This window comes from Micromonospora sp. NPDC005174 (assembly GCF_040608495.1).
Lineage (GTDB): Bacteria > Actinomycetota > Actinomycetes > Mycobacteriales > Micromonosporaceae > Micromonospora.
This window is the reverse complement of the sequence record NZ_JBEXIJ010000033.1, coordinates 1-57671: the sequence shown is the minus strand read 5'-3', so window position 1 is coordinate 57671 and position 57671 is coordinate 1. Positions and strand designations below refer to the sequence as shown.

Genomic DNA, 57671 nt, shown 5'->3' with positions numbered 1-57671 from the left:
GGTCGTCCGACCGGCCTGGTCACCGTCGACCGGGTGCGGGGCGTACCCGCCGAGCGACGGGCGTCGACCACGCTGGCCGAGGTCGCCTGCCGGGCCGACGAGCTGGTGCTCGCCCAGCCAGGCGAACAGCTCAACGACCTGCTCCCCCGGCTCAGTGAATGCGCCGACGGTCGCGCCCTGGTGGTAGGCGACGATGGCCGCCTGACGGGAATCGTCTCCCCCAGCGACATCTCCCGCGCTGCCCAACGCGCCACCCTGCGCGCCCCCGCCTCCTCGCAGTGATCATGAAGTTGTTGCGCCGACACGCCGCGCCCGAAGGCAACAACTTCATGATCACCGGGGATCAGCGAGGATCAGCGAGGTCAGCGGGGGAAGTAGTGGTCTAGCTGGTTGGTGTGGAACTTGGCCTTGGGGTCCAGGTTGGTCAGCAGGGCTGTGAAGTCGGCGTGGCGGGGGTAGCGGGCGGCCAGCTCGGTCGGGTCGGTGACGAAGACCTTGCCCCAGTGGGGGCGCGGCGCGAACCGCGCCAGGCGCTCCTCCACCGCCGCCAGCACGGGCAGCACCGCGTCGGTGTCGGCGATCCAGGTGAAGTGGACGACGAAGCTGTCCCGCTGGTAATTGGGGCTGAGCCACAGCTCGTCGGCGGCCACCGTCCGCAGCTCGCAGACGTGCAGGACCGGGGCGATCAGGTGCGCCACGTCGGCCAGCGCGGCGAGGGCGTCGGCCGCCGCGCTGCGCGGCAGGTGGTACTCGGACTGCAACTCGTCACCGCTGCTCGGGGTGAAGCCGAGCTTGAAGTGCGGCAGCCGCTCGTGCCACGGGCCCGGCTCGCCGAGTTGCGGGGTGCAGTTCTCCGGCGGCATGCCGAGGACCGGATGCCGGGGCTGGTCGGCGGCGGTGGTGCCGAGCCAGTCCGCCTCCGGGGGCGGCTGGTCCGCGAACTGCTTGCGCCAAACCTCCCGCAGTTGGGGCGTACGCCAGTCGGTGAAGACGCTCACGCTGTACGCCGAGTCGAACGCCTCGTCCAACGCGTCGGGGTCGAGGTCGAGCCGTACGTACTGGCGCAGCTCGAAGGTCGGCACCAGGTCCAGGGTGACCCGGGTGACCAGGCCGAGCGCGCCGAGCCCCACCACCATCCCGGCGAATGTGTCGGTGTCGCGGTCGATCCGCAGCAGGTCGCCGTCGGCGGTGACCAGCTCCAGGCCGGCGACGGCGCTGGCCAGGTTGCCGTGGGTGGGGCCGGAGCCGTGGGTGGCGGTGGCCACCGCGCCGGCGACCGAGATGTGCGGCAGCGAGGCCATGTTGGCCAGGGCGTACCCCTGGGTGTGCAGGTGTCGGGCGAGGTCGCCGTAGCGCATCGCGCCGCTCACGGTGACCTGGGCGCGCTCGCGGTCCACCGCGACGCTCTCGGGCAGGCCGGCGAGGCTGACCAGGTCGCCGTCGGTGTCACCGAGGCGGTTGAAGGAGTGCCCGGTGCCCAGCGCGCGAACGCGCCGGCTGCCGGCGACGAGGCGACGCAGCTCGTCGAGCGAGGTCGGCCGGTGGAACGCCCGGGCCGCGTAGCGGACGTTGCCGGCCCAGTTGCGGCGCGGCACCTCGGGAGCTGCGGTCGAGGTGGCGTTCGGTCCCGGGGTGGTCACGTGGCGGTCTCCCGATCGGTGGACTGCTGGTCGGCCAGGGCGGCGACGAGCGCGTCCAGAACCGTATCCGTCTGGGACGTGTTGTAACCACGTTGGGCGATCGGCAGACCGGCCGCGGTGGCTCGTTCGATCTCACCCCGGGCTGCCTGCCGGGCCGCCGCGTCGCCGGACAGCAGGGCGTCCTGGCCGCGCCGGATCAGCCGATCGACCCGGTCCATCGCATAACCGCGCAGGCCGACGGTGAGATCCGGAATGGCGAAGGCGGCGCGCCGCCGGGCGAGCAGGTCGACGAAGCGGTCTCCGCCATGCTGGGTGAGCGCTTCGGCCACCTGCTCGGGCTGCTCGCGGACCTGGTCGAGGACGAGCAGTTCGATGGCCGGCCGGCCGTCGAGCGGGTGTCGGGCCGTCACCAGCTCACGCGGCAGAGCCTGCGCCGGCACCAGCAGCAGCCTCGGCGGCGTCGGGTAACCGTCGCGCCGAGGCGGCTCGTCGAGGACCACCGTCTCGACCTCGGCCCACCGGAACTCCCGGCGCAGGCCGGGTCGTCGGATGCTGAGCCCGTCCGCGTGGATTCCGAACCGGAACGGCCGCAACGCGCTGACCAGCGCCACCGCGCCGAGCGCGATCGCGCCCACCGCGATGATCGTCCGTAGCAGGGCGCGGTCGCTGGGATAGACCAACAGAAGCACTCCACCGAGTACGCACACCAGGGCGAGCGCACGGGCCCCCCGATTCCGGCGCAATTCCACGCTCGGACCCCCGTTTCATGACCGTGGCGTCGGTCCCGACATCTTCCGCCGAACCGGGCACCAGGGACACCGGTCGATCGGGCACGGTTGTTCTCGTCGTCGTCGGGGAACCCTACGCCCATGAGCAGCTACCGTGATCCGGCCGCACGAGGTGACGTCTTCCCCTCCGAGGAGGAGCTGGACCCGACCGGCAGTGTGGTCGAGCAGGCCAGCGCGCCGCCGGGCGTCCGGTTGCCGAACCACCCGGGACCCACGCCCGGCCCCCGTCCGACACCCGCACCCGCGCCCGCGCCGACGCCCGTACCTGCGCCCGGGCCACCGCCCCGCGAGCCGGTCGGCGAGTCGCGGTCGATCGTGACGCGGCACCTGGACGGGTCGGTCGAGGTGGTCACCGACCTCGACGGTGACGGCGTCGCCGACATCGTCCAGATCGACGTGAACGGTGACGGCGTACCGGACATCACCTATGTGGACAGTGACCGCGACGGCCGGCTGGACACCGTGCTGGGCGACCCGGGCCGGCACGCGCAGCACCGCGCCTGACCGGCCGTCCGGCTCACAGGTTCGCCAGCACCTCGCTCGCCACCAGGTCGAGGTGGTCCAGGTCGCCGAGGTCCAGCACCTGGAGGTAGATGCGCTGGCTGCCGATCTTCGCGTACCGGCCGATGGTGTCCAGGACCTCGTCGGGCGTACCGGCGACGCCGTTGGCCCGCAGCTCGTCCGCGTCGCGGCCGATGGCGGCGGCCCGGCGGGACACCTCGGCGTCGTTGCGGCCGCAGCAGAGCACGAGCGCGTTGGACCAGACCAGCTCCGCCGGGTCGCGGCCGATCTCGCCGCACGCCGCGCGGACACGGTCGAACTGCGCGGCCGAGTCCGCCGCCGACGCGAACGGCAGGTTGAACTCGTCCGCGTAGCGGGCGGCCAGCCGGGGCGTCCGCTTCGGCCCCATCCCGCCCAGCAGGATCGGAGGGCGTGGCTGCTGCACCGGCTTGGGCAGGGCCGGGGAGTCGCTGACCGGGTAGTACCGGCCCGGGTGGCTGAACGTCTCGCCCGCCGGGGTGTCCCACATCCCGGTGATGATCGCGAGCTGCTCTTCGAGCCGGTCGAACCGCTCACCCAGGGCCGGGAACGGGATGCCGTACGCGGTGTGCTCGTCGCCGTACCAGCCGGTGCCGATGCCCAGCTCCACGCGACCGCCGCTCATCTGGTCCACCTGCGCCACCGTGATCGCCAGCGGGCCGGGCAGCCGGAAGGTGGCGGCGGTCATCAGCGTGCCGAGTCGGATGCGGCTGGTGTCACGGGCCAGTCCGGCCAGCGTGGTCCACGCGTCGGTGGGGCCGGGGTCGCCGCTCACCGAGCCCATCTTGAGGTAGTGGTCGGATCGGAAGAACGCGCCGAAACCGGCGTCCTCGGCGTGCCGCGCCACCGCGAGAAGCTGGTCGTACGTGGCGCCCTGCTGGGGTTCGGTGAAGATCCGCAGTTCCATGCTCCGAGCATAGATAGCCGCCTCGGCTGCCGCTCCGGGACGGCCGGCTTCCTCCCCTGCCGGGTCGCCCACCCGGCCACCCCGGAGCCGCTGCGTGGATCAGACGTACGGCCTGGTGGCGTACGCGGTCCGCAGCGCCGCCAAGCCGGCCGACTTCGGCGACAGGGTGCCCCACCCGGAGTTGAAGTAGTTGGTCCGGGCGATGAGAGGCCCCCGCTCGGCGTTGAGCTGGGCGATCGCCGCCGGAACGGTGGCGATCCAGGCCGGCTGGTTGGGGATCTCGGCCGCGCGCACCCCGTACTCCGCGATGATCACGGGCCGGGACAGCGCCACCGGGCCGAGATCCGCCACCGCCCAGTCCTTCGTCCGGCGGAAGCGGGCCAGCGCGGTCTGCCCGACGGCCGTCGCGTAGGCGTTCCACTGGAGGTAGTCCAGCCGCGACATCAGTGACTCGGGGTGGGTGCGCTGGAAACACGCCCGGTCGAAGCCACCCAGACCGACCGAGAAGGTCGTCCCGGTGGGCAGGGTCCGGGCCTTGAACCAGGTGACGATGTAGGTCACGGCCTGCACCGCCCGCGCGTCCGACTCGGCCCAGGTGTACGCCTTGCCGGCCTCGGTCGTGCCGAACTCGTGGTCGGTGTCCAACTCGGACGCGAGTTGGATGTTCACCCCGAAGCCGAGCGTCCGGTACTGCGACAGGGCACGAGCGAACAACCCGTCGCACTGGCCGTTGAGCACCTGGGTGTAGCCGTACGCCTTCGGCCAGGTGGTGCCGGGGCGTTGCTGGATCGTCATCGCCGGGGCCGGCACGGTGTAGGTGACGCCGTCCACGGTGAAGGTCTGCGGCCCGGCGTCGCCGGCGCCGTAGTGCTTCAACTCCAGCACCATGTTCATCTGCACGCCGGCCTTGCCCAGGTTGACCAGCCACGGCCGGTTGTAGCCGGGGAAGATGTAGCCGTCGGCGAAGCTGCGGTACTGGGTCAGCGAGCGGAAGTTGCCGCCGGCCATGTCGGCGGTGGGGTCGGCCCCGCCGGACAGGTAGTAGCCGCCGAGCACCGGTTGGCGCAGGCTGTAGTCGACACCTGTCGTCGCCGTGTTGCCGGCCGAGTCACGGACCTGGACGGTGACCCGGGGCATCACGCCACCGCCCGGTACACGGCCACGGAGCCGTTGTCGGAGACCCGGGTCCAGGTACGCCCGGAGTTGTCGGAGACGCTCACGGTGAGCGGGTCGATGACCGCGGTGACCTTGACCGGCGCGCTGCTGTTGCCCTGCGCGTCGGTGACCACGATGGTGACGGTCAGCGGTTTGGTGTCGGCGTCGGAGTACGTGACGGTCAGCAGCATCTGGTCACCCGGCGCGAAGACGGATGCGTTCAGGGCTGCGGTCGCGGTAGGAGCCGCCATGACAGGGCCTCTCTGATTCGGTCGCCGGGTCGGGCGCGCGGGTGAGCGACGCCGGACGAGGCGGGATCCACGATGCGTGGGGTTGTCGGGCACGTGGGCGACGCGCCGGTTGGGCGACGTCGCCCGCGATGGAGGGTGTCTCCGGAGAGTGGGGATGTGGCCCGACATCCGCTGTCTCCTCACCTGCCTCAAGGGTGCTCTACCAGGGGCTTTACCGTCTTGTCCGGTTAGCGACAAACGCCCGGTGTCGGACTATGCGTCGGCCGTGGGGATAGCCGATCGAAAGCTCGCCGACAGCGCGCTGTGCTGGACTACCGGCGTGCCGCGAGCCGACGAGACGTGCCTGCACGACCTGGTGACCGAGCAGGCCGCCCGGACGCCCGACGCGGTGGCCGTGCTGGCCGACGACGGGGAGCTGCGCTACGCCGATCTGGTGGCCCGCGCCAACCGGCTCGCCCATCGCCTGCGCGCTCGCGGGATCGATGTGGACACCCCGGTCGGGGTCGTCGCCGAACGTGGGGTCGACCTGGTCGTCGCGCTGCTCGGAGTGCTCGTCGCCGGCGGGGCGTACGTGCCGCTCGACCCGGACCTGCCCGCCGAGCGGCTGGGCTACCAGCTCGACGACGCCGATCCGCCGGTCGTGTTGGCGCAGCGCCACCTGCTCGACCGGGTTCCCGGCGTCGACCCGGCGCGGTGGTGCGTCGTGGACGACGAGTCGGCGCAGCCAGGGCCGACCAGCCCACCGCCCCGGCGCGCCAGCCCGGACAGCCTTGCCTACCTCATCTACACGTCCGGTTCGACGGGCCGACCCAAGGGCGTGTGCGTGCCACACCGGGGCATCGTCAACCGGATCGGCTGGATGCAGGACACCTACCGGCTACGCGCCGACGACGTGGTGCTGCAGAAGACCCCGTACGGCTTCGACGTGTCGGTGTGGGAGTTCTTCTGGCCGCTGGTCGCCGGGGCCCGGCTGGTGCTGGCCCGTCCGGGCGGGCACCGCGACCCCGCCTACCTGGCGGCGACGGTCGTCCGGCGGAACGTGACCACGCTGCACTTCGTGCCGACGATGCTGGCGCAGTTCCTGGCCGAACCCGACCTGCCGTCCATGCCGACGCTCCGACGCGTGATGTGCAGCGGTGAGGCCCTGCCGGTCGCCCTGGCCCGGGAGGCGACCCGGCGGCTCCCGGGTGACCTGCACAACCTGTACGGCCCCACCGAGGCGTCGGTGGACGTCTCCGCACACCGGGTCCGGCCGCCACTGCACGGGACGAGCGTGCCGATCGGCGTCCCGATCGCCAACGTCAGCCTGCACGTGCTGGACGACCACCTGACCCCGACGCCCACCGGTGTCGTCGGCGAGCTGTACATCGGTGGGATCGGCCTGGCCCGCGGCTACCACCGTCGCCCGGCGTTGACGGCCGAGGTGTTCGTGCCCGACCCGGGCGGCTCCGGCCGGCTCTACCGCACCGGCGACCTGGCCCGCCGGCTACCCGACGGCGAGTTCGACTTCGTGGGCCGCCGTGACGGGCAGGTGAAGATCCGCGGCAACCGCGTCGAGCTGGGCGAGATCGAGCAGACGCTGCTGGAGCACGAGGGGGTCCGCGAGGCGGCGGTGACCGTACGGCATCTCGCCTCCGGGCATCCGCAGCTGGTCGCGTACGTGGCCCCGCCCGGTTCCCCGGTGGACGAGCTGCGTGCCCGGCTGACCCGCCGGCTGCCCGACTACATGGTGCCCGCGCTGTTCGTGCACCTGGACCACCTCCCGGTCACACCGAGCGGCAAGACCGATCGTCGGGCGTTGCCCGCGCCACCCGACGACGGGCCGGAGCCGGTGGACCCGCCAGCCGACGGCGTGCCGGCCCGACTGGCCGCGCTCTGGTCACAGGTGCTCGAGCGGGGCCGGGTGGGCCCCGACGACGACTTCTTCGCCCTGGGCGGTGACTCGGTGCTGGCCATGCGGGTGGTGGCGCTGGCACGCCGGTCCGGACTCCGGTTGACCACCCGGCAGCTGTTCGCGTACCCGACGCTCACCGCGCTCACGCCGCACGTCCAGGTGGCCGGTCCGACGCCGGAGCTGCGGGACGGCCCGCCGTTCGCGCTCTGCCCGGTCGACCCGGCGCTGCTGAGCGGTCCGGCGCGGCCGGTCGACGGGTACCCGCTGACCCCCATGCAGGAGGGCATGCTCTTTCACACCCTGCTCTCCCTCGGCGCGGCGGACTACCTCCAGCAGCACGTCTACCGGCTGAACCGGCCGGTGGACGTGGCCGTGCTGGCGGACGCGTGGCGGGAGGCGGTGCACCGGCATCCGGCGCTGCGCACGACCGTCCGGTGGGAGGACGTCGCCGAGCCGGTGCAGCTCGTCCACGAGGGGCACCCACCCGACGTGCGGGTGCTCGACGGGCCGGTCGACCTGCGACGGCTGCTGGCCGACGAGCGCCACGCCGGGTTCGACCTGGGCGCCGCGCCGCCGGTACGGCTCACGCTCGTCCGCCGGGCGACAGAGGGCGTCGACCTCGTGCTCACCTTCCACCATCTGCTGCTCGACGGGTGGAGCCTGGCCATCCTGCTCGCCGAGGTGCTGGACGGGCGACGCGAGCCGGTGATCCCGCCACGGCGGCATCTGCGCTGGCTGGCCGAGGCGGACCGGGCGACCGACCACTGGAAGCGGCTGCTCGCCGGCTTCGCGGCGCCCACCCCGCTGCCTCGCCCTCCGGTGCCCGCGCCGGGCAGCGCCGCCACCGTGGACTTCCCCGCCGTCGAACGGCAGGTGGGGTTGCCGGGCACCGGCGTGGCACGGCTGCCCCTCGCCGACCGGCTGCGGGCCGCGCTGACCGGCCACGCCGCCAGCGCCGGCGTGACGCCGTACGCCGTGACGCTCGGCGCGTGGGCGCTGGTCCTGGCCGGGTACGCCGACAGCGACGACGTGGTGGTCGGGGTGACGGTCGCCGGCCGACCCGACGACCTGCCCGGCGCGGACTCGATCGTCGGCCTACTGATCAACACGGTGCCGTTACGGGTGCGGTTCGACCCCGACGCACCCTTCGCCGAGACGCTGCGGGCCGTGCAGGCCCAGCAGGTCGCCAGCCGGGAGTACGAGCACCAGTCGCTGACCGACATCACCCGCGCCAGCGACCTGTCACCGGGCACACCGCTGTTCCACAGCATCGTGGTCTTCCAGAACCACCCGCCCCTGCCGGCCGGACTGTCCCCGGTCGACGTGGTGGAGAGCACCGGCTACCCGTTGACCCTGGTGGTGGAGCCGACCCCGGAGCTGGTGCTACGTCTGCTGATCGAGGACGACGCGGTGAGCCCGGCCGAGGGCGGGCGGCTGTTGACCGACCTGCGCCGCGTGCTCGACGTCGTGACGGCCCAGCCGGACGCCACGACCGGCGAGGTGCGGGCCGCGCTCAGGGCCGGCTGAGCACCTCGTCGATCACCGTCAGCGCGCGCTCGACGTCCGCGCCGGTCACGCCCGAATGGGTGACCGCCCGGACCCGGCCGTGCCCCAACTCGGCCAGGGCCACCCCCGCGGCGTGGGCCTCGGCGAGGAACCGCGCCCGGGTCAGCCGGTGCTCCGGCACCCGGAACATGACGATGTTGGTCTGCACCGACGCCGGATCGACCTCGATCCCGTCGATGGTGGCCAACCCTTCGGCGAGTCGACGGGCGTTCGCGTGGTCCTCGGCGAGCCGGCCGTGTTCGCGGATCGCGATGATGCCGGCCGCCGCGATGACGCCGGCCTGGCGCATCCCACCGCCGAGCATCTTGCGGATCCGACGCACGCGCTCGATGACGTCGGCATCACCGACCACCATCGAGCCGATCGGCGCGCCGAGCCCCTTGGAGAGGCAGAACTGCACCGAATCGGCGTACCGGGCGATCTCCGCGACGTCGATGCCCGCGCCGACCGCCGCGTTGAAGATCCGCGCGCCGTCGAGGTGCACCGGAACGCCGCGCTCGTCGGCGAACCGGCGGACCTCGGCCAGGTAGGCCGTGGGCAGGATCTTGCCGCCGCAGCGGTTCTGCGTGTTCTCCAGGCAGATCAACGCGGGTACGGCGAACTGCGGGTCGTCGGGGTCGTCGGGGAACCCGGCGGCCAGGTCGCTCAGCAGCAGACGGCCGTCGGGCTGGTTCGGCACCGGCTGGTAGGTCACGCCGCCGCAGACCGACGCGCCACCGGCCTCGTAGATGTAGATGTCGCTCTCCGCGCCCACGAGCATGGCCGCGCCGCGTGGCGCGTGCGTCATGATCGTCGCCAGGTTGGCCATCGTGCCGCTGGGGGTGAGGCACGCCGCCTGTTTGCCCAGCGTGGACGCGGCCAACTCCTCCAGCTCGCGGACGGTCGGGTCCTCGCCGTACACGTCGTCCCCGAGTGGGGCGCGGACCATCGCGTCGCGCATGGCCGGGGTGGGCAGGGTGAAGGTGTCGCTGCGCAGCTCGATCACGACACGTCCACCCGCACCGTGAGCAGGTCGCCGGCCTCGGCGAGGACGGCGAGCACCTGGGCGGCGTCGTCCCCGACGGCGATCAGGTGCCCCACCCGGTCGTACGCGTTCTCCGGCGGCCGGACCGGCGTGCCCGGGCCGGCGGTGACGGTCACCCCCCGTACTCCCGCGCAGCGGCTGGCCTCCTGGACCCCGTCCACGCCGGCGAGGGTGCCGGCGCGGTCGGCGGTGAGGAAGCGGATACCCGCGTACCCCTTGCTGGTCGGGGTGAGCGTCACCGGCAGACCGGTCGCCGCGCGCAGTTGCGCGTCGAGCAGTTCCACACCCGTCGCGGCACGGATGAGCTCGGGGATCATCCCACCGGCCGGCCGCGGATTGATCTCGACCAGAGCCGGCCCGGCGGGCGTGAGCCGCACCTCGGTGTGTGTCGCGCCGACGCTCATGCCCACCGCCGTCAGCGCCCGGCGAACCAGGTCGGTCACCTCCGCGGCGGCCTCCGGTGGCAGCCCTGCCGGGAAGACGTGCTGCCGCTCCACGAAGTACGGCGGCGGGTCGACCCGCTTGTCGGTGATGCCCAGGCAGTGCTGGGTTTCGCCCGTGCCGAACAGCTCCACGCTCACCTCCGGTCCGTCGAGGTACGCCTCCACCAGCACCCGCCGGGCGGTGGGCAGGCCGCGCACGTTGTGGCGTACGGCGAGGACGCGCTCGGTCTGGGCGAGCGCCTCGGCGACGGTGGCGCAGAGCCGGACGCCGTTGGACCCGGAGTCGTCGACCGGCTTCACCACGCACGGCAGGCCCGCCTGCTCGACCGCTGCCGCCACCCGAGCGGCGAGTGTCGCGGCCGGGCTCTCCTCGACGATCGCGTAGCGGGGTTGGCGCACCCCGGCGGCGTCCAGCGCCACCCGCAGCCGACCCTTGTCCCGGCAGGTCAGCACCGCGTCGACGGGGTTGCCGGGCAGCCCGAGCCAGCCGGTCAGCTCGGCCACCGCCGGGACGAAGAAGTCGCTCGTGCTCGTCACCCCGGCCAACTCCTCGCGGCGGTAGCGGGCCTGCACGAACGCGCGCAGCGCCGGCACCGACGCGGTGTCGCAGACCAGGACCTCGGCCCCCGTCTGAGCCAGTCCGGCGTACCGGGTCGGGTCGGCGGTCAGCAGCACCGGACGGAAGCCCAGGTCGGCGGCGCGGCGCAGGGCGAGCATCCCGGTGCCGGTGGTGTTGGACTCGACGAAGAGCAGGTGCCGCTGGTCGGCCGGCGGTGCGAGGGCCGCCCGCGACCACGACGTCACCACGGTGTCCGGCTCGACGACGGCCGGCTCGGCGGCCAGCGGCAGCGCGGTGAGCCCGGTGGCGGCCCAGTAGTCGTCGTCGTAGACGGTGTCGGCGTACCGGTCGCCACGGTCGGGGAAGATGCCGACCACCCGACCACCGGGCGGGGTACGACGGGCCACGTCGCACAGCACCCGGTAGACCGAGCCGGACGTGTTGCCGGCGAAGATCTGCTGCTCGCGGGCCAGCTCCCGGGTGGCCACGAACGCCTCGTGGTCGTTGAGCCAGTGCACCTCGTCGATCAGCCGGCGGTCCAGGTTCGCTGGCAGGAGGCTGTTGCCCAGACCGCTCTGGAGGCGGCCCGGCTGGTCCGGCTGACCGAACAGCATGCTGCCCACGCAGTCCACCCCGACCACCCGCAGCTCGGGCAGGCGTCGGCGCAGCGCCCGGGAACTGCCGCAGAGCGACCCGCCGCTGCCCACCGAGCCGACCAGCACGTCGAACGGGCCGAGGTCGGCGAGCACCTCGTCGGCCAGCCACCGGTACGCACCGGGATTGTCCGGGTTGGTGTACTGCTGCGGCCAGAACGCCCCGGGCAGCCCGGCCAGCAGTTCCTGAAGCCGCTCGATCCGGGCGCTCTGCCACCCGTGCGAGGTCATCGCCGACACGACGTGCACCTCGCAGCCGAGTGCGCGCAGCTTCGCCAGGGTCACCCGGTCGATCCGGGGGTCGGTGACGATGTGCACCGGGTGCCCGAGCGAGCGGCCGACCAGGGCCACGCCGAGTGCCATGGTGCCCGACGAGCTCTCCACCACCGGGTCACCGTCGGCGAGCACACCGAGCCGACGCGCCTCGATGATCATCGCGCGGGCGACCCGGTCCTTCATCCCGTACAGGTTCTGCAACTCCAGCTTCGCGTACACCTCGACGGCCGGCGTGTCGGGCATCCGCAGACGGACCAACGGGGTGTGGCCGATGGCGTCGCGGATCGCATCGAAGCGCATCAGCCGCTCCCGGGAAGTTCGTCGGCGCCGAGCGACCGGTGCACGGTCACCTGGCCGGGCAGCGCGGCGCAGGCCAGGCGTACGTGGTCGATCTTCGCGGCGCGTTCCGGGTCGTCCTCGGCGAGCAGGACGCCGAGGGCGGTGCCGCTGTGCGCGATGACCAGGCCGTAACCCTCGACGTCGCGGCAGAGCCGGTGCACCACGTCGAAGTGCCGGCGCGGACGCAGCTTGCCGTTGAGGACGGCGCTGCGGGTGGTGACCCGGCCGACGGCGGGCAGGTCACCGGCGCGTACCGCCGCGGTGAGGGCGGTGAGCAGGTGGGCGTACTCCTGCTTGTCGGCATCGTCGAACGGCTTGGGGATGCGGTTGAAACGGATGGTGTCGACCGCGCCGCCCTCGTCGTGCGCCACCACGGTGAGCGGGGGCAGGACGCCGATCCTCTCCCGCAGCCGCACCTCACGGTGGTAGAAGGCGACGATCCCGTCGTACATGACGCCGTCGGAGGGCTCGATCTGGCGCAGCAGCGACTCGATGGTGCGCTCGCTCAGCGGCATGCCGAACGCGTCCCCGACCGCCCGTGCGGTGGCCACCAGGTCCGCCGACGAGCTGGCGAAGCCCTTGCCCTCGGCCAGCTCGCCGCCCAGCTCCAGCACACCGCCGCCGGACAGGCCGAACAGCTCCATGATGGTGGCCGCCAGCCGGGCCGACTTGCGCTTGTGCCGGGGGAAGACGCGGATGTGGTCGAGGTCGTTCGTCGGCCAGAAGGTGGCGGTCGCCCACTGGGCCATCGGGAACGTCACCAGGAAGTCCCGGTCGGCGTCGGGCAGGACGCCCTGCAACAGCTCGCCGAAGGTGCCGAACGCCGTACCGACGCCGAGCCGGCCGGTGGCCGCCAGCAGCGCGTCCCGATCGGCCGTGCACGCCCCCTCGCCCATGTCGTCAGCCGATCCCGTGGCCCACGCCGGCCGGGGCCAGCCCCAGCAGCCGGTCGGTCTCCTCGGTCGCCGCCCGGTCGGTCGCGGCCCGCCGCTCCCACTGCGCCCGTAGCTCGTCGTACTCGTGCGCCTGCGTCGACAGCAGCTCGACCACTGCCGACGGCCGGGTCGAGCCGGTGGTGCGCCGAGCCGCCAGACCCGCGTGCACGTCGAACGCCTCGCGCAGCAACGTCGCCGGGTCGACCAGCCGGTAACCCTCGGCGGCGGTGGTCGCCGCCAGCAGCTCGGGGTCGGTGTCCCGGGGTGCCCGACCGGCCGACGCCACGGCCACCACGTACCGGCCGGCGAGCACCTGGGCCCGCCGCCACGGCACGCCCTCGCGCAGGGTCAGCAGGTTGGCCAGCGCGAACCCGCCCAGGAACTCGCGCTCGCAGGCGGCCAGCATCTTCTCGGGGCGCAGGCGCAGACCGTCCACCACGGCGGTCAACAGCCGTAGCAGCGACCGGGTGGCGCCGATCGCGGAGTGCAGGTAGATGCCGGCCTCCTTGGACACCTCGACCAGGTTGGCGTACGGGGTGTTGCGCTGCCCGAGCAGCGCGTCGGTGTGGAAGGCGGCCAGGTGCGCCGAGCGGCCCCGGATTCGTTCCAGGATCGGGAAGTTCTTCTTCTGCGGCATGGCCGAGGAGATGCCGCTCAACTCGTCGGGCAGGTCCAGGAAGCCCAGGTCGCTGCCACCCCAGGTGATCAGGTCGGTGACGAACCGGCTGGTCTCCGCGCCGAACAGGGACAACTCGGCGGTGACCTCCAGCACCCAGCGCCGGGACGCCACCGCGGTCAGCGCGTGCGGCTGGGCCGCCCGGAAGCCGAGCAGCCGGGCCATCCGGTCCCGGTCCCACGGGAGGTCCTGACCGGCCATCGCGCCCGCGCCGAGGGGGCAGGCGTCGATCCCGTCGTACGTGCTCAGCAGCCGGCGCAGGGTGTGCAGCACGTGCCCGGAGAACGCGGCCAGATGGAAGCCCGGCGTGATCACCTGCGCGGCCTGGAAGTGGGTGTAGCCGGGCATCGGCGTCGTGGTGTACGCGCCGGCCCGGCGGTGCAGGGCGGCCCCCAGCCCGAGCAGCGCCTGCGCCACCCCGACCACCTGCTGCCGGCCGAAGAGCAACTGCGCGGTGGCCTGGAGATCGTTGCGACTGCGGTCGACGTGCCAGAGCGGCAGCGGCTCGGTCAGCGCCGCCTCGACGTGCCGTTCCAGGGCGAACGCGAGATCCGACAGGTTAGCCACCGGGTCGGCGATGAGCGCGGCCGGGCCGGCGCTGTCCAGGCCGGCCGCCACGGCTGTCGCCTGGTCGGCGGTGAGGAGCCCCATCCGCTGGTATTCCAGCGCCAGGACCTTCTCGACCGCCACGTACGACGGCAGCAGGTGCTCGACCTCGAAGTGGAACTGCGGCGCCAGCACCTCGTCGTGGAGCAGCCGGTCGGGTGGCTCGTCGATCCGCCCGGTCAGACCGGACGGCGCGCTGGTATTCACGATCGGCCTCCCCGTTGCGCCGGCCGCAGAAACATACCCAGGCCCGCAGCGACGTGACAACCCCTGTCGATATTCGCCGGTCCGCGACATACCGCGGCGAAAGCGCATCGATAGCGGACTCTGGCACCGTGGCTGGCGGCGAGGAGGTGCCGTGACGTCACTGGACGAGATGTTCGCGCGACAGGCCCACCGGACACCGTCGGCGACGGCCGTGGTGGACGACGACGGGGCGCTCGACTACGCGACGCTGGACAGGCGGGTGGGCGACCTGGTAGCCGCACTGCGTGACGCCGGTGTCCGTGCCGACCAACCCGTCGGGCTCATCCTGGACCGGTCGGCGCACATGGTGGCCGGCGTGCTGGCCGTGCTGCGCGCGGGCGGCGCGTACGTGCCGATCGAGCCGGAGACGCCCGCCGTCCGCCGGGAAGCGATCCTGACCGACGCCGCCGCGACCGTCTGCGTGGTGGGCCCGGCCCTGGTCGACGAGGTACGGGCCACCGGCCGGACCGCGGTGGTCCCCGACGCCACCCCCGCCGACCGCGCCCCGCTGGAACCGACGTCGCCGCACCCGGACCAGCTCTGCGCGATCTACTACACCTCCGGCTCCACCGGCCGACCCAAGGGCGTCGCCTGCACCCACGGCGGCTGGGCCAACCGGATGCGCTGGATGCAGGAGCGGCACCACCTCCAGCCCGGCGAGACCGTGTTGCAGAAGACCACGCTGACCTTCGACGACGCGGCGGTCGAGCTGCTCTGGCCGCTGCTGGTCGGCGGTCGGGTCGCCATGCTCGCCCCGGGCGCGCACCGCGACCCGCGGGCCATCATCGACGCGGCGATCCGGCACGAGGTCGTGCACCTCCAGTTCGTGCCGAGCGTGTTCGACCTCTTCCTGGAGACGCTCACCGACGCCGACGTGGCCGGGCTGAGCCGCCTGCGCAGTGTGCTGTGCAGCGGCGAGGCGCTGCGTCCGGAGCTGGTACGACGGTTCTTCGCGCGGTTCCCCGACGGGGTCTCGCTCGACAACACCTGGGGCGCCACCGAGGTGTCGATCGACTCGACGTACCACATCTGCCGGCCGACCGACGGCCGCGCGAGCGTGCCCATCGGCCAGCCCATGACCGGCAACCGGGTCACCGTGCGCGACGCCCGGCACCAGCCGGTCCGCGCCGGCGACGTCGGCGAGCTGTGCATCGGCGGGGTCGGCCTGGCCCGCGGCTACCAGGGTGACCCACGGCGCACCGCCGCGGCCTTCGTACCCGACCCGGACGGCTTCGGCGCGCGGATGTACCGCACCGGCGATCGCGGGGCGCAACGTCCGGACGGGACGCTGACGTTCGTCGACCGGGTCGACCACCAGGTCAAGATCCGTGGTGTACGGATCGAGCTGGGCGAGGTGGAGACGGCGCTGCGCGGCCATCCGGAGGTCGCCGACGCGGTGGTGCTCGCACTCGGCGCCGGCACGAAACACCTCGCCGCCTACCTGGTGCCCCGACGGGCCGAGGGCCTCTCGGTGGACGACGTGCGCGCCCACCTGCGGACGGTGCTGACCAGCTACGCCGTGCCCACCCACCTCACCGTGCTCGACCGGCTGCCGCTGCACCCCAACGGCAAGGTCGACCGGGCCGCGCTGGCGGCACTGCCGGCGCCCGGTGGTGACGAGGGCGCGTTGCTGGCGCCCCGGACGGTCACCGAGGAGACCGTCGCGGAGATCTGGTGCGCGGTGCTCGGCGTCGACCGGATCGGCGTCGACACGGACTTCTTCGCCGCCGGTGGGCACTCGCTGCTCGCCGTGCGCGTCCTCAGCCGGTTGCGGCAGGCGTTCGGCCTGGACATCCCGCTGCGGCTGATCTTCGACCACCCGACGATCGCGGCGTCCGCGGCCGAGCTGGAACGGCTCGTGCTGGCGGACCTGGAGGGAGCAGCGCGGTGACGAGCGACATCGACGAGCTGTCGTACAGCGTCGTGGTCAACCACGAGGAGCAGTATTCGATCTGGCCGGCCGAGCGGCCGGTGCCTGCGGGTTGGCGGGCCGAGGGCACCACCGGCAGCCGCGAGGAGTGCCTCGACCACGTCGAGCGGGTCTGGGTGGACATGCGCCCGGCGAGCCTGCGCCGGCACCTGGACGGCGCGCCGGACGACGTGGCCTGACGTGTCGAGCACGGCGGAGCTGCTGGCCCAACGGCTACGCGCGGCCCGCGAGGCGAGCCGGGCCGCGCCGTCGCCCGCCCTGCCCCGCTGCCCCGACGACCAGCTCGTCACCTCGCCCGCCCAGGAGTCGGTGTGGCTGGCCGACCGGTTCCTCGACGGCGCACCGGACTACAACGTGGCCGAGGTGCTGCGGGTCCACGGCCCGCTCGACGCCGCCGCGCTGCGGCTCGCGATCGGCATCGTGATGGAGCGCCACGAGGTGCTGCGCACCAGCTACCCGGAGGTTGCCGGCCGACCCCGGCCGGCGCCGCACGAGCTGGGCGAGATCCCGGTCGCCGTCCGCACGGTCGAGGACCCGTTGGCCCGGGCCCGGGAACTGGTCCGGCAGCCCTTCGACCTCGCGACGGGCCTGCCACTGCGCGCCGAGCTGCTGACCGCCGACGAGACCGAGTGGTACGTCGTGCTGGTGGTCCACCACATCGCGGTCGACGGCTGGTCGATGGCGCTGCTCTGGGCGGAGCTGGCCGCCGCGTACCGGGCTCTGTTGGCGGGTACCGTCCCGGCCCTGCCGGAGCTGCCCGTGCGGTACGTGGACCACGCGTACCACCAACGCGAACAGCTGCGCGGCGGACGACTGGCCCGGCAGCTCGCCTACTGGCGTCAGCGGCTGGCCGGGTTGTCGCCGTTGGAGCTGCCGGCCGACCATCCCCGACCGCCGGTCTTCACGGGCCGGGGCGACCGGTACGACCTCGCGGTGCCCGATGCGCTCGCCGACGGTGTCCGCGAGCTGGCCACCCGCCACGGTGTGACGCTGTTCCACGCGCTGCTGGCCGGTTTCACCGCCGTGCTGCACCGGTTCAGCGGTCGTACCGACGTCGCGGTGGGCACCCTCTTCGCCGACCGGGAGCACCCCGAGCTGGAGTCGGTCGTCGGGTTCTTCGGCACCACCGTGGTGATCCGTAACCGGGTGCGCCCGGACCGGCCGTTCGCGTCCCTGCTGCACGACGTCCGCGACGCCGTCGTCGACGCCCACGAGCACCGGGACGTGCCCTTCGAGCGGTTGGTCGAGGAGCTGCGCCCGGCCCGGGACCTGTCCCGCAACCCGCTGTTCCAGGCCATGTTCACCGTGCAGGACGAGGAGACCGCCCCGTTCGAGCTGCCCGGCTGCGTGGTCGAGCCGGTGCCGGTCGGCACCGGCACGGTCAAGTTCGACGTCGAGCTGGTGCTGACCCGCCGCGACGGCCGGCTCGCCGGGTTCGTCGAGTACGCCACCGACGTGTTCGAGCCGGCCACCGTGGCGCGTCTGGTCGACAGCTACCTGTGCCTGCTCGCCGACGCGGTGGCCCATCCGGACAGCCCCGTCGCCGCGCTCACGGTGTTGCCGTCCGCCGAGCACGCCCGGATCGTCGGCGAGTGGAACGACACCGCCGCCGCGTACCCGCACGACGAGCTGCTCTCCGACCTGATCGGCGAGCAGGCCCGGCGAACTCCGGACGCGGTCGCCGTCCGCTGCGACGACGCCGCACTGACCTACGGCGAGCTGGAGCGCCGCGCCAACCGCCTGGCGCACCTGCTCGTCGACCACGGCGTCGGGCCCGAGGTCACGGTGGGCGTCTGCCTGGACCGCACGCCCGAGCTGGTGGTCGCGCTTGTCGCCGTCCTCAAGGCCGGCGGCGCGTACGTGCCGGTCGACCCGGACCATCCGGCCGACCGGGTCCGGCACGTCCTCACCGACAGCGCGGCCCGGCTGCTGGTGACCACCGGCGACGTGTGGGACCGTCTCGGCGCCCCGCCCGGCCCGCGGCTGCTGCGCCTGGACCGGGCGGACGACCGGCTCGCCGGGCTGCCCGACACACCACCGGCCACCGCCACGACCGCCGACGACCTGGCCTACCTGATCTACACGTCGGGCTCCACCGGGCGGCCCAAGGGCGTGATGGTGCCGCACCGGGCCATCGTCAACCTGACGGTGGCGTTCGTGCGGCTCTTCGAGGTCACCGAGGCCGACGTGGTCGCCGCCGTCGCCTCGCACGCCTTCGACCTGTCGCTGCCGGAACTGCTCAGTCCGCTCACCGTCGGCGCTACGGTGCTGCTCGCGTCGCGCCGGACGGCCACCGACGGCGTGGCGCTCGGCGCGCTGCTGGCCGACGGCGGGGCCACCGTCATGCAGACCACCGCGACGATGTGGCGGATGCTCGTCGACGCCGGCTGGACCGGCGGGGACCTGCGCGCCGGCGCGTCCGGCGAGACGGTGCCGAGCGCGCTGGCCGCCGCGATGCTCGGCCGGGTGTCCCGGTTCTGGTGCCTGTACGGGCCGACCGAGACGACGGTGTGGTGCACGGCGTACGAGGTGCACGCCGTCCGACCGGACCGACCGATGCCGATCGGTCGGCCACTGCCCAACAACACGGTGTACGTGCTGGACCCGGCCCTGCGTCCGGTCCCGGTCGGAGTCATCGGCGAGGTGTACGTCGGCGGGGTGGGGGTGGGTCGCGGGTACGCCGGGCAACCCCGGCTGACCGCCGAGCGGTACCTACCGGACCCGTTCGGCTCCGGCGGCCGGCTCTACCGCAGCGGCGACCTGGCCCGGCTGCGCCCGGACGGGACGATCGAGTTCGTCGGGCGGGCGGACACGCAGGTCAAGGTGCGCGGCAACCGGATCGAGCTGGGCGAGGTGGAGGCCGCGCTGTCCGCCCACCCGGCGGTGGCCGGCGCGGCCGTGACCACCTGGGGCGAGGACGCCGACCGGCAGCTCATCGGGTACGTGGTGTGGCGCGACGCACCGCTGGAGGTGGCCACGCTGCGGGCGTACCTGCGCGGCACTCTGCCCGACGCGTTCGTGCCCAGCCTGCTGGTCGAGCTGCCGGAGCTGCCGCTCAGCCCCAACCGCAAGGTGGACCGCGCCGCGTTGCCCCCACCAGACGTACGTCCGGCGGGGCCCGGGCACCTCGCGCCACGGACCGACCTGGAACGTCTCGTGGTGGACGCCTGGACGGCGGTGCTCGGCCGGGACGGGATCGGCGTACGCGACGACTTCTTCCAGCTCGGCGGGCATTCGCTGCGGGCGTTGCAGGTGGCGTCCCGGCTCCGCGCGGCGACCGGCGTGGACGTGTCCCTGCGGACCCTGTTCGCCCACCCGACCCCGGCCGACCTGGCCGCCGCGCTGACTGCCGGGGGCACCACGCTCAGCGGCGACCAGGCCGGGGCCACCGCGGCCACCGCCGACCGTCCGCCGCTGACCGTCCGGCCGGCCGGGGCGGTCGCCCCGCTGTCGTACGCGCAGCGCCGGCTGTGGTTCCTCGACCGCCTCAACCCCGGCGACGGCAGCTATCTGGTGCCCAGCGTGCTGCGCCTGCGCGGACCGCTGTCGACGTCGGCGCTGGCCGGAGCGCTGCGCACGGTGCTGGCCCGGCACGACGCGCTGAACGCCCGGTTCGTCGCGGACGGCGTGGGTGACCGGCAGGTCCCCGGCCCGCCGTGCGAGGTGGTCCGCACCGACCTGCCCGGCGTCGAGGACTCCACCGTGCTCCGGCTCGCCAGCGAGGACGCCACCCGACCGTTCGACCTGGCGGGTGGCCCACAGGCTCGTGCGCGGATCGTGCGGGTCGCCGACGACGACCACACGGTGGTGCTGGTGCTGCACCACGCGGCGGTGGACGGCTGGTCGCTCGGTGTGCTGTGGCGGGAGGTCGGCACGGCGTACGCGGCCCTCGTCGCCGGCCGGACGCCGGAGCTGCCGGAGCTGCCGCTGACGTACGCCGACCACGCCTACTGGCAGCAGCAGCGCGGCCCGGCCGCGTTCGCCGACCAGCTCGGGCACTGGCGGGTCCGACTCGCCGACCTGCCGCACTGCTCCCTGCCCACCGACCGGCCCCGGCCCGCCACCTGGTCGGGGCGGGGTGACCGGGTGGACTTCGCGCTCTCCGGCGAGACCGCGCGGGCGGTACGGGAGCTGGCCCGGCACTGCGGCGCGACGACCTTCATGGCGCTGCTCGCCGCCTTCCAGGTCGTGCTCGCCCGCTTCACCGGGCAGGACGACGTGGTGGTGGGCACGCCGGTGGCCGGCCGGGACGACGCCGAACTGGAGCCGGTGGTCGGCTGCTTCGTGAACACCCTGGTGCTGCGCGGCGACGTCGGCGGTGACCCGACCTTCGCCGGGCTGCTGGATCGGGTGCGCCTTGCCGCCGCCACCGACTTCTCCCACCGCGACGTGCCGTTCGAGCGGCTGGTCGAGGAGCTTCGGGTCGCCCGGGACCCGTCGCGCAACCCACTGTTCCAGGTGGGCTTTCGTCCGGAGGAGCGCGACGGCGCGGCGCTGCGGCTGCCCGGGGTCACCGTGAACACGATGGACCTCGGCCCGGGCGGCGCGAAGTACGACCTGAACGTGTCGGTGCTCGACACCCCGGAGGGGCTGCGCGGCACCGTGGAGTACGCCACCGACCTGTACGACGCGGCGACCGTCGAGGCGTTCGCCGCCGCGTACGCGCGGACGGTCGAGGCGGTGGTGGCCGAGCCGGACCGGCGGCTGTCCGAGCTGGGCCCGACGGCCGAGGAGCGGCGACTCCTCGCCCAGTGGAGCGGGATCGGCGAACCGGCGCCGGAGCGGCCGTCGCTGCCGGAGCTGGTGGCGCGGCAGGCGGCGCGCACCCCGGACGCCGTCGCGGTGTGCCTGGCCGCGCCCCCCGACGACGCGCCCACCACGGCGCGGGAGCTGACCTACGCCGAGCTGGACGGGCGGGCCAACCGGCTGGCCCACTGGCTGCGTCGACGCGGCGTCGGCCCGGACGTCGTGGTCGGCGTGGCGCTGCCCCGCTCGATCGACCTCGTGGTGGCGCTGCTCGGGGTGCTGCGCTCGGGTGGCGCGTACGTCGCGCTGGACCCGAGCGCCCCACCCGGGCGGCTCACCCACCTCGTGGCGGACAGCGCGCCCCGGCTGATCCTGACCTGCCGCGACGCGCTGGCCCGACGCGGGCCGGCCGCCGCCACCGAGGGCGTACCGGTCCACCTCCTGGACGAGGAGTGGCCTGCCGTGCTCGCCGAACCGGCCACCGATCCTCAGCACGTGCCGCACCCCGACGACCGGGCCGCGATCTACTACACCTCCGGGTCGACAGGGGCGCCGAAGGGCGTACCGACCCCGCACCGGGGCATCGCGAACTTCCTGGCGTACCTGAGCGGGCCGATCGGGTTGACCGACCGGGACGTGGTGCTGCAACTGGCGGCGATCTCGTTCGACGCGTCCATCCGGGACATCTTCGGCCCGCTGGTGGTCGGCGGGCGGGTGGTGCTGCCGCCGGACGGCGCGGCTCGCGACCCGTACGCCCTGCTGGCCGCGATCGAGCGGCACCGGGTGACGGCGCTGTTGACGCTGGTGCCGCCGATGCTGACCGCGCTGGCCACCGCCGCCGCCGGCAGGCCGGGTGCGGCTGAATCGGTGCGTCTCGGCCTGGTCAGCGGCGAGGCGCTGGGCGCCCAGCACGTCCGCGCCGCCCGGCAGCTCTCCCCGAGCATCGCGCTCGTCAACCAGTACGGCCCGACCGAGGCCACGATGACCTCGACGTACCACGAGGTGGGTGACGAGGCCGGCCCGGTGCCGATCGGACGGCCCATCCCGTACGTGCGCTGTCACGTCCTCGGTCCGCGCGGTGAGCTGCTGCCTCCGGGCGCGCTGGGCGAGCTGTACCTCGGCTCGCCGGGGCTGGCCCGGGGCTACCAGCGGGCCCCCGGGTTGACCGCGCAGCGCTTCGTCCCGGACCCGTTCGGGCCGCCCGGCGGCCGGCTGTTCCGCACCGGCGACCTGGTGCGCTGGCGTGCCGACGGCCGGCTGGTCTTCCACGGCCGTCGGGACCAGCAGGTGAAGATCCGCGGCGTGCGCGTGGAGCTGGGCGAGGTCGAGGCCGCGCTGGCCGCCTGCCCGGGTGTCCGCGCCGCGGCGGCGGCCGTACACGACGGGGAGCTGGCCGGCTACGTCGTGGCCGGCCCCGACGTCGACCTGGGCGGGTTGCGCGACCAGCTCGCCGACACGCTGCCCGAGCAGTCGGTGCCGGCCCGCCTGACCGCGCTGGACGCGCTGCCGCTGACCCCGCACGGCAAGCTGGACCGCTCCCGGCTCCCGGCACCGGCTCCGGTGGCCCGCGCCGACGCGCTGCCCCCACGCGACATCCTGGAGCTGACCCTGGTGCGGATCTGGGAACGGGTCCTGGGTCACGGCCCGATCGGCGTACGCGACGACTTCTTCGCCGTCGGCGGCCACTCGCTGCGGGCGGTGGACCTCGTCGAGGCGATCCGCGGCGAGTTGGACGTCGCCGTGCCGCTCAGCGTGGTCTTCACCCACCCCACCGTGGAACGGCTCGCCGCGGTGCTGGGCAGCGCATCGGCCACCACCGACCGGTTGCTCGTCACGCTGGCCGACGGGCCGACCACGCAGCCGCCGCTGTTCCTGGTCCATCCGCAGGGCGGCGACGTGGCCTGTTACGCGCAGCTCGCCCGGGATCTGGCCGGCGTGTGCGCGGTGCAGGGCATCGAGGCGGTCGGCTACAACACCGACGATCAGCCGTTGGTGGCCATCGAGGAGATGGCCCAGCGGTACGTCGACGAGATCCGGGCGGCGGTGCCGGATGGGCCGTACCGACTGGCCGGTTGGTCCTTCGGTGGCAACGTGGCCTTCGAGATGGCGTCCCTTCTGGAGGCGGCCGGCGAGCGTGTCGACTTCCTCGGCGTCCTGGACGCGCGGGCGTTCGGGCGGGAGGAGTTGGAGCCCTGGTTCACCGGGCGCAGCGAGCTGGAACGCTACGGGTTGATCGCCGAACTGGACCCGGCGCAGGTCACCGAGCTGGCCGCCGCCGAGGAGCAGGAGGCGCTGGCCATCCTGCTGCGCGACGCGCAGAGGCGGGGTCGGGTGCCGCGCGGCGCGGACACCGCGACGCTGCGCCGGATGGTGGCGGTGTTCACCGCGAACGGCCGGGCCGCCGACCGGTACGCGCCCCGCGCGCCGATCCGCGCCCCGATCCACCTGTTCACGGCCACCGAGAGGCATCCCACGCTGACGAACCCACCGGTCAACCCGGCGAGCTGGCGGGCACGCACCCGTGGACCGGTCTACGTCGTGCCGGTGCCGGGAAACCACCACGACCTGGTGTACGCGCCACACGCGGCCGTGCTGGCGGCCCGGATCTCCGACGTGTTGCGGGAGCGGGGTTGGACATCCGCCGACTAGGCGTGGTGGGAGGGGTCGGCCCGCTGGCCGTCGCCCACTTCTACCAGCGCCTCATCCAGCTCACCCCGGCCGTTCAGGACGACGAGCACCTGGAGGTCGTGCTCGTCGCCGAGCGGGTGCCGAGCCGCATCGCGTACCTGCGCGGTGTCGGGCCCAGCCCGGTGCCGGCGCTGCTGCGGGCGGCCAAGCACCTGGAGGCCGCCGGGGTGGACGCGGTGGTCATCCCGTCGGCGACCACGCACGCCTTCCGGGACGACGTGGCCCGGGCGGTGGCCGTACCGGTGCTGGACCTGCTGGCCGAGGTGGGCGCAGCGCTGGCCGGGCGGGGACTGCGCCGGCCGGTCTTCCTGGCCACCGCACCGACCGCCCGGCTACGGCTGTACGAGCCGCACCTGACCACCGGGACCCGGCCGCTGTACCCGACGGCGGCGGCGCAGCGCCGGCTCGACGGGTTGATCGACGGGGTGAAGCGGGGTGCGCCGGTCGAGACGCTGCGCGCCGGCCTGGCCGAACTGATCGCGGCCGGGCCGTGGCCGGGCGACGCCGACTGCGTGGTCCTGGCCTGCACGGAGCTGCCGGTGATCGCGCCGCTCGGCGGGGCCGGGCCGCTGCCGCTGGTCGATGTGACCGAGGTGCTGGCCGACGCGGTGCTGGCCCGCCGCCCGACACCCGCCCGGAGTCAGGCCGTCTGACAAGTCCCTGACGGGCGCGAGCGCGTCGGGTCGTCGTGCATCAGCGCCCGGGCGGGACCGGCGGCGGACGGGCTGTCGATTCGGGGTGCCGGAACGTGCTGGCGGTCCCGGTTGGCCGTCCTTTGCTCTGCTTCAACGGACGCAACAGACACGGCCTGTCAGTGTTGCGCCGGTTGAAGCAGAGCAAAGGACACGCGACAGCTACCCGCGCACCGCGCACCGAGCACCGAGCACCGGGGACCGCGTTTCGCCGCGGCCGAACGGGCCTCAGGCGGACTCGGCGGGGGCGTGTCCGGTCGGCTCGTCGCTCGCCAGCCGTTCGGCCGCGTAGAGCCGCACCAGGCCGGACAGCCGGTACCGGGTCGGGCCGACCCCGACCTCGACCAGTTGCGCGTCAACCAACTCCTCCAGGGCGTCCTCGACATCCGCCTCCCGAGCGCCCGGCAGCCAGGTGGTGAGCGGGGTCGGCAGGTCCGCGTCGGGCAGCGCACCCAGCGATCGGAACAGCAGCCGTGCGGCCGGAGCGAGCGCCGCGTAGCTGGTCGCCAGCCGGGTCCGGACGTCCAGCCCGCCGAAGCTCAGCTCGTCGAGGCGACGGCTCGGATGACGTAGCCGGCCAGCGAGCTGCGCCACCGTCCAGTGCGGGCGGGCGGCGAGTCGGGCGGCGGCGATCCGCAGCGCCAACGGCAGGTTGTCGCACAGCCCGGCCAGCGTCGCCGACCCGGCCGGGTCGGCGGTCAGCCGGGGCAAGCCCAGCGCGGAGGCCAGCAGCCGCACCGAATCCTCGACGCCGAGCGGGTCCAGGTGCACCGACCGGGCGCCGGTCAGGCCGGTGAGCCGCCGTCGGCTGGTGACCAGCACACCGGCACCGCCCGTGCCCGGCAGCAGGGGCAGAACCTGCCGCTCGTGGGTCACGTCGTCCAGCACGACGAGCACCCGCCGTCCGGCGATCCGGTTCCGGTACAGCTCGGCACGTTCGTCGAGGCCGGCCGGCACGGTGGCGCCCGGCAGGCCGAGCGCGCGCAGGAACCGCGCCAGGGCGGCCTCCGGCGGCACCGGACGACCGTCGGCGTCGAGCAGCCGCAGGTACAGCTGACCATCCGGGTACGCCGGCGCGAGCGCGTGCGCGGCGCGGACCGCGACCGTCGACTTGCCGACGCCGACCGGGCCGGAGATCGCCACCACCGGCACCGACGTTCCGCCGCCGTCGCCCAGCGCCGCACAGACCACCCCCAGGGGCTCGTCCCGCCCGATGAGTTCGGCGGGGTCGGCGGGGAGCAGCCGGGGCACCGCCGGCGGCGCGGGCGGCGCGGGCGCGTCGTCGACCGGTTCGTCGGCCCGGCCGTCGGTGAGGATGGCCCGCTCCAGGCGACGCAGCTCGCCGCCGGGCTCCAATCCCAGCTCGTCGAGGAACGTCCGCCGGGCCGACCGGTACGCGGCCAGCGCCTCGGCCGGCCGACCCGCGCCGGAGAGCGCCCGCATGTGCTGCGCGTGCAGCCGTTCCCGCAGCGGATGGGCGGCGAGAAGTTCCCGCAGCTCACCGACGACGTGCTGATGCCGCCCACGGTGCAACTCGACGTCGAGCCAGTCCTCGGTGACGGCGAGCCGCCGCTCGTCGAGCCGGGTCGCGGCGGCCCGCACCGCCGGGCTCTCCACGCCGGCCAGCGCGGACCCACGCCACAGCGCGAGGGCCGCGCTGAAAGCTTCCGCGGCGTCGTCGAGCCGCGACCCGGCCAGCGCCTGCTGCCCGGCCAGCACCAGCCGGTCGAAGTAGTGCAGGTCCATCTCGCCGTCGGCCACCCCGATCAGGTAGCCGGGCGGGCGGGTGACGATCCGGTCCGGCAGGCCGAGCCGGGTGAGCGTCTTGCGCAGCGCCGACACGCAGATCTGCACCTGACCACGGGCGGTGCTCGGCGGGGCGTCGTCCCACAGCGCGTCGGCGAGCTGCGCGGTGGAGACCACGCAGTTCGCGTCGAGCAGCAGCGTGCCGAGCACCACCCGCTGACGTGCCGCGGTGACCGTCAGAGTGTGCCCGGCGCCGGAGATCTCGAGGGGTCCGAGGATCCGGAAGCGCACCGGTCAGCTCCGGGCCGACGCCGCGATCTCCAGGCGCTGGCGCAGCGGATGCCGCAGCGGCTTGCCGAGCGCGTTCTTGGGCAGGATGCGGACGAACTGGAGCCGGTCCGGCCAGAGCACCCGTGCGACGCCCTCGGCTTCCAGGTAGTCGTGCAGGCCGGCGAGCGTCGGGGTGTCGCCACCCCCGGGGATCACCACGGCGCAGACCAGGTCCGCCCCGGGTACGGCCGGGTCCGGGTAGCCGACCAGGACGGCCTCCACCACGTGCGGGTGCCGCTGCAACACCGCCTCGATGTCGAGTGTGGACACGCGCAGACTGTTCGCCCGCGTGATGAGGTCGACCCGTCGCCCGGTGATCCGGATGCCGCCCCGGCCGTCGTCGCGGGCCAGGTCGCCGGTGTCGAACCAGCCGTCGTCGTCGAGCAGCGACTCGTACAGCTCGCGTTGGTCGAGGTAACCCAGGCACTGGGAGGCGCCCCGGGCGTACAGCCGGCCGGCCTCCTCGCCGGGGTCGGTGTCGATCCGCACCTGCATCCACGGCACCGGACGGCCGTCGCTGTGCGCCGCCCAGTCGTCCGGGTCGTCCAGCCGCGTCACGGTCACCGCCCCGTTCTCGGTCATCCCCCACAGCGCCCGCATCGGCACCCCGAACGCCTCCCGCACGTCGGCGATGAGCTGCGGCGCGATGGGCGCCGAACCGGAGACGATCTGGCGCAGGGTCGGCGTCTGCACGGGCGCGCGCCGTTGGGCGGCGAGCATGCCGATGACGAAGCCGGGCGCGGCGTACACGAAGGTGCCGCCGTGCCGGGCGATCAGCGCGACCATCAACGCCATGTCGTCGCCGGAGTCCATCACCACAGCGGTGCAGCCCAGATGGACGGGGAGGTAGACCGCGTGCGTGACCCCGGCCATGTGGGTGAGCACGCTGGGCAGCAGCACCACCTCGTCCGGGGCGAGGCCGAGTGGCTCCGCCGACGCGCGGACACACGCGTACATGGTGTTCTGGCTGTGCACGACGCCCTTCATCGGCCCGGTGGTGCCCGAGGTGTGCAGCACCAGGGCCGGCTCGTCGGGGCCGAGGGCGTCCGTCCCGTCGTCCGGGAGGCGCTCCTCCCACGGGGTGTCGACGAACACCTCCTGGAAGTCGATCGCGCCGACCCGGGCGGCGTCGCCGATCACCACCCGGTGCTCCAGCGTCGGCACGTCCAGCTCGGCGAGTCGGGTGGCGTAGTCGGTGCCGGCGAAGGTGTCCAGGGTGATGCAGACCCGGGCGCCGGTCGACTCCAGGACCTGGCGCAGCTCACGGGTGCTCAGCATCGGAAAGCCCGGCGAGCTGACCGCCCCGATCTGGTTGCAGGCCAGGTAGAGCGGGGTGAGCACCCACCGGTTCGGCAGGTAGATCATCACCACGTCGCCCCGACCCACCCCGAGTGACCGCAGCGCGCCGGCGAACCGGGCGACCATGGTGGCCAGCTCCGCGTACGTCAGCGTGCGCGCGTGCTCGCCACCCTCGTACGTGATGATCGCCGGATGGTCCGGGCGGTCGCGCGCCGCCACGGCGAGGTCGTCGAGGAACGTCTCCGACCGCCACCAACCCGCCGCGACGTACTCCTCGGCCTGTTGCTTGTCGACAGGTGCCAATGAATCCCACATGTTCGGTCGCCTCCCGGCCACGCCCCGTCACGTCCACATGAGATGTGTCTGCGGGCGAAGCTACCACCCGGAACCGCCGCTGTCGCGTCCACGAAAATCGCGGTTACACACAGCAAACCCGCAGCTAGCGACCATCATCCAGTGACCTTGACAAATGATCAGACATGGACGACTCTCACCTGAGTCATAGATGCCTGTCGGGGTGCGCGGAAGCGTGGAGGTGTCATGAGGATCGGTGTTCTTGCCTGGGATCACGGCGAGGAGGACGACGACTCGCCGGTCATCGCCGAGCTGGGCCGCGAGCGCGGTCACGACACCTCGCTGTTCACCGTCGAGGAGATCGACGTCGCGGCGGCCCCGGGCGGTGGCCCGGAGGTCATGTTCAACGGTGAGCTGGGGCGCTCCTTCGACGCGGTCATCTCGCGGGCGCAACTGCACGGCGACTGGCGCGACCGGGTGGAGCGGCTGATGCTCGCCAGCAGCATCCCCGGTGTGACGATGTTCGACCCGGTCGAGGTGTGGCAGGCCGCCTACAGCAAGTTCCGGATGATGCAGGTGCTCGCCGACGCCGGCCTGCCCGTGCCACCCACCCGGGCCTGCCGGGTGCCCGCCGACGTCGAGGCGGCGAGCCGGGAGTGGGGCACCGTCGTGGTGAAGCCGTCGTACGGACGGGCCGGCATCGACGTGGAGCGGATCACCAACGTCGCCGACGACCTGCCGCTGATCGAGAAGCTGCTGGCCCGCTACGGGGTCCTGGTGTGCCAGCCCTACTACCCCACCCAGTACGGCGAGTACCGGCTGACCGTCTCGGGCGACACGATGCCGATGAACATGGTGAAGTATCCGGCCGTCGGGCAGTGGAAGACCCGGACGCTGCTCGGGGCGAGCTTCGAGCGGGTGGACATCCCGCCGGAGCTGGCGGACATCTCGATCCGGGCGACCCGGGCGATGGGGATCACGCTGTCCGGGTTGGACATCCTGCCCACCGAGGACGGCTACGTGATCCTCGAGTGCAACGCCATCCCCGGCAACCTCAACATCCTCGGCAAGGAGTCCCAGCGGCTCGCCTTCGAGGCCATGTACGAGTGGGTGGAGGCCCGTACCCCCTGCTGAACTGCCCCGCGCGACGGACGGAGTGTCGATGCAGCATGCCCTGGCCGACTACGACCTGACCGAGCACGGCCCGGGCGAGCAGTTCGCCCGCGCGGTGCTCGCCGCCGAGGGTGGCGACGTCGACGTGCCGATCGCCGCGTCCCTGCCCACCCTGTTTCCGCTGGCCAAGCACCGGCCCCGCTACACGGTGCGACACCTGCTCAAGAGCGCGACGGTGACCGAGGAGCCGGTCAGCTACGTCAGCGAGGCCCCGACGCCGGGCACCCCGGAGATCGCCGGCACCAGCTACCAGGCCAGTCCGGAGGCGACCTTCGTGCCCCGCTTGGTCGAGACGAAGCTGACCGAGGTGACCGCCGCCGTGGCCGTCCCGCCGGAGCTGATGCGCGACCCGACGCTGCTGGCCGGTTTCGTGGACTACCGGGTGCTGGTGCGGCTGGGCACCATCGAGAACGAGGTGCTGCTGCACGGCAGCGCCGACGGGGTGATCCCCGGTCTGGTCGGCCTGCCGGGGGCCCGGCGGCGGGCCGCGCCCGGCGAGCTGACCGCCGAGGTGATCACCGCCGCGGGCGAGGTCGAGGAGATGGGCGGGTCGTGCGACGCGATCGTCGCCCACCCCAACCGCTACTGGGACCTGCTGGGGAGCGGGATGCTGGCCCGGCTCGGCGAAGTCGGCATCCGGGTCAGCCGGAGCAGGATGATCGCGCCGGACCAGGTGCTGCTGGGTGACTTTCGGGCGGCGGTCACGCTGCTGGAGTCCGGCACGTCGCAGCTCACCCTGCGCCGGGGCGTCGGCCCGGACGGCGCCGACGTGATCACCGCGGGCCTGCGACTCGGCCTGGCCGTGCACCTGCCGCAGCACTTCCTGCTGCTGGACCTGCGGTGAAGGTGGTCTACCTGACCGGCTGGAACCGCAGCGGCTCGACGGTGCTGGGCAACCTGCTCGGTGAGCTGCCCGGGGTCGTGCACGTCGGTGAGCTGTACTACCTGTGGCGCAACGGCGTCCTGGGCACCGGCACCAACACGTCCTGCGGCTGCGGCGAGACGCTCACCGGGTGTCCGCTGTGGAGCAGAGTCGTCGCCCGGGTCGCCGGGCCGGACCCGGCCGGCGAGGCTCGGCGCATCGTGGGCGAGCAGCGGCGTCACGTCCGGGTCCGGCACACCGGCGTACGGCTGGCCGAGGTCGCGGGGCGGCGGCCCAGGCCGGCCGGGGTGACCGAGGTGGCCCGCCGCATGGTCGACACGTACCGGGTGGTGGCCGAGGAGACCGGCGCCGAGGTGGTCGTCGACGGCTCGAAGTATCCCGCCGAGGCGGCCGTGCTGCTCGGCGACGCCGGGCTGGACCTGCGGGTGCTGCACCTGGTCCGCGACCCGCGCGCGGTCGCCCACTCGTTCGCCCGACCCAAGCAGTACCTGCCGCAGATGAGCGCGGCCCGCAGCACCGGCATGTGGACCGCGATGAACGTGGCCTCGGACCGGATCGGCCGCGCCGCCGGCGAGCGCTACCTGCGGCTGCGCTACGAGGACTTCGCGGCCGCGCCTCGCGAGGTGCTGAGCCGGGTGCTGCGCTGGGCCGACCTGCCCGGTGAGCCGCCCGTCGGGCCGGACGGGCGGGCCGTGCTGGGTGTCAACCACACGGTGACCGGCAACCCGGACCGGCTGCGTCGGGGGCCGACGACGATCCGACCCGACCTGGCGTGGCGGGACGCGTTGCCGGCGCGCGCCGCGGCGGTCGCCACCACGCTCGCCGTCCCGGTGCTGCGCCGGTACGGCTATCCGTTACGACCCTGAGGGAGTGGTTGGGTATGGATCTCGGCATCGCGGGACGGGTGGCGCTGGTCGCCGGCGCCAGCAGCGGCCTCGGCCGGGCGACGGCCCGTGCGCTCGCGGCCGAGGGCTGCGCCCTGTCGCTGGGAGCGCGCAACCCCGGGCGGCTCGCCGAGGCAGCGCGGGAGCTGCGGGCCGCCGGCGCTCCGGACGTGCTGACCCGGCCGGTGGACATCACCGACGAGCAGGGGGTGGCCAGCTGGGTCGCCGACACCGTGGCGCACTTCGGCGCGCTGCACATCGTGGTCGCCAACGGCGGTGAGGTGCCGGGAGGCCCGGTCGACAGCTTCGGGCTGGACGCGTACCGGCAGGCGCTGGACGCCGCGTTCCTGCCGCACGTCGGCCTGACGCTCGCGGCCCTGCCGCACCTGCGCGCGGCCGGCTGGGGCCGGGTCCTCATCGTCGCCTCGGAGACGGTCCGCCAGCCGATCCCGGAGTACGGGCTGTCCGCGGCGGCCCGGCCGGGCCTGCTGGGTTTCACCCGGGCCCTCGTGCAGGCGCTCGGGCCGGGTGACATCACTGTCAACGTGCTCGCGCCCGGCTACCACGACACCGAGGGCGTACGCGCCGACTACGGCTCAGCGGCCGACGCCCGGCTCGCGGAGATCGGCGCGGGCATCCCGCTGGGCCGGGTGGGTCGGGCCGGGGACTTCGGTGCGGTGGCTGCCTTCCTGGCCAGCGAGGCGGCCTCGTTCATCACCGGCACCTGCCTGCTGGTCGACGGCGGACGGACCCGCGGTCTCGGCTGACCCGTCCGGGGCGTACGCGTCCATGGCGTGCAACGACCGGCCGCGCAGCGCCACGGCCACCAGCAGCAGGTACGCGCCACCGAACGCGGCCAGGGTGGGAACCAGCCCGACCGCGCCGACGGACCAACCGGCGAGCAGCACGCTCAGCGGCGCCCCGCTGAGCGCGACGGCGCTGCCCAGCCCGAACACCCGACCCCGGGCCTCCTCCGGCACGTGTTCGAGGGTGACGGTGGTGAGCAGTGGGTTGAGCGGCCCGGCGGCCAGGCCCAGCAGCAGGCAGATGCCGATCATCACGGCCGGTGGCGGGGTGGTCGCCATGGACAGCCGCAGCGCGCCGATGACCACGAAGCAGCCCAACATGGTGCGTCGCCTGCTGGCCAGCAGGCGGCGGCTGGCCGGGGCGTACAGGAAGGTGCCGAGCACGGCCCCGCAGCCGGACGCGGCGATCAACCACCCCAGGTAGCGCCCGTCGCGCAGCACGTCGTGCGCGTAGACGGGCAGCAGCACCGGGGTGAACGCGGCGTCCAGCAGGTTGGTGACGAACACGAAGGCGGTCATCGCGGCGATCACCGGCATCCGTCGTACCAGTGTCGCGCCCTCGAGAAGTTGCCGCGCGAAGCTGGCGCGGCCGGTCGTCGGCGCGGCGGCCAGGGCGGGCACGCCGACGGTGACCAGCACGGCGGCGAGCAGCAGGCCGGCCGCGTCGACGTAGAGCCCGACGGCCGCGCCGAGGGCGGCGACCAGCAGCGCGGCGAGCGGCGCGCCGACCACCAGGCCGAGCCGGGGCGCGGCCTGGTACCACGAGTTCGCGGTCTCCAGGCGTACGCCGGCCGCGCTGGCCACCGGGCGGATCAGACTCACCCGGGCCGCGTTCGCCGGTGTGGCGACCAGGCTGCGGGCGAACAGCAGCGCCAGCAGGGCGGGCAGTGGCAGCCCGACGGTGGCGTCCAGCACCGGCACCGAGGCGGTGAGCAGCCCGGCGAGCGCGTCGGAGAGCACGCTGACGCGTCGGCCGCCGAGCCGGTCGATCCACACGCCGCCGACCGCGCCCGCGAAGATCAGCGGAAGGGTGCCGGCGAAGCCGGCGAGGCCGGTCGCCGCCGCGCTGTCCGTACGCGCCAGCACGTACAACGGCACGGTGACGATGGTGATCGCGTTGCCGAAGGACGACAGGTAGTGCGCGGTCAGCAGCGCCACCAGGCTCCGGCGTTCGCCCCCACCGCTCATCGCAGCGCCGTCACCGCCCGGTCCACCACGGCCGCGGCGGTCACCCCGGCGCGGTCCAGCAGGTACCGCTGGTCGCCGGCGACGGCCACGAACCCGTCCGGTACCGCCACCCGCAGCACCCGGACGGGCCGTCGTTCGGTCAGCGCCTCCGCGACGGCGGAGCCCAGCCCGCCGCTGGGCCAGTGCTCCTCCACCGTGACCACCACCGGCCGGCCCGTCGCCAGGACCGCCGCGTCGAGTGTCTCCACGTCGAGCGGACGGACGGTGTGCACGTTGAGCACCGTCGCCTCCACCCCGCGCCGGGCCAGTTCGTCGGCGGCGTCCAGCGCGGCGAGCACCGGGTACGGCCCGCAGGCGGCCAGCACCACGTCACCTCCGGTGCGCAGCGTCTGCACCCGGCCCAACCGCACCGGCGGCGCGTCCGGGCCGCCGGTCGCGGCGAGGGTGGCCGCCACGTCCGGCGTCGCGGCGCGGCCGAGCCGCAGGTAGACCGGGCCGGGCAGGTCCAACGACTGCCGGAACGACCGGGCACAGGCGTCCGCGTCGGCCGGCACCACCACCGTCATGTTCGGCAGCGTACGCATGATCGCCAGGTCTTCGAGGGCGTGATGGGTCGGTCCGAGGTGACCGGCGGCCAGCCCGCCGTGGGTCGCCACGATCCGCACCGGCAGGTCGTTGAGGGCGATGTCCACCTTCACCGCTTCCAGCGCGCGCGTGCTGGCGAAGGTGGCCATCGTGTTGACAAGCGGAATCCGCCCGCTGCGGGCCAGACCGGCGGCGACGCCCATCAGGTTCTGCTCGGCGATGCCGAGGTTGACGTAGCGGTCGGCCGCCGGGCCGAAGTCCACGCCGCTGAACAGCCCGGTGTCGCTGTCCAGGCAGACCAGCCGGGCATCGGTGGCCATCAGCTCGACGAGCAGATCCCGGTAGACGTCCCGCCCCGCACGCGGCCCGGCCGCCGTGCTCACCGGACCCCCCGGCGTACGGCCCGCAGCGCCCGTCCGCGTTGGGTCTCCCCGAGCCGGGCGAAGTGACTGCGCACCTGTCCCTCCACGTAGGGCAGTCCCCGGCCCTTGACGGTCCGGGCGATGACGGCCACCGGTCGGCCCGAGCCGGACGCCGTCAGCGCCTCCCGCAGTGCGACAGGATCGTGCCCGTCCACCTCGCGGACCGTCCACCCGAACGCCCGCCACCGGTCCGCCAGCGGTTCGAGCGCGATCACGTCCTCGGTGCCGCTGCCCAGTTGCAGGCCGTTGCGGTCGATGACGGCGGTCAGCCGGTCGAGTCCGAGGCTGCTGGCTGCCATGGCCGCCTCCCAGACCGAGCCCTCCTGCAACTCCCCGTCACCGAGGACGACCACGCAGCGCCGGTCACTGCCGTCGAGGCGGGCGGCGAGCGCGTGCCCGACCCCGAGCGCGAGCCCGTGCCCGAGCGACCCGCTGGGCATCTCCACTCCGGGCACCCCCCGGTGCGGGTGGGCCAGGAACGGTCCGCCCGGCGCGGCGTACCCGTCGAGCCACTCCACCGGAAAGTAGCCCCGGGTGGCGAGCACCGCGTACAGCGCGATCCCACCATGGCCCTTGCTGAGCAGCAGCACGTCCCGCTCGGGCGCCTCCGGTCGGGTCGGGTCGACCCGCAGCACCTCGTGGTACAGGGTCACCAGGATCTCCACCAGCGACATCGACCCGCCCAGGTGACCACCGTCCGAGCTGGCGCACATCTGCACGATCAACTCCCGTACGCGTACCGCGACCGCCGCCAGCTCGGCGGTGACCGGTTGGTCGGGCAGCTCGGCCGGTTCGATCGGTTCGGCCACCGCGAGCGGCTCCCGGGACGTCACGTCAGGCCCCGCTCGGGGCGAGACCGAAGCCGTTGACCCGGTCGGTGGCCCGCGCTGGCGCGGGGGCGTCCAGCTCACGCAGCGCGTGTCGCAGGACGGCGATGCCGCGCAGGTAGTCGGCCAGCACGATGTGCTCGTCGTCCGAGTGGTCGAGGCTGCTGTCCCCCGGGCCGTAGGTGGCCATCGGGACGTCCCACTGCTCGGCGAGCACGTTCATGTCCGACGTGCCGGTCTTCACCTTCAGGGCGGGCCGGGCCCGCTGGGCACGGATACCCGCCGAGAGCGCCCGGACCACCGGGTTGCGGTGATCGGCGCGGCAGGCGGCGACGCGGTTGACGACGGTCAGTTCCCCATCCGGCGTACGCTGCCGCAGCTCCCGCAACAGCCCGTCCACGTCGTACCCCGGTGGGGTGCGGACGCTCAGCTCCGCCTCCGCCTGGACCTGGTCGGCGCGCAGCGAGACGAGGGTCGCGCCGGGGCGGTCGAACGAGCCGTTGCCGCTGTCCGGTCCGAGCAGTTCCAGCAGCGTCGTCCAGCAGCGCACCGCCAACTCGGATGCCTTGGCGACGGGGTTGCTGGGGTGGGTGGCCGGCACCGACACCCGGTAACGCATGTCGAGTTTGCCCTTGTAGCCGAGCGTGATCGTCGACCAGCCGCTCGGTTCGCCCACCACCACCGCGTCCGGCCGGGGCAACCGCCGTCGGATCTCCCGCGAGCCACGCGAGGCGATCTCCTCCTCCACCGCGCCCACCACCACGATCCGTCCGCCGAAGTCCGCCGAGGCGGCGGCGCACACCATGGCCGCCAGCGGCCCCTTGGCGTCGACCGCGCCCCGGCCGTAGAGCCGGCCGTCCTGGGCGCGGACGACCGGCCCGCCGGGCACCGTGTCCAGGTGGCCGATCAGCAACACCACCGGGCCGTCGCCCCGGCCGATCTCGCCGACCACGTTGCCGACCTGGTCGACGTACGCGGCGAAGCCCAGCTGCGCCATGGCGTCCACCAGGGACCGGGCGAGTGCCGCCTCGTGGTACGACGGCGAGGGCGTCTCGACCATGCGGCGCAGCAGTCCGGCCGCGAAGGTGTCGGTGACGGCGCCCGGCCGCGCCTGCGGCGTGCCGGGCTCCGGGGCGTCCTCAGGCATCTTCGCTCCTCACGGTGATCTCGGTGGCGACGCCGGCCAGCGCCGCCCGGACAGGGCCGGTGCGCCGGCCGTCGGCGACGAGCACCCGGCCGACCCCGCCGAGCAACGCCTCGCGGCCGGCGACGAGCTTCATCGCCATCCCTCGGCCGACACCGGGTGGCACGCCTGTCGTCGGCACGGCACAGCGGTCCAGCACCGACCCTTCGTTGTCCGGGTCGGCGAGTACCCCGGGCGCTCCGGTGAGCAGGACCAGCGTGCGGGCGTCCAGCGCGGCGGCCAGGGCGGCGGCGACGCGATCGGCGTCCACGTTGACCGGTCGACCGTCCTCGCCGAGCGCCGGCGGCGACACCACCGGCACCGTGCCGGCCGCGAGCAGCGTCCGGACCAGTTCGGCGCGTACGCCGACCAACCGGCCGCCGTGGTTGTCGCGCAGCACCATCCGACGGCCGTCGACGACCGCCCGGTGTACGGCGGCGCGCCGGGCCCGCAGCAGGCCGCCGTCCAGTCCGGTCAGGCCGACCGCGTCGACGCCGGCGCGGGCCAGCGCGGCGACCAGTCGGGGCTTGACCGCGCCCGCGAGGGCGAGCACGACGACCTCCAGGGTGGCCGGGTCGGTGTAGCGGGTGTCCATCCCGTCGTCGCTGACCATCCGCCGCTGCGGTACGCCCAACCGGTCGCCGAGCGCGGCGATGTCGGCGGACCCGCCGTGCACCAGCACCACCCGATGCCCGGCGCGGACCAGCTCGGCGACGTCGGCGCAGACCGCCGCCGCGTCCACCCCGGCGGTGCCGCCGCACTTGACCACCGTCACCTCGCCCGGCGGGGCCGTCGGGGTGTTCACGCCGGATGCAGGCCGGGGAACTCCAGCCCCAGCCGCTCGGGCCAGCCGTAGCGGACGTTGAGGCACTGCACCGCGTTGCCGGCACCCCCCTTGACGAGGTTGTCCAGCGCCGCGACGAGAAGCGCCCAGCCGCCGCCGGGGTCGACGGCGAACCCGACGTCGCAGAAGTTCGAGCCGGCCAGGATCTTCGGCTCCGGCAACCGGTACGTGCCGCGCCGCCCCGCGACCACCCGCACGAACGGCTCGTCACGGTAGTAGCGGCGGTAGACGGCCCGGGTGGCGACCTCGTCGACACCGTCGGCGAGCGGGACTCGGCACAGCACCTGGACTCCCCGGACCGCCTCGACCCCGGTCGCGGTCATCCGCGCCGGTACGCCCACCGCCTGGGCGATCTCCGCCTGGTGCCGGTGCGCGGTCGGTGCGAAGACCCGCATGGCGCCGCTGCGCTCGGCGTGCACGTTCGCCGCCGACGGAGTACTACCGGAGCCGCTGGAGCCGGTCCGCCCGTCGACCGTCACCTTCCCCGCGCCCAGCAGGCCGGCGTCGGCGAGCGGGTGCAGGGCGAGGATCGCGGCGGTCGCCATGCAGCCCGGCACGCTGATCCGGTCCGCGTCGCGGAGCTGCTTGCGGTGCAGCTCGGGCAGCCCGGTGACGAACTCGGCGAGCAGGTCGGGCGCGGCGTGCGGGCCGCCGTAGTACGCGGCGAACACGGCGGGATCGCGCAGCCGGAAGTCCGCCGACAGGTCGACCACCGTGTCGGCCAGGTCGAGCAGGCCGCGCATCGCGCCCATCGCCAGTCCGTGCTCGGTGGCCAGCAGCAGCACGTCGTGCCGGCCCAGGTCCTCCGGGGCGGTGAAGGTCAGCTCGGTCAGGCCGCGCAGGTTGGGATGGGTGGAGCTGACCCGCCGACCGGCGAGCCGGCGGGAGGTGACGGTGGTCAGCTCCACCCTCGGATGCCCGAGCAGCAGGCGGACCAGCTCCCCGCCGATGTAACCGGCCCCGCCGACGACCGCCGCCCGGACCGGACCGGCCACGGCGGTCACGCGAGCCTCGCCAGGAGGTGGTCGACGATCCGACCGGCGACGTCGACAGCACCGTCGTACGCCTGCTCGAAGCCGGCGAACTCCACCCCGGAGTTGACCTCCAGGACGTACAGCCGACCGGTCTCGTCCTCGACCAGGTCGACGCCGGCGAGGTCCGCGCCGACCGCGGCGGCGGCCGTGGTGGCCAGCTCGACGATCCGGTCGGTGAGCGCGCACCGCTCGGTCCGGGCGCCACGGGCCACATTGGTACGCCAGTCCGCGCTGTAGCGGTACACCGCCCCGAGCACCTCACCGCCGACCACCACGACCCGGATGTCCCGGTCGGGTTTGCGGACGTACTCCTGCACGTACACGATGTGCGCCTGCGGCCCGGGCAGCGCGGCCACGTACTCCAGGACCGTGCGGGCGAGGTCCGGGTCCGGCACCGTCGTGACCAGCCGACCCCACGACCCGACCAGCGGCTTGACGACGGCCGGGTAGCCGATCGCGGCCAGCGCGGAGAGCGCCGCCTCCGGTGTGGCGGCGAGGGCGGTACGCGGAGTGGGCAGGCCGGCCGCGCGCAACGCGATGGACGTGTGCCACTTGTCGGCGCAGGTTTCGATGGCGGAGGCGGAGTTGACACCGATCACGCCCAGTCGCTCCAGGGCTCGGGCGGCGTAGCCGGCGCGGATCTGGCCGATCTCCCGGTTGAGCACCAGCCGCCACTCGGGCGCGCCGCCGTCCAGCGGCCACCAGGCCGTCCGGGTGTCGACGTGGGCCACCGCGACGCTGCGGCGTTCCAGCGCCTCCAGGATCCGCTTGTCGTCGACCCGCAACCGGGACGTGAGCACCGCAACCGAGGCGGGTTCACTCACCCCAGTCCTCTTCGACCTCGGGCGCCGGCGCGAGCGTCACCGGCTGGACCGTGACGACCTCCAGCTCGACCTGGCACTCTCCACACTCGACCAGTTCGCTGAGCCGGGGTGGCTGGGCGAACGTCACGTCGGCGGCGCACTCGGGGCAGGGGGCGATGGTCTGTTCCTGGACTGTCACGGGGGGCTTCCGTTCCTTCGTGGGGGCCGGGTCCGCTCCGACCATAGGAATCCCACCGCCGGTCTCGCGTCCGCGCGCCGTCGACACCCGGTCAACGCCACGATGACCCCGGGACGGCGGCGTGACACGGCTGTCGCAGCCGCGTTGGACCGAGTAACATCGCGATCATCGATGTGTTGAATTCACCGGCGGCAGTACGTAAGGCGGGGGAATGTCAATCCGGGTTCTTGTCTGCGACGAATTGCCAATTGTCAGAGATGGCCTCCGTACGCTGCTGGGCAGCGAGCCCGATGTCTCCGTGGTGGACACCTCGGACAGCGGCAACCACGCGATAATGTTGGCTCGCACGCATCGGGTCGATGTCATCGTGACCGGCCTGAAATTGCGCGGCATTTCCGCCGTCAATCTCATTCACAAAATCAACGCCGAGAAATTGAGCCCGCGACCCCGTTTCGTGGTGTTCGCCACCGACGACAGCGACGACCTCGTCAGCAGCGTCTTCCAGGCGGGTGTCAACGGCATCCTCATGCCGGACGCGACCTGGGAGGAGGTCGCCGCCGCGGTCCGCGCCGCCGCCGCCGGTCAGACCACCCTCGCTCCCCGGATCGCCGACCGGCTGGTCGACTGGTTCCGGCGTCGGCAGCCGTACCCGGAGGAGGTCTTCCAACCGGCGGTGTCCACCCTGACCCCACGGGAACGGCAGGTGCTGCTGCTGATGGCCGACGGAAAATCGACCGAGGAGGTCGCCACCGAGTTGTCCATCGGCCTGACCACCGTGCGCACCCACGTCTACCGACTCCGGTGCAAACTCAACGTCAAGGACCGGGCCCAGTTGGTGTCCTTCGCCTACCGCGCCGGCCTCATGCAACCCGCGTGAATCCGGCGTGTGTCAGAAACTCTCATCGAGGTGGTCGGCGGGTGAGGACTGGAGCAGCCACGCCAACGGCATCGTGGCGTGTTCCTCGTACGACCCGTCACCACCCAGCCGGTGCAGGGTGACCGTTTGCGCCCCGTCGCGGTCCACCACCCAGTACTGCCCGACGCCCGCCGACGCGTACTCGCGGACCTTTGTCACCGAGTCCATCGCCTCCGAGCCCGGTGACACGATCTCCACCACGAAATCGGGCAGCGGCATGACCGACAGGACCCCCTCGGGGCTGGTCTCGTAGCGGTGGCCGTTCGGGTCAGCGGAATTCATCGCCGCGACGTCGTCGAGCGTCACGACGGCGGGCATGTACATGCCAACGGCCTCGGCGCTCATGGCCCACATCCTAACGGCCGGTAGCCGCGCTGGTCGCCTACGTGGCGCTCCTTGGCCCGGCGTACCTGACGCGGACCGCGCCGACGGGCCCGGGTCCCGCGACCGTCGCGGCTACTGTCGGGCCATGTCGCTACGCGCCGACGAGGTCGAGGTGTTCGAGCGTTCCAGGGCCCGCCTGGAGGCGATCGCCTATCGGCTGCTGGGCTCGGCCAGCGACGCCGAGGACGCGGTCCAGGACACGTTCCTGCGCTGGCAGGCCGCCGACCGCGAGCACGTCGAGACGCCCGAGGCGTGGCTGACGAGGGTGCTCACCAACCTGTGCCTCAACCAGCTCACCTCGGCGCGCGCCAGGCGGGAGACCTACGTGGGCACGTGGTTGCCCGAGCCGGTCCTCGCCGGGGACCGGATGCTCGGCCCGGTCGACACCGTGGAGCAGCGCGAATCGGTGTCGATGGCGGTGCTCACCCTCATGGAGCGGCTGTCACCCAACGAGCGCGTGGTGTACGTGCTGCGCGAGGCGTTCGGCTACTCGCACGGCGAGATCGCCGAGATCCTCGGCGTCACGGAGTCGAACTGCCAGCAGATCTACCGGCGCGCCAAGCAGCACGTCACCGTCGAGCGGACGCACGCCCCCGTCGACGACGCCGCCGCGCGAAGGATCGTCACGGAGTTCCTCGCGGCGGCCAACAGCGGTCAGATCCAGCGGCTGGTGGAGTTGCTGACCGGGGACGTGACGAGCATCGGCGACGGCGGCGGCAAGATCCCGGCCCGCACGAGGCCGGTCGTCGGGGCGCTGGCGGTGGCGAAGTTCATGCGTGGGCTCTTCCAGCCCAGCGACGTCAAGCGGAACCTGGTGGGCGGCACCAGCCCCGCCCTCTACGCCGGGGTCGTCAATGGCGGCCCCGCGGTGGTGGTCGTGACCGGCGAGCAGGTCGTCGGTGTCATGTCCCTGGAGGTGACTCCCGAGGGGGTCGCGGCGATCCGCGTCCAGGTCAACCCCGACAAGCTCGAACGCGTCACCCGCCAGTGGTCCGCCGCCGAGCACGGGGAACCGCTCCTGCACGTCTGGTGACCCAGGTCATAGCCGACTCCTGTCAGCAATCGCGTCGCTGTCCGGTTCAGGAAGCGACCATCGCCGAGACAGGAGTGCCGCCATGAAGCACCGCATCGTCGTCCTCGGAGCCGGCTACGCCGGAGCGATCGCCGCCGGCCGCCTCGCCCGCCGGTTGCACCCCGACGACATCGAGATCACCGTCGTCAACGCCGAGGCCGACTTCGTCGAGCGGGTCCGCATGCACCAGCTCGCCACCGGCCAGGACCTCACGCACCGCCCGCTGAGCACGGTGTACGCGGGCACCGGCGTCCGGGTCCGCCTTGCCCGGGTCACCGCCGTCGACGTCGACCGCCGGACCGTCGCGCTGACCGACGAGCAGGGTGCCGACGAGATCGCGTACGACACCCTCGTCTACGCCCTCGGCAGCACTGCCGCCGAGCACGGCGTCCCCGGCGTCGCCGAGCACGCGTACGACATCGCCGGCCGGCCGGCGGCGCTGCGGCTGCGTGACCGCCTCGCCCACCTCACGGCCGGTCAGCGGGTGCTCGTGGTCGGCGGGGGTCTCACCGGCCTCGAGGCGGTCACCGAGATCGCCGAGGCTCGGCCCGATCTCGACGTCGCGATCGCCGCCCGCGGCGCCCTCGGTGACTGGCTCAACGACAGGGCGCGCCAGCACCTGCGGGGCGTGGCGGACCGGCTCGGCATCACCGTCCACGAGCACACCGACGTCGTCCGGGTCGAACCGTCGGGCGTGGTCACCGCCGACGGCGGGACGATCCCGGCCACGGTGACCGTCTGGACGACCGGCTTCGCCGTCCACCCCATCGCCGCCGCCACCACCCTGACCGTCGCGGCCACCGGCCAGATCGTCGTCGACGGCACCATGCGGTCCGTCTCGCACCCCGACGTGTACGCCATCGGCGACGCCGGACTCGCCGCCGGGCCGGGTGGCAAGCCACTGCGGATGTCGTGCGCCTCGGGTACTCCGATGGCCTGGCAGGCCGCCGACGCCATCGCCGCGCGCCTGACCGGTCGGACGAAGATGCCGAACGCACCGCTGCGCTACTTCAACCAGTGCATCAGCCTCGGCCGCCGCGACGGCATCATCCAGTACGTGACCGCCGACGACCGGGCCAAGCCGTCCCAGCTCACCGGACGCCTGGCGGCCCGCTACAAGGAGGTGGTCTGCAAGGGCGCCGCCTGGGGCATCTCCCACCCGGTCCTGTACCCGGTACGCCGTCGCCGCGTCAGCGCCACCCGGACCGAGGCCCCCGCGACGGTGTGACTCTCAGGAGAACGTTCGGCGTGCCCACGTCCGAAAGTCGGTCGTGGGCAGGCCGAGCGCCCGGGTGATGTCCGGACGGGCGGGGCTGCCGTTCTCGTTGATCCGCTCGACCGAATCGATCATGGCGGGGTGCAGTCCGCGTTCGACGGCTTCCTGCGGGGTGAGGACGGGCGCGGAGATCGTCCGACCGGTGACCTCGGTGAGGATCGCGGCGATCTCGGTCATGGTGAGCAGGTCGCCGGCCAGTTCGACGTCCAGTCCGTCGAGTCGGCCCGGCTGCGTGAACGCGATAGCCGCAGCCTCCCCGATGTCGTCGACGGCGACCCATGGAAGCCGGGTGTCGGCAGCGAAGCCGGTGATGATCGTGCCGCTGGACCAGTCGCCGAAGAGGTAGGACCAGCCGAGCAGGTTCTCCATGAACGTCGACGGCTTGAGTACGGTCCAGTGCGCGAAGCCGCCGGCGCGGACCATCTCGTCGATAGCCGCCTTGCTCTCCCAGTAGTGCCGGTCCCAGCGGCCCTCGGCCCAGCCGGGCTGGTTGCGGTGGAAGTCACCCGCACCGGACACGCTGCTGTGCACGACGTGTGCCACCCCGGCCCGGCGCGCGGCCTCGATGACGTTGCGGCCACGCGTCAGCTCGGCATCGCCCTGCAGATTCGCCAGGTCGGGAAACGGGATCGAGAAGAGGCCGTCCATCCCCTCTGCCGCGGCGAGCAGCGACGCCGGATCGTCCAGATCACCCTTGATGAGTTCGGCGCCCCTGGCCGCCAGAGCCTGGGCGCTGTCGGTGGCGACGTCGCGGACCAGGGCGCGTACCGCGACGCCACGGTCGAGCAGTGCCCCGGCGGTAGCCCCGCCCTGCTTGCCGGTCGCGCCGATGACGAGAACAGCCATGATGCCTCCCCCAATAAGTGGGGCGTCCCCCCACTTCACGTCGGCTACGATATGGGGGACCACCCCACTTTGGCAAGGGCGGGCCATGAGAGCGGACGCACAACGCAACTACGACCTCATCGTGCGGGCAGCCGCGGAGGCCATCGCCCGCGACGGTGCGTACGCGTCGCTGGAGGAGATCGCCCGATCCGCCGGAGTGGGCTCGGCGACCCTGCACCGGCACTTCCCCTCCCGGTGGTCCCTGCTCCAGGCCGTCTTCCGGACGTGCGTCCGCAACCTCGCCGGCCGCGCCGAGGAACTGCTGGCCGAGCCGGACGCTCTCGCCGCTCTCACCACCTGGCTGCGCGAGGTCACCGTGTACGCCACGACGACCCGCGGCCTGGCGGTGACACTGCTGAACGCGCCACCCGAGGAGAACGAGACCTGCGGCGCGACGCTCAGCGCGGCCGGCGAGAAGCTGTTGCGCCGAGCCGTCGAGCAGGAGTCCGTCCGCGCCGACGTCGCGATGGCGGACGTGCTGACCCTCGCCAACGCGATCTCACTCGCCGCCCAGCCGGCAGACGCCACGAAGGCGGAACGACTCCTGACCCTCGCCCTGGCCGGAATCCGGTCCCACGGACGGTGAGCCGCCCGCCTTGACTCGATCGTCATGCTGGAGGCCGAAGCCCGTACCAGCGTTGGAGGACCCGTGCGCAAGCCAGCCAGGACCGCCGCCGTCCTCGTCGGGCTCGGCGTCGGCGCCGCGATCGGCCCATCCCTCGGGCCGGCCGCCATCTGGTCCGGGGTCGCGGTCGCCGCGGTCGGCGTGGCGCTCTCGCTGGTCGGCACCGCAGAGTCCCGCCTCGTCGAGGACGGCTTGACCGACCGCGGGGAGGGCACCCAGGCCGCCGCCGCACGACGGCGCAATCGGGAGACGCCGACCCTCAGCGGCCTGGGTACCCGGGTGGAGCAGATCCTCGACCTCGCCGAGAAGCAGGCCGAGGACCACCGCACCGTCGCGCGACTCGAGGCGGAGAGCATCGTTACCGCCGCGCGACGGGAGGCGGAGACCATCCTGAACCGTGCCCACGAACAGGCGGCCGGGATGACGGGCCCCCGCTGGGAGCCACCTTCCTACGGCGCCGGCTCAGCGTAGGGGCCGTCGCGGCCCGCGCGCCGTCCCCGGAAGCTGGTGAGTCAGTTGCCGGTGTTGCACAGCGCCGTGTCCACGCTCTCGTTGACCTCGGCGAGCATCTGCTCACTGGTCGGCAGGCCGGTCACGGCGACCACGGCCCCACGGCCGTCGCGGGTCACGAGGTTGCGGGTTTCGAAGCCCTGGATGTCGCCGCCGTGGCCCCAGGCCTCGCCACCGCAGGGCAGCTCGTGGCTGGCGATGCCCAGGCCGTAGGCGTACTCGCCGGTCGGCTCGAAGCCCGGTGCGGGCACCGTCGTCATCATGGCCTCCTGCTGCGCGGGCTCGAGCAGCCGACCACCGACCAGCGCCTCGAAGAAGGTCCGCAGCTCGTCCGGGGTGGAGACCAGTTGGCCGGCAGACCAGCCCAGTGACGGGTCCATGTCGGTGACGTCCACCCACGGGGCGCCGGGGGCCAGTCCGACGTAACCGTGCGGGTGCGTACCCCGCAGGCGCTGCTCCCCCACGCCGGGCCAGTAGGTGTCGCGCAGGCCGAGCGGCCTGATGATGCGGTTGGTGATCTCCTCGCCGACGGGACGTTCGGTGACCTGCTCGACGATGAGTCCGGCGAGGACGTAGTTGGTGTTGCTGTACTCCCAACTCGAGCCGGCCGCGAAGTGCGGCGCGTTCGTCAGCGCCGCGTCGACAAGCCGCCGCGGCTCGTAGTACGAGTGGCTCTTGTCGACGAGGTCCTGCGCCTTGGTGAACAGCACGTCGTCGTAGTCCGCCAGGCCGCTCGTCTGCTGCAACAGCTGCCGTACGGTGATCTTGCCGCCGTCGTTGCCGTGCCCTCGCACGACCCCGGGCAGGTAGTGCTCGACCGTGGCGTCCAGGTCGATACGGCCCTCCCCCACCAGCTGCAGGACGACCACCGCGGTGAAGGTCTTGGTGTTGCTGCCGATACGGACCTGGCCGTCGCGGGGCACCGGGCGGTGCGCCTCGATGTCGCTCACCCCGGCGGTGTAGTCGCGGACCCGACCGTCGGGCCCCCGCACCGAGGCGAGTACGCCGGGGAAGCCACTTTCGCCAACCAGGCCGTCCAGTTGTCGCTGGACGGCGTCCCGTGGAGTGGTTGGTCGACCGGAGTCGGCGGCGGCGAACGCTGCCGGGCCGGCCAGGACGGTGACGGCGGCCGCCGTCGCGGCGACCGCCCGGAGGGCGTGGCGGCGGGTGAAGGTACGAGCTTGCGGGGGCATGGCTGCTCCTCTGTTTCGGAAACGCCTGACGCCATCAATGGTTCAAGGATTCCGATAAAGGGACGATCCCCCCTGCTGCCCTCCTCCGGGTACAGCCTGCGCTACCTCTGGAGTCACCGTTGGTCACCTCTGTCGGGGCGGTTGTCGGCGGGGATGTGGTCCATCGCGCCGTCGTCGAACGAGATCAGGCACCGCGCCATCTCGAAGATCCCTTCGCGAGGCGGCCTCCACCGGCCGCCTCCGCCTGTCCTACGAACGGCCCGACCCGGATTCGACGCCGTGGCGTATCAGGCGGTACAGGTCCTGGCGCACCGCCGGCCATCCGTCAGCGAGCGCATGCCGAGCGGCGCCCACCGCGTCGACGGCGGCCATCCCCTCGCCCAACGCCGTGTGCAGGGCGTGGACGGCGTCGGCACCGACGCGTACGTCCCCGTGCTGCGCCGTGAGACGGACGATCCTCCACCGGGTCTCCTCGTCCACGGTCAGCCCTCGCTCGACGGCCTCGACCGCCTGCCTCGCCAGGTCGTCGTCGCTGAACCGGAATCGTGCCGTCACCGCCCGGACGGCGAGCGTCAACGCTGCGCGCCGTACCGAATCCGACGCGGCCCGCAGCCGCGCGTCCAGGTCGGGCTCGTAGTGACCGAAGTTCGACGGCGGCCTCGGGTCGGACGGGATCGCGCCCAGCCGCACCGTCACCCACGGCCCGGCCTGCGGATCGGCCCCCTCGTCGCTCATCCACTCGGCCGGCAGCCGCACCCCGGTCCGACGCTCGACGAACGCCATCGCCGCGGACCGTACATAGCCGGTGCCCTGCGCGGCGCGTACGTCGTCCAGGTCGTCGGCGAAGGTGGACGGGTCATCGCCGTGCCGCCGCTCCGGGTCGTTCAGGTCCATCCAGGCGAGCACTTTGCCGTACACCGCGTACGTCAGGCCGCCGTTGCCGTTGATGGTCCACTCGACCGTGTGCACCCGGGTACCGTCGCTGAGCCAACGCAGCACCTCGGGCCGGCTCAACGCGCAGCCGTTGTCCTGGAACACCAGCACGTCGGAGCCGATCTGCGCCAGGTCGGCACGTTCGCCCGACTGGTCGTCACCGGGCTCGACACGCCTGGCCCGCAACCGCTGGATGACCCCGTCGACAGTGGCCTCGACACTCGCCGGCTGCACCACGGCCCAGCTCAGCCCCTCGGCGAGCCAGTCCCGCTCGCTGAGGAAGTCGTCGTAGTAACGCACCGCGTCCGAGACCATCGGCACACGGTACGACGATCGTCGCCGCCGGTGGTGCCGCTGCGTCGACCCGGCGATCTCGGGTGAGCTCCTACGAGGCTCGCAGCGCTTCCAACCGGCTGCCGAGCCGACCGAGGAAGTCGCGGAACGCCGCCTCTCCGTGCGGTGTATCGATCTCGTCGGTCAGCGGACCGTCGTACCGCCCGGCCTGGACGATCGCGTCGGCGTAGGCGTCGGGACCGGCACCGAAGTAGCGGCGCTCGCCCATCGCCACGGCCATCTGGTCGGCCGTGTCGTCGTCCAGTTGGGGGGTGAACATCAACCCGTACAGGATCTGGTTGATGATGCCCTTCCAGTCATCAGTGGCCACTCGCAGAAACCCTTTCCGATTCCGGCAGTCAGTTCAGCCGGGTACGGCCGTCGAAGCCGAAGAGCGGGACGTTGTTGACGCCGTTGCGACCCAGTTCGTCGGTGACCTGTCGCATGTGTTGCGGCGTCGGCTGGTAGTGCCCACTCGCCGAGGTCACGTACTGCACCCTACCGTCGACCACCGCGATCTCACCGGCCGCGGCGACGGGATTGCCGTTGCCCAGCGTGGAGTGGTGGAACTTGCCGACCTCCTGGTAGGTCGACGCGTAGATGTTGCCGCGTTCGTCCATCACGAAGATGGCCCGTCCCCCGTCCTGACTCCAGTGCGTGCTCGCGTTGCGGGTGTCGAACGGCTGCCCGTCCCGAGCGCTGCGCATGATGCCGTCCGAGTCGACGTAGACCCGGTGCTGTTCCCGCGCCGCATCGTCGAGGCGGTGTACGGAACTGGGCCGGAACGGGTTACCGGGGTGGTCGCCCATCGTCTCGTACCGGTACTTGTCCAGCATCGGCTTGCCCTGGTAACGGGCCTCCCGCAGGGGCCCCGGCACCGTGGGCGGTCGACCCGGCCCACGGCCCCCCTTGCGGGTGAACCGACGAAGCAGCGTCTTCGCACGACGGAGCAGCCGCGGAATGATCTCGTTGACGACCCGGTCGATGACTTCCTTGATGATCCGGCGGATCGCGATCCGGGCCGCGCCGATCGTGAGCGGGATCTGCGCCAGCGACGCACCCAGCGTGGGCGCGGCCGCCGCCAGGGCCATCGCCACCTGGATCACCACGATGATCAACTGGACGATCGTGAGGATCTTCTGGGTCAGCGTGATCACGGCCATCACCAGCAGCGCGGCGGCGATCAACTCGGCGGCTTCGGCACCGTCCTCGATGCGCCGGGTCGGCCCCTCCTCGCCTCGCCACATGGTGTCGAAGGCGGTGACGTCCCGGCCTCGGTTGGCGACGCCGACCATCGCGGCGTCGGCGTTCGCCGCGGTGCCCGCCGAGCGCAGCGTTCCGGCGAAGGCCGTCCACGCCTGGGCTGCCTCGAACAGCAGCTCCTCGTCGGCCTCAGGCCAGGTGAAGCCCACCCAGTTGAGAGCTTCGGCCAACTCAGGTGGCAGTTGCAGGCCCATTCGACAGCTCCAGTCCCGTGCACAGGTGGCGTACCCGTGTCGGTGCGGTTCGACGAGGAAACTCGGCGGAGTTTATCGGCGCGAGCGGCCTGGCGTGGCCCGGCCGGCGCGTGCCATCGCGGAGGTCTGTCCAGCTTGGAAAGTGTCGATGTCCGCCGGTACCGTTCCGCGAGTGGGATGGCTGACGGACCGGCGCCGTGACCTTGCCGGATGGTTGGTGACGCCACTGTTCACCCTCGTGGCGGCACCGGTGTTGGCCTGCGCCGTCGGATTGCTGGGGAACGTCGGAGACCACAATGGCCCCCCGACGCTGTGCACAGAGGCCGTCGCCGACAACATGTGCGAGGAGACCAGCCTCGGGGTGATCGGCGTGCACGTGGCGATCTCGGGGGCCCTGTGGTTGCTGCTCTGGCTCATCCCCTGGTGGCGGGGTCTTCGCGCCGTGCGAGTCCTCGTCGCCGTCGCCGCGACAGTCGTTCTCGTACTCCTACCGGTGCGGATGTTCGACTGGTCCATCCGGTACTTCTGACAACCGCTCCCGGTCGCGCCCATCCCGCTGTCGGGGACGGCTTTCCTGGATCTAGGGCTGGACGTCGTTGGAGAGGTTCATCCGGATCTCCGTGTTGCGGTACCCGGCGCGACGGAAGGCGGCCGCCATGGGCGCGTTGCCCATGTCGGTGGTGGCGGTGATGCGCGACTCCCCATTGGCCGCGTGAAAGCGGGTGATCTCGGCGAGCACTTCGTCCACGTAGCCACGCCCGCGGAACTCCGGCACCACCCCGAGATAGCCGACGTTCACGTTGTACGAGGTCGCGGAGGGAATCGCCATGCCCGCCACCTCCTCCTCGTGCGTGTAGGCGATCCGCCACCACTCCCGCTTACCCGGTGCACGGAGATAGAAGTCCATCTCCTCGCGCGCGGTCGCGTCCACGCCCTTGGCGGCCAGGTTCGCACGGGTCTGGGCGTCCAGGCTGCCCTCGGCGATTCTCCTGAACACCGCGAGGAACTCCTCGTCGGAGGCCTCGGTGAACCGCAGCCGGCCGGTCACGGGAGGCACCGCGTCGCCGGGTGCCCACTCGAACTGCAGGCGCTCCACCTCCCGGGTGAGGCCTGCCGTGTGCGCGGCTGCCCTCCGCCACTCGACGGCCGCCGAGGTGGCGGGATCGTCGCGCCAGCCACCCGTCACGCTGATCCGGTACTGCACCGGCTCCGGGAACCCGGCCAGCGCGGTCCTCATCAGCTCGGCCGCGACTGCGGCACGGTCGCCCACCGCAGGGTCCACGTCGAGGCAGTCGAGCGCGACCGGATGCGGGCTGCCCTTCGGACCCCACCACAGCGCCCGCCCCACGACCTGACCGTCGTGCTCGGCGATCCAGGTCCATTCCGGCCGGTACATGCCGTCGGCCAGATCGGCCACGTACCGGTCGGCGGAAATCCACCCCACGGGCTCGGTCACGACCCAGGCGGTCACGCGGTCGAGGTCTGCGGGGGTGCTAGCGCGGTAGGAGATCACGTGCAGAGGCTAGCGACGCTGCTGCGGACTCCGTGCGGACCAACGCCGCCACGGTGATCGCTAACTCTGCCTTCGCGCAGGGCGCGGACCCGGAAGGGTCAGGTTCCCGGGCCCAGAGCACCTGAGACCGCGGACGCATGCGGCCGAGCCGGCTAAACTAATCGCTTAGCTAAGCGAGGAGGTCGCGCGCCATGTCGGCTGAGCCGGTGCACTACAACATGCATGATGCCAAGACCCATCTGTCGCGCATCATCGAACGGGTGGAACACGGCGAGGAGGTCATCATCGACCGGGCGGGCACCCCGGTGGCGAAGGTCGTACCCCTGGTCCGGCGGGCTAACCGCACCGCAATCGGCTCCCTCGCCGGCCAACTGGACCTCTCCGGTGACTGGGACTCACCACAGACCAACACGGAGATCGCAGACGACTTCGGCATCGGCGCATGAACCTGCTGTTGGACACGCACGTCGCGCTCTGGGCCATCACCGGCGACCCGACGCTCGGCACCGAGTTGCTCGATCGACTACGCCACGAGCCGGACATCTTCCTCTCCCCGGTCACCCTGTGGGAGATCACCATCAAACAGAGCACCGGGAAGCTCGCCGGACCTCCTGACCTTGCCGAGCGGGTAAGAGACATGGGCTTCCGGGAACTCCCGGTGACCCACGTCCACGCTATCGCCGCCGGCCGCCTGCCATCGCACCACCGCGACCCCTTCGACCGCATGCTGGTGGCACAGGCGATCACCGAAGGGCTGACCCTCGCCTCCCGCGACCCGTCGATAGCGCTGTACGACGTGGACGTCCTCAAGGTGTGATCGCACAGCTCGGTCCACGCTTGATCCACACCGCGCCGTGGGCTGGCGCGGACGCTGCCGGCGTGACTGCCGCCGAGCCAAGCCTCGGAGCGGGGCCGGCTGGCGATGACGGTCGCCATGGACGCCGTACGCCAGATCTACCTTGCGCCGCCCCACCCCCGACATGCGGGCGTAGCGGGGACTCTGCTCATCGAAGCGGCGCTCGCCGCCGCCATCAGCTCGGACGTCACCGCCGCCGGCGAACTCACCGAGCGCGCGGCCCGTCTCACGGACGACGCCAACTGCCACGACGGCACCGCATTCGGCGCCACTCCGGTCGACCTCGCACGCGCCCTGATCGCAAGGTGGTCCGGGGATCACCACCTGGCCGTGCTCAGACACCGACGGGCCATCGGTGCCGACGGCTGGCACCTGCTCCCCGCCGAACATCGAGCCGCCCACCTGATCGACATCGCACGTGCTCACCTGAACCTCGGCGACGCGGGCGCAGCCGGCCAGGCCCTGGTCAACGCCGATCGCATCGCGCCTGCGGAGACGCGGACTCGCCGCGTCGCCCGGGAGTCGCTGGCCGCTGCGCTACGAGCCGGCCCAACAGCAGCCGACGTTGCCCGCTTGGTCGCCGCCATCGGACCAACCCGGCGCCAGGTCGATGTTCGAGTCGACGTGCAGAACATCGACGACCGTAGACTGCCCCCCGTGGGATATTCGGTTTGGCCCTCCGGCCGTCTGCACCTACCGGAGTCGGACGATGCCGCTGCGACCGCAGCCGCGAAAGCCGCCATGGCCGAACAGAGTGGTTGGTACGAGCCCGACACGGCTGCCGTGAATGACCGGCTCGTCGACATCGCGTGCGAGGCCAGGGCCTCGATCACCCGCGACGGGGACTGGATCGAGTTCGACCACGACGACGAGGGCGACCCCAAGTGGTCGCACCAGGCCATCGCCTTCTACGTCGCGATCGCGCCGTTCGTCCGCTCCGGGGTCCTCCACTTCGAAGGTGAGGACGGCGCCCGCTGGTCCTACGTCTACGCCGACGGACGGATGACCCAGCAGGGTTGGCTCGGCTGGGACGGGTCGGTCGAGCCGTTCGGCGAGTACGTGGATCCCCCTTCCTCGGATTAGGGACTCGCGTTCAGATATACGAGCGAGTGCAACGCGCTGGAGATCTGGAACGGACGCGCGATGTGAGCCTTGCTCAGCGTTGCTAGCGTCGTGGCTACTTCTGGGAGGCGAGCAGGTAGGACGGCGCGATGGCCAGCAGCGGAAGTACAGCTAGCTCGGCGAGTCGGCGTGCTCGCGCGCCGATGTTCGTGATCGGCAGCGTCGTGGCGTTGACCGCCCTCATCGCGCTGGGGTACCGGCTGAGTACCGACCCGCGGGCCGGGCACGGAGGGGCCGCCATTCGCGTGGCGCTGGCTCCGGGAGCTTTTCTGGTGCTGTCCTGGCTCGTCCGCCTGGTTCAGTGGTGGGCTGCCGCTCGTGCTCCCGCGAGGCGCGTCCTGGTGACCGCGCATCTGGCGCAGGGAGGGCAGTCGAGAAGCGCGGGGCGGGTCACCGCTGCGGCGCACGCCGCAAGCGCCGCCGGCGGGTCCGACACCAGCCCCCAGGGATACTCCGTGTGGCTGACGGTGAGCGGCCGGGGCAGGGGCGGTGTCCTGCACCAACGTGTGGTCTGGGAACCGTGGTTGCGCGAGCTGACCAGGTCGCGTCAGGCTACGATCCGGCACGGGCCCGGCGTCAGCGTAATCGACGTGGCCGGTTACGGGCGGCTCTGGCCGGCGAGTTTCACGCTGCTCCGTCGTCCCTACGGGGTCAGCCTCATTCCGTTCCGCACGGCTTGGGAGTTGCCGAAGAACAGGAGCCTCTCGTACGGCCGTCTGGCCTACCTCTTTCTCGTGTTTTTCGTGCTCGGCCTGGCCGACATCGTCGCCCAAGGTATGTGGGCGCTGCTCGGGTGGTGGGCGGCGTACCTCGTCGCCTCGATGGCCGCCATCGGAGCCTGGTTCGGCCTCGTTCCGCCCGGCGTGCGTTGGGAAGCAGCCCCTCGGGGCCACGTCGCGACGACCTCCTGACCACGGACGCGATCGAGCGAACAGGCGGCGACCCGGCCGATGCCGGTCGCCAGCAGGCCGAGGCCGGGCTGACGCAGGCCCCGGTTGGTCGGAGCCATGGCTCCCGGGCGTTCGAGGAGGCTGTCGCGCGTGGCAGAGCAGGATGAGTTCGATGCGGCCCGCCGTCGCTTGCCCGTGGGTGAGCACGTCAGGGGCCAGGTCGTCCGCATACCAAGGCCCGGAACGATCGGGCTGTTTGTGGACCTGGGTCAGGAACCGTTGGGCTTCGTCGACGTCCTCCTCCTGCCTCACGACCCGGCCGAGTGGCCTTCGGTTGGCACAGTCACGACGTTCGAGGTTCTCCAACACAGGCCAGGTCAGGTGCGTCTTTTCCCTGTCGACGCGTCGTTCCGCTCGAACTACCTCCCCACCAGCTTGAGCCACGAGGAGTGGCTGGCCATCAAGATGCGCTTCCCGATTGGCTCTGTGGTCGCCGCCACCGTCACTCACGTCTTCACAAGGGACAGGGAGTACGTAGTGCGGTTCACAGGCCGCTCATCAGCCCTGGAATGGACCGGCCAGGCCCCGAGGGTTGGCACCACCGGCAGGTACACGATCACCCGGCACCTAGATCACACTCGACGGGTCGTGCTCACGCCGGCCGATCAAACCCCGATTGATCTGGACGGGACATCAGATAAGCGGTGGGGGCGCCGGCCCGGCCCTTGACGCGGCCCATCCGGGCCGTCGGCAGCATGACTGACCTGGGAAGGGGCTGTGGGGCGGGCGGGACTCGAACCCGCGACCGAGGGATTATGAGTCCCCTGCTCTAACCGGCTGAGCTACCGCCCCGACACCGCGCGGATCTTATCCCGCCCGGTGGATCACGGGCCAGCGCCGATGCGGCCCCGTCCCATCACCGCCGCCGTCGCCACAGCAGCACGATGGGCAACGCGAGAATAACAGTGAGCAGCGAGCCCGCCACGACGACGCCCCACAGCCACACGTGGCGACGATCAGAGGTGATCAACTACGGCTGCGGCGTCCTCTTTCGAGGCGCGGGGTCAGCCGGCGCGCAGCTCCTCCAACACGGCACCGGCGGCCCGCCAGCCGCTGGCGAGAGCGCCCTGGATCGATGGGCTGTCCCGGTGGTCACCGGCCACGAACAGCCCCTGCCCGAGCGCGACCGGCTTGCGCAGCCGTCCCTGCGGAGGCGGGGCGGCGGGCAGGGCGTCCGGGACGGACACGGTGGTGAGGTGCGTCCAGTCGGCGGTGGATCGGCCGTACAGCCGGGTCAACTCGGCCCGGACGGTCGGCTCGGGTGGGGCCGTCGGGCCGACCACCGAGGTCGCCACCAGGTGCCGCCCGGCCGGCGCGTACGTGCTGGCGGCGTTGCTGAGCACCACCGTGTTCGCCACGATCTCCCGACGGTCGCCGTCGACGAGCAGGATCGGCTCGGCGAGCGGCGGCTCGGGAGCGCTGTGGTAGTACGTGGTGTAGCTGTGCATGCGTACCCTCGCCAGAGCCGGCAGCAGCGCGGCCGCGGCGGGCGGGTCGACGGCGACCACGACGGCCCGGCAGCGGATGTCGCCGGCCTGCGTGCGGACCAGGCCGGGCGCGACCTGCGCGACCGGGGTGTCCAGGTCGAGCAGGTCGGTGGGGAGCGGATCGGCGATGACCCGGGGCAGCGCGGCCATCCCCTCGGCGGGCAGGCCGATGCGGCCCCGGGCGAACGAGCGCAGCACCATCGCGAACACGTGACTGGAGGTCGCCAGCTCACGGTCGACGAACACACCCGACAGGAACGGCCGCAGCAGCTCCTCGATGATCGCGTCGGAGAGGCCGGCGCGGCGCAGCGCCGTCTCCGTGGTGGTCTCGGGCGCGGCCAGCAGCCGGGACGCCGGCAGCGTCGCGCACCCGGTGGCGAGCGCGGCGAAGCGGAGCCGATCGAGCAGCGAGCCGACGTCGGCGAGCGCGGTGCGCGGCCCGCCGGTCGGCTCGCGCAGCGGGTTGACCAGCCGCAGCAGGTCGTCACCGCGGCGGACCAGAACACCGGAGGTGAAGTACCCGAGGTTCAGGCGATCGGTGTCGAGCAGCGTCCCGAGCCGCGGGTAGGCGGTGTTGAGCACCTGGAAGCCACGGTCGATCAGGTACCCGTCGACGACGTCGGTCGCCACCCGGCCCCCGAGCCGACCGCCGGCCTCCACCAGCCGCCAGGGCACGCCGGCGCGGTGCAGCCGGCGGGCCGCGGCGAGGCCCGCCAGGCCTCCGCCGACGACCACCACGTCGGTCTCAGCCAGCATCGCGCGCCTCCCGCTCACCGTTCGTCCGGGACAACCGGCCCGGCCACCAGATCTTCGGCCCGATGTCGTACGCGAGCGCGGGCACCAGCAGCGACCGGACGATGATCGTGTCGATCAGTACCCCGATCGCGACCGCCGTACCCAACTCGACGAGCACCACCAGCGGCAGGACGGCGAGGGCGGAGAACGTCGCGGCGAGCACGATCCCGGCCGACGTGATCACCCCACCGGTGACGGCGAGGCCGGCCAGCACACCGGCCCGGGTGCCCCGCCTGACGGACTCCTCGCGGACCCGGCTCGTCAGGAAGATGTTGTAGTCGATGCCGAGCGCGACCAGGAAGACGAACGCGAACAGCGGGAACGACGAGTCCACGCCGGGAAAGTCGAAGACGTGGCGGAACAGCAGCGCGCAGAGGCCGAGGGTGGCCGCGAAGCTGAGCAGCACCGTGCCGATGAGCAGCAGGGGCGCGAGGAGCGCGCGCAGCAGCAGGGCCAGGATCACCGCGATGACCACCAGCACCACCGGGATGATGACGTTCTGGTCGCGCCTCGCGGCGTCCGAGGTGTCCACGTTGATCGCGGTGAACCCGCCCACCACGGCGTCCGCGCCGGGCACCTGGTGTACGGCCACCCGCAGGTCACGAATGGTGCGCTCGGCACCGTCACTGTCCGGCGCGTCGGTGAGCGTCGCCTCCAACTGCACCCGCCCGTCGACGACCTTCGGGGCAGTATTCGGGTCGGGAGGACCGTTCTGCTGACCGCCGCTGAACGGGCGGACCGCCGCCACCCCGCGTACGCCCTGCGCCACCTGGGCCACCTGCTGCGCGGCCCGTTCGGTGGCGAAGATGGTGGCCGGACTGCCGGTGCCGGCCGGGTAGTGCCGGGCGATCACCTCCTGGCCGTCCACCGAGTCGGTGCGCTGGGTGAACAGGTCGGACTGACCGAGGATGGTCGCGCCGAGCTGGGTGAGGCCGAGGGTGAGGATCGCCAGGACGACGGCCGTACTCAACCAGATGGGACGGGCGTGGCGGGCCACGAAGCCGGCGATCCGGCTCCAGATGCCGTGCTCGGCCTGGGGATCGGCCTGGTCGACCCGGGGACGTCGGGGCCAGAACGCCCACCGGCCGCCGAGCACCAGCAGCGCGGGCAGGAAGGTGAGCATCACCAGCAGCGTGGCGGCGATGCCGATGGCGGCGACCGGGCCGAGCGCCCGGTTGGAGTTGAGGCTGGACAGCAGCAGGCAGAGCAGACTGACGATGACCGTCCCGCCGGACGCGATGATGGCCGGCGCAGCACCCCTCCACGCGGCACGCATCGCGCCCCACGGTCGCTCGTGGCGGTGCAACTCCTCTCGGTAGCGGGCGATCAGCAGCAGCGCGTAGTCGGTGCCGGCACCGAACACCAGCACGGTGAGGATGCCCTGCGCCTGCCCGTTGAGCTTGAGGATGTCGGCGTCGGCGAGCAGGTAGACGAAGACCGACGCCAGCGCGTACGACATGCCGGCGGCCAGCAGCGGAAAGATCCACAGAACGGGGCTGCGGTAGACGATCAGCAGGATGACCAGCACCACCACCAGCGTGACGAGCAGCAGTGGCCCGTCGATGGCGGAGAAGACCTCGATCAGGTCCGCGAGCAGACCGGCCGGGCCGGCGACGTCCACGCTCAGCCCGTCCCGGTCACCGCCGGCGATGTCACGCACCTGTTGGACGACCGCGCCGATCTCCTCACCCTCGGCGTCGTCCACCGGCACGACGACCTGTAGCGCCTGGCTGTCCGCACTGGGGATCGGCGGTGGCAGCGGAGTGACCACGCCGGGCACCCGGGCGAAGCGGGCCACGTCGGCGGCCACCCGCTGCCGGTCGGCGTCGGTGATCCCCGACGATCGCTCGTAGACGACAAGCGCCGGCGTCGTCTCCCGATCGACGAAACCACCGGCGAGGTCCTGGGCTCGGGTCGCCTCGGCGTCAGTCGGGAGGAACGCGGCGTTGTCGTTGGTGGAGACCTCACCGAGCCGCCCAGCGTACGGGCCGGCCACCGCTCCGATCACCAGCCAGGCCAGCACGACCACCACCGCGACCAGCGTGGCCCGGCCGAAGCCCCCTCGTCCGGTCATTCGCGCTCACCCCAACAATCGACGCATCAATCGACGCAGTGGGAGTCCAAGTCGACGTCGACCATCCTGCCGGCCAATCGAGCCCCAAGCGGCCCAAACCCTCCCATTCCACCGCCCCGCGCCTCGCGCCTCGCGCCTCGCGCCTCGCGCCTCGCGCCTCGCGCCTCGCGCCTCGCGCCCCGCGCCCCGCGCCCCGCGCCCCGCGCCCCGCGCCCCGCGCCCCGCGCCCCGCGCCC

The 57671-nt window shown here is 72.8% G+C and carries 49 protein-coding genes, 1 tRNA gene and 2 pseudogenes (1 of these 52 running past the window's edge); 22 read left to right on the top strand and 30 right to left on the bottom strand.

All coding sequences use genetic code 11. From position 1 onward, the window contains the following. Window positions 1-282, top strand: partial view of a site-2 protease family protein gene (locus tag ABZU91_RS27480; protein ID WP_355246344.1) — the 3' end only. The gene continues 858 nt to the left of window position 1, outside the view; 282 of the gene's 1140 nt are visible here — the last part of the coding sequence; its start codon lies beyond the left edge, outside the window; the stop codon is at window positions 280-282. An 80-nt stretch (window positions 283-362) separates the two neighbouring features. Here ABZU91_RS27480 and ABZU91_RS27475 read toward each other — a convergent pair whose 3' ends face one another. Then, entirely contained in the window at window positions 363-1640 is a 1278-nt protein-coding gene (locus ABZU91_RS27475) for an FAD-binding protein (RefSeq protein WP_355246341.1), read from the bottom strand. Beyond that, on the bottom strand, window positions 1637-2320 hold the full coding sequence (locus tag ABZU91_RS27470; protein ID WP_355246338.1) for a hypothetical protein: 684 nt from the start codon (window positions 2318-2320) through the stop codon (window positions 1637-1639). The genes ABZU91_RS27475 and ABZU91_RS27470 overlap by 4 nt, the downstream gene beginning before the upstream one ends. Before the next feature lie 189 nt (window positions 2321-2509). Between ABZU91_RS27470 and ABZU91_RS27465 the strand changes: the two genes are divergently transcribed. After that, window positions 2510-2932, top strand: coding sequence for a hypothetical protein (locus ABZU91_RS27465; RefSeq protein WP_355246335.1), 423 nt, complete (start codon window positions 2510-2512; stop codon window positions 2930-2932). Window positions 2933-2945: 13 nt separating this feature from the next. Here ABZU91_RS27465 and ABZU91_RS27460 read toward each other — a convergent pair whose 3' ends face one another. The 3 genes from ABZU91_RS27460 to ABZU91_RS27450 all read right to left on the bottom strand — a co-directional run bounded on the left by ABZU91_RS27460 (window position 2946) and on the right by ABZU91_RS27450 (window position 5281). Beyond that, window positions 2946-3875 (bottom strand): LLM class F420-dependent oxidoreductase, encoded by a 930-nt coding sequence (locus ABZU91_RS27460; protein ID WP_355246332.1) that lies wholly within the window; start codon window positions 3873-3875, stop codon window positions 2946-2948. Window positions 3876-3974: 99 nt separating this feature from the next. Beyond that, window positions 3975-5012 carry a hypothetical protein gene (locus tag ABZU91_RS27455; protein WP_355246329.1) on the bottom strand — a complete coding sequence of 346 codons (1038 nt, stop codon included), beginning with the start codon at window positions 5010-5012 and terminating at the stop codon, window positions 3975-3977. Continuing rightward, window positions 5012-5281, bottom strand: a complete 270-nt coding sequence (locus ABZU91_RS27450) for a hypothetical protein (RefSeq protein ID WP_355246326.1) — start codon at window positions 5279-5281, stop codon at window positions 5012-5014. Before ABZU91_RS27450 ends, ABZU91_RS27455 begins: the two co-directional genes overlap by 1 nt. Window positions 5282-5600: 319 nt before the next feature. Here ABZU91_RS27450 and ABZU91_RS27445 point away from each other — a divergent pair, with 319 nt between their 5' ends. After that, entirely contained in the window at window positions 5601-8702 is a 3102-nt protein-coding gene (locus ABZU91_RS27445) for an amino acid adenylation domain-containing protein (protein WP_355246323.1), read from the top strand. Here ABZU91_RS27445 and ltaE read toward each other — a convergent pair. Genes ltaE through ABZU91_RS27425 form a run of 4 tightly spaced genes read right to left on the bottom strand, consistent with a single transcriptional unit; the run spans window position 8689 to window position 14459 of the window. After that, window positions 8689-9726 (bottom strand): low-specificity L-threonine aldolase, encoded by a 1038-nt coding sequence (gene ltaE, locus ABZU91_RS27440; protein WP_355246320.1) that lies wholly within the window; start codon window positions 9724-9726, stop codon window positions 8689-8691. The genes ABZU91_RS27445 and ltaE overlap by 14 nt on opposite strands. Then, entirely contained in the window at window positions 9723-11996 is a 2274-nt protein-coding gene (locus ABZU91_RS27435) for a pyridoxal-phosphate dependent enzyme (RefSeq protein WP_355246317.1), read from the bottom strand. The genes ltaE and ABZU91_RS27435 overlap by 4 nt, the downstream gene beginning before the upstream one ends. Further along, entirely contained in the window at window positions 11996-12931 is a 936-nt protein-coding gene (locus ABZU91_RS27430) for a kinase (protein ID WP_355246315.1), read from the bottom strand. Before ABZU91_RS27430 ends, ABZU91_RS27435 begins: the two co-directional genes overlap by 1 nt. Window positions 12932-12935: 4 nt before the next feature. Continuing rightward, window positions 12936-14459, bottom strand: a complete 1524-nt coding sequence (locus ABZU91_RS27425; RefSeq protein ID WP_355246312.1) for a lyase family protein — start codon at window positions 14457-14459, stop codon at window positions 12936-12938. Window positions 14460-14610: 151 nt separating this feature from the next. Between ABZU91_RS27425 and ABZU91_RS27420 the strand changes: the two genes are divergently transcribed. The 4 genes from ABZU91_RS27420 to ABZU91_RS27405 are packed head-to-tail and all read left to right on the top strand — an operon-like array spanning window position 14611 to window position 24515. Continuing rightward, window positions 14611-16389, top strand: coding sequence for a non-ribosomal peptide synthetase (locus ABZU91_RS27420; RefSeq protein WP_355246309.1), 1779 nt, complete (start codon window positions 14611-14613; stop codon window positions 16387-16389). Next, window positions 16386-16607, top strand: a complete 222-nt coding sequence (locus ABZU91_RS27415; RefSeq protein ID WP_355246306.1) for an MbtH family NRPS accessory protein — start codon at window positions 16386-16388, stop codon at window positions 16605-16607. The genes ABZU91_RS27420 and ABZU91_RS27415 overlap by 4 nt, the downstream gene beginning before the upstream one ends. A gap of 1 nt (window position 16608) precedes the next feature. Continuing rightward, window positions 16609-23823, top strand: coding sequence for an amino acid adenylation domain-containing protein (locus ABZU91_RS27410; protein WP_355246303.1), 7215 nt, complete (start codon window positions 16609-16611; stop codon window positions 23821-23823). 5 nt (window positions 23824-23828) lie between these two features. Continuing rightward, entirely contained in the window at window positions 23829-24515 is a 687-nt protein-coding gene (locus ABZU91_RS27405) for an amino acid racemase (protein ID WP_355246300.1), read from the top strand. 267 nt (window positions 24516-24782) lie between these two features. Here the strand turns inward: ABZU91_RS27405 and ABZU91_RS27400 are convergent, their stop codons facing one another. Continuing rightward, window positions 24783-26591 (bottom strand): BTAD domain-containing putative transcriptional regulator, encoded by a 1809-nt coding sequence (locus ABZU91_RS27400; RefSeq protein WP_355246297.1) that lies wholly within the window; start codon window positions 26589-26591, stop codon window positions 24783-24785. Window positions 26592-26594: 3 nt separating this feature from the next. Continuing rightward, complete coding sequence (locus tag ABZU91_RS27395; RefSeq protein ID WP_355246294.1) at window positions 26595-28244, bottom strand: AMP-binding protein; 1650 nt, start codon at window positions 28242-28244, stop codon at window positions 26595-26597. Between the two features lie 225 nt (window positions 28245-28469). On the opposite strand from ABZU91_RS27395, the gene ABZU91_RS27390 reads away from it, so the two are divergent. From ABZU91_RS27390 to ABZU91_RS27375, 4 genes are read left to right on the top strand one after another with little or no spacing between them, the layout of a single operon-like run. Next, window positions 28470-29357 (top strand): hypothetical protein, encoded by an 888-nt coding sequence (locus tag ABZU91_RS27390; protein WP_355246291.1) that lies wholly within the window; start codon window positions 28470-28472, stop codon window positions 29355-29357. Between the two features lie 28 nt (window positions 29358-29385). Next, entirely contained in the window at window positions 29386-30240 is an 855-nt protein-coding gene (locus ABZU91_RS27385) for a family 3 encapsulin nanocompartment shell protein (RefSeq protein WP_355246288.1), read from the top strand. Next, window positions 30237-31145, top strand: coding sequence for a sulfotransferase (locus ABZU91_RS27380; RefSeq protein WP_355246286.1), 909 nt, complete (start codon window positions 30237-30239; stop codon window positions 31143-31145). The genes ABZU91_RS27385 and ABZU91_RS27380 overlap by 4 nt, the downstream gene beginning before the upstream one ends. Window positions 31146-31159: 14 nt before the next feature. Further along, window positions 31160-31930, top strand: a complete 771-nt coding sequence (locus ABZU91_RS27375) for an SDR family oxidoreductase (RefSeq protein ID WP_355246283.1) — start codon at window positions 31160-31162, stop codon at window positions 31928-31930. 51 nt (window positions 31931-31981) lie between these two features. On the opposite strand, the pseudogene ABZU91_RS27370 reads toward ABZU91_RS27375, so the two are convergent. The 8 genes and pseudogenes from ABZU91_RS27370 to lysW form a co-directional block, all read right to left on the bottom strand. Beyond that, window positions 31982-33157 (bottom strand): annotated as a pseudogene (locus ABZU91_RS27370) (MFS transporter); the annotation flags it as partial. Beyond that, window positions 33154-34125: a transketolase C-terminal domain-containing protein gene (locus ABZU91_RS27365; RefSeq protein ID WP_355246280.1), complete on the bottom strand. Its 972-nt coding sequence runs from the start codon at window positions 34123-34125 to the stop codon at window positions 33154-33156. The pseudogene ABZU91_RS27370 and the gene ABZU91_RS27365, both read right to left, overlap by 4 nt. Then, window positions 34122-34997 (bottom strand): transketolase, encoded by an 876-nt coding sequence (locus ABZU91_RS27360; RefSeq protein ID WP_355246277.1) that lies wholly within the window; start codon window positions 34995-34997, stop codon window positions 34122-34124. The genes ABZU91_RS27365 and ABZU91_RS27360 overlap by 4 nt, the downstream gene beginning before the upstream one ends. A 1-nt stretch (window position 34998) precedes the next feature. Then, window positions 34999-36138 carry a [LysW]-lysine hydrolase gene (locus tag ABZU91_RS27355; protein WP_355246274.1) on the bottom strand — a complete coding sequence of 380 codons (1140 nt, stop codon included), beginning with the start codon at window positions 36136-36138 and terminating at the stop codon, window positions 34999-35001. Beyond that, complete coding sequence (locus tag ABZU91_RS27350; RefSeq protein ID WP_355246272.1) at window positions 36131-36979, bottom strand: [LysW]-aminoadipate kinase; 849 nt, start codon at window positions 36977-36979, stop codon at window positions 36131-36133. Before ABZU91_RS27350 ends, ABZU91_RS27355 begins: the two co-directional genes overlap by 8 nt. Continuing rightward, window positions 36976-38022 carry an N-acetyl-gamma-glutamyl-phosphate reductase gene (gene argC / locus ABZU91_RS27345; RefSeq protein ID WP_355246269.1) on the bottom strand — a complete coding sequence of 349 codons (1047 nt, stop codon included), beginning with the start codon at window positions 38020-38022 and terminating at the stop codon, window positions 36976-36978. Before argC ends, ABZU91_RS27350 begins: the two co-directional genes overlap by 4 nt. Then, window positions 38019-38876 (bottom strand): RimK family alpha-L-glutamate ligase, encoded by an 858-nt coding sequence (locus ABZU91_RS27340; protein ID WP_355246266.1) that lies wholly within the window; start codon window positions 38874-38876, stop codon window positions 38019-38021. The genes argC and ABZU91_RS27340 overlap by 4 nt, the downstream gene beginning before the upstream one ends. Further along, entirely contained in the window at window positions 38869-39054 is a 186-nt protein-coding gene (gene lysW, locus ABZU91_RS27335; RefSeq protein ID WP_355246263.1) for a lysine biosynthesis protein LysW, read from the bottom strand. The genes ABZU91_RS27340 and lysW overlap by 8 nt, the downstream gene beginning before the upstream one ends. A 211-nt stretch (window positions 39055-39265) precedes the next feature. Between lysW and ABZU91_RS27330 the strand changes: the two genes are divergently transcribed. Further along, on the top strand, window positions 39266-39931 hold the full coding sequence (locus ABZU91_RS27330; RefSeq protein ID WP_355246260.1) for a response regulator transcription factor: 666 nt from the start codon (window positions 39266-39268) through the stop codon (window positions 39929-39931). A gap of 12 nt (window positions 39932-39943) precedes the next feature. On the opposite strand, the gene ABZU91_RS27325 is transcribed toward ABZU91_RS27330, so the two are convergent. Next, the gene (locus ABZU91_RS27325) at window positions 39944-40315 is read right to left on the bottom strand and encodes a Uma2 family endonuclease (RefSeq protein ID WP_355246257.1); all 372 of its coding nucleotides are present in this window, start codon (window positions 40313-40315) and stop codon (window positions 39944-39946) included. Window positions 40316-40439: 124 nt separating this feature from the next. Here ABZU91_RS27325 and ABZU91_RS27320 point away from each other — a divergent pair, with 124 nt between their 5' ends. Beyond that, window positions 40440-41387 (top strand): RNA polymerase sigma-70 factor, encoded by a 948-nt coding sequence (locus tag ABZU91_RS27320; protein WP_355246255.1) that lies wholly within the window; start codon window positions 40440-40442, stop codon window positions 41385-41387. Window positions 41388-41469: 82 nt separating this feature from the next. After that, window positions 41470-42654, top strand: coding sequence for an FAD-dependent oxidoreductase (locus ABZU91_RS27315; protein ID WP_355246252.1), 1185 nt, complete (start codon window positions 41470-41472; stop codon window positions 42652-42654). Between the two features lie 3 nt (window positions 42655-42657). On the opposite strand, the gene ABZU91_RS27310 is transcribed toward ABZU91_RS27315, so the two are convergent. Continuing rightward, a complete protein-coding gene (locus tag ABZU91_RS27310) occupies window positions 42658-43548 on the bottom strand; it encodes an NmrA/HSCARG family protein (protein ID WP_355246249.1) in 891 nt (296 codons plus the stop codon). 85 nt (window positions 43549-43633) lie between these two features. On the opposite strand from ABZU91_RS27310, the gene ABZU91_RS27305 reads away from it, so the two are divergent. Together ABZU91_RS27305 and ABZU91_RS27300 are read left to right on the top strand one after the other, a co-directional pair. Next, entirely contained in the window at window positions 43634-44173 is a 540-nt protein-coding gene (locus ABZU91_RS27305) for a helix-turn-helix domain-containing protein (protein WP_355246246.1), read from the top strand. A 291-nt stretch (window positions 44174-44464) separates the two neighbouring features. Beyond that, window positions 44465-44614, top strand: a pseudogene (locus ABZU91_RS27300) (cell division protein DivIVA); the annotation flags it as partial. Between the two features lie 110 nt (window positions 44615-44724). On the opposite strand, the gene ABZU91_RS27295 reads toward ABZU91_RS27300, so the two are convergent. The 4 genes from ABZU91_RS27295 to ABZU91_RS27280 all read right to left on the bottom strand — a co-directional run bounded on the left by ABZU91_RS27295 (window position 44725) and on the right by ABZU91_RS27280 (window position 48638). After that, a complete protein-coding gene (locus ABZU91_RS27295; RefSeq protein ID WP_355246243.1) occupies window positions 44725-45915 on the bottom strand; it encodes a serine hydrolase domain-containing protein in 1191 nt (396 codons plus the stop codon). Between the two features lie 249 nt (window positions 45916-46164). Beyond that, the gene (locus ABZU91_RS27290; RefSeq protein ID WP_355246240.1) at window positions 46165-47163 is read right to left on the bottom strand and encodes a DUF6461 domain-containing protein; all 999 of its coding nucleotides are present in this window, start codon (window positions 47161-47163) and stop codon (window positions 46165-46167) included. A gap of 70 nt (window positions 47164-47233) precedes the next feature. Next, window positions 47234-47512 carry a hypothetical protein gene (locus tag ABZU91_RS27285; protein ID WP_355246237.1) on the bottom strand — a complete coding sequence of 93 codons (279 nt, stop codon included), beginning with the start codon at window positions 47510-47512 and terminating at the stop codon, window positions 47234-47236. A gap of 28 nt (window positions 47513-47540) precedes the next feature. After that, a complete protein-coding gene (locus ABZU91_RS27280; protein WP_355246234.1) occupies window positions 47541-48638 on the bottom strand; it encodes a hypothetical protein in 1098 nt (365 codons plus the stop codon). Window positions 48639-48810: 172 nt separating this feature from the next. On the opposite strand from ABZU91_RS27280, the gene ABZU91_RS27275 reads away from it, so the two are divergent. After that, window positions 48811-49167: a hypothetical protein gene (locus ABZU91_RS27275; protein WP_355246231.1), complete on the top strand. Its 357-nt coding sequence runs from the start codon at window positions 48811-48813 to the stop codon at window positions 49165-49167. Between the two features lie 51 nt (window positions 49168-49218). On the opposite strand, the gene ABZU91_RS27270 is transcribed toward ABZU91_RS27275, so the two are convergent. Further along, window positions 49219-50151, bottom strand: a complete 933-nt coding sequence (locus tag ABZU91_RS27270) for a GNAT family N-acetyltransferase (protein WP_355246229.1) — start codon at window positions 50149-50151, stop codon at window positions 49219-49221. Window positions 50152-50342: 191 nt separating this feature from the next. On the opposite strand from ABZU91_RS27270, the gene ABZU91_RS27265 reads away from it, so the two are divergent. From ABZU91_RS27265 to ABZU91_RS27255, 3 genes are all read left to right on the top strand, one after another. After that, window positions 50343-50597 (top strand): type II toxin-antitoxin system prevent-host-death family antitoxin, encoded by a 255-nt coding sequence (locus ABZU91_RS27265; RefSeq protein ID WP_355246226.1) that lies wholly within the window; start codon window positions 50343-50345, stop codon window positions 50595-50597. After that, window positions 50594-50968, top strand: coding sequence for a type II toxin-antitoxin system VapC family toxin (locus ABZU91_RS27260; protein ID WP_355246223.1), 375 nt, complete (start codon window positions 50594-50596; stop codon window positions 50966-50968). Before ABZU91_RS27265 ends, ABZU91_RS27260 begins: the two co-directional genes overlap by 4 nt. 105 nt (window positions 50969-51073) lie before the next feature. Next, a complete protein-coding gene (locus ABZU91_RS27255) occupies window positions 51074-52090 on the top strand; it encodes a hypothetical protein (RefSeq protein WP_355246221.1) in 1017 nt (338 codons plus the stop codon). 94 nt (window positions 52091-52184) lie between these two features. On the opposite strand, the gene ABZU91_RS27250 is transcribed toward ABZU91_RS27255, so the two are convergent. Further along, window positions 52185-52313: a hypothetical protein gene (locus ABZU91_RS27250; protein ID WP_355246218.1), complete on the bottom strand. Its 129-nt coding sequence runs from the start codon at window positions 52311-52313 to the stop codon at window positions 52185-52187. Window positions 52314-52584: 271 nt separating this feature from the next. Here ABZU91_RS27250 and ABZU91_RS27245 point away from each other — a divergent pair, with 271 nt between their 5' ends. Together ABZU91_RS27245 and ABZU91_RS27240 are read left to right on the top strand one after the other, a co-directional pair. Continuing rightward, entirely contained in the window at window positions 52585-53040 is a 456-nt protein-coding gene (locus ABZU91_RS27245; RefSeq protein ID WP_355246216.1) for a hypothetical protein, read from the top strand. Window positions 53041-53169: 129 nt separating this feature from the next. Further along, window positions 53170-53748, top strand: coding sequence for a hypothetical protein (locus tag ABZU91_RS27240; RefSeq protein WP_355246213.1), 579 nt, complete (start codon window positions 53170-53172; stop codon window positions 53746-53748). Window positions 53749-53797: 49 nt separating this feature from the next. On the opposite strand, the gene ABZU91_RS27235 is transcribed toward ABZU91_RS27240, so the two are convergent. From ABZU91_RS27235 to ABZU91_RS27225, 3 genes are all read right to left on the bottom strand, one after another. Then, window positions 53798-53871: transfer RNA gene (locus ABZU91_RS27235), tRNA-Ile, on the bottom strand. A 212-nt stretch (window positions 53872-54083) separates the two neighbouring features. After that, window positions 54084-55322, bottom strand: coding sequence for an FAD-dependent oxidoreductase (locus ABZU91_RS27230; protein ID WP_355246211.1), 1239 nt, complete (start codon window positions 55320-55322; stop codon window positions 54084-54086). Continuing rightward, entirely contained in the window at window positions 55312-57435 is a 2124-nt protein-coding gene (locus ABZU91_RS27225) for an MMPL family transporter (protein WP_355246208.1), read from the bottom strand. The genes ABZU91_RS27230 and ABZU91_RS27225 overlap by 11 nt, the downstream gene beginning before the upstream one ends. Window positions 57436-57671: the final 236 nt, after the last annotated feature.

Bases quoted from the DNA above. Each gene is read 5' to 3' on its own strand.
- ABZU91_RS27465 (WP_355246335.1), top strand. From the start codon at position 2,510: ATGAGCAGCTACCGTGATCCGGCCGCACGAGGTGACGTCTTCCCCTCC.
- ABZU91_RS27460 (WP_355246332.1), bottom strand. From the start codon at position 3,875: ATGGAACTGCGGATCTTCACCGAACCCCAGCAGGGCGCCACGTACGAC.
- ABZU91_RS27455 (WP_355246329.1), bottom strand. From the start codon at position 5,012: ATGCCCCGGGTCACCGTCCAGGTCCGTGACTCGGCCGGCAACACGGCG.
- ABZU91_RS27450 (WP_355246326.1), bottom strand. From the start codon at position 5,281: ATGGCGGCTCCTACCGCGACCGCAGCCCTGAACGCATCCGTCTTCGCG.
- ABZU91_RS27435 (WP_355246317.1), bottom strand. From the start codon at position 11,996: ATGCGCTTCGATGCGATCCGCGACGCCATCGGCCACACCCCGTTGGTC.
- ABZU91_RS27430 (WP_355246315.1), bottom strand. From the start codon at position 12,931: ATGGGCGAGGGGGCGTGCACGGCCGATCGGGACGCGCTGCTGGCGGCC.
- ABZU91_RS27395 (WP_355246294.1), bottom strand. From the start codon at position 28,244: ATGTGGGATTCATTGGCACCTGTCGACAAGCAACAGGCCGAGGAGTAC.
- ABZU91_RS27390 (WP_355246291.1), top strand. From the start codon at position 28,470: ATGAGGATCGGTGTTCTTGCCTGGGATCACGGCGAGGAGGACGACGAC.
- ABZU91_RS27385 (WP_355246288.1), top strand. From the start codon at position 29,386: ATGCAGCATGCCCTGGCCGACTACGACCTGACCGAGCACGGCCCGGGC.
- ABZU91_RS27375 (WP_355246283.1), top strand. From the start codon at position 31,160: ATGGATCTCGGCATCGCGGGACGGGTGGCGCTGGTCGCCGGCGCCAGC.
- ABZU91_RS27355 (WP_355246274.1), bottom strand. From the start codon at position 36,138: ATGCCTGAGGACGCCCCGGAGCCCGGCACGCCGCAGGCGCGGCCGGGC.
- ABZU91_RS27330 (WP_355246260.1), top strand. From the start codon at position 39,266: ATGTCAATCCGGGTTCTTGTCTGCGACGAATTGCCAATTGTCAGAGAT.
- ABZU91_RS27325 (WP_355246257.1), bottom strand. From the start codon at position 40,315: ATGAGCGCCGAGGCCGTTGGCATGTACATGCCCGCCGTCGTGACGCTC.
- ABZU91_RS27320 (WP_355246255.1), top strand. From the start codon at position 40,440: ATGTCGCTACGCGCCGACGAGGTCGAGGTGTTCGAGCGTTCCAGGGCC.
- ABZU91_RS27315 (WP_355246252.1), top strand. From the start codon at position 41,470: ATGAAGCACCGCATCGTCGTCCTCGGAGCCGGCTACGCCGGAGCGATC.
- ABZU91_RS27310 (WP_355246249.1), bottom strand. From the start codon at position 43,548: ATGGCTGTTCTCGTCATCGGCGCGACCGGCAAGCAGGGCGGGGCTACC.
- ABZU91_RS27305 (WP_355246246.1), top strand. From the start codon at position 43,634: ATGAGAGCGGACGCACAACGCAACTACGACCTCATCGTGCGGGCAGCC.
- ABZU91_RS27295 (WP_355246243.1), bottom strand. From the start codon at position 45,915: ATGCCCCCGCAAGCTCGTACCTTCACCCGCCGCCACGCCCTCCGGGCG.
- ABZU91_RS27290 (WP_355246240.1), bottom strand. From the start codon at position 47,163: ATGGTCTCGGACGCGGTGCGTTACTACGACGACTTCCTCAGCGAGCGG.
- ABZU91_RS27280 (WP_355246234.1), bottom strand. From the start codon at position 48,638: ATGGGCCTGCAACTGCCACCTGAGTTGGCCGAAGCTCTCAACTGGGTG.
- ABZU91_RS27265 (WP_355246226.1), top strand. From the start codon at position 50,343: ATGTCGGCTGAGCCGGTGCACTACAACATGCATGATGCCAAGACCCAT.
- ABZU91_RS27260 (WP_355246223.1), top strand. From the start codon at position 50,594: ATGAACCTGCTGTTGGACACGCACGTCGCGCTCTGGGCCATCACCGGC.
- ABZU91_RS27255 (WP_355246221.1), top strand. From the start codon at position 51,074: ATGACGGTCGCCATGGACGCCGTACGCCAGATCTACCTTGCGCCGCCC.
- ABZU91_RS27250 (WP_355246218.1), bottom strand. From the start codon at position 52,313: ATGAGGGCGGTCAACGCCACGACGCTGCCGATCACGAACATCGGCGCG.
- ABZU91_RS27230 (WP_355246211.1), bottom strand. From the start codon at position 55,322: ATGCTGGCTGAGACCGACGTGGTGGTCGTCGGCGGAGGCCTGGCGGGC.
- ABZU91_RS27225 (WP_355246208.1), bottom strand. From the start codon at position 57,435: ATGACCGGACGAGGGGGCTTCGGCCGGGCCACGCTGGTCGCGGTGGTG.